General features: G+C 70.6%; 43 protein-coding genes and 3 pseudogenes (1 of these 46 only partly in view). 26 read left to right on the forward strand and 20 right to left on the reverse strand.

Annotation, left to right across the window (positions count from 1 at the left end):
• A protein-coding gene (locus tag ACIHFB_RS27805) for a S1 family peptidase (protein ID WP_365282715.1) crosses the window boundary here: on the reverse strand, window positions 1–55 show its 5' end (the start). 1,226 nt of this gene lie to the left of the window's left edge; only the first 55 of its 1,281 coding nucleotides appear in the window; its start codon is at window positions 53–55; the stop codon falls past the left edge of the window.
• A 173-nt stretch (window positions 56–228) separates the two neighbouring features.
• On the opposite strand from ACIHFB_RS27805, the gene ACIHFB_RS27810 reads away from it, so the two are divergent.
• From ACIHFB_RS27810 to ACIHFB_RS27830, 5 genes are all read left to right on the forward strand, one after another.
• Window positions 229–654, forward strand: coding sequence for a PaaI family thioesterase (locus ACIHFB_RS27810; RefSeq protein WP_365282714.1), 426 nt, complete (start codon window positions 229–231; stop codon window positions 652–654).
• 457 nt (window positions 655–1,111) lie between these two features.
• Complete coding sequence (locus tag ACIHFB_RS27815) at window positions 1,112–1,327, forward strand: type A2 lantipeptide (protein ID WP_365282713.1); 216 nt, start codon at window positions 1,112–1,114, stop codon at window positions 1,325–1,327.
• Between the two features lie 117 nt (window positions 1,328–1,444).
• Window positions 1,445–2,251: an HlyD family efflux transporter periplasmic adaptor subunit gene (locus ACIHFB_RS27820; protein ID WP_365282712.1), complete on the forward strand. Its 807-nt coding sequence runs from the start codon at window positions 1,445–1,447 to the stop codon at window positions 2,249–2,251.
• Window positions 2,248–4,470 carry an NHLP family bacteriocin export ABC transporter peptidase/permease/ATPase subunit gene (locus ACIHFB_RS27825; protein ID WP_365282711.1) on the forward strand — a complete coding sequence of 741 codons (2,223 nt, stop codon included), beginning with the start codon at window positions 2,248–2,250 and terminating at the stop codon, window positions 4,468–4,470. The genes ACIHFB_RS27820 and ACIHFB_RS27825 overlap by 4 nt, the downstream gene beginning before the upstream one ends.
• Before the next feature lies 1 nt (window position 4,471).
• Window positions 4,472–7,288, forward strand: a complete 2,817-nt coding sequence (locus ACIHFB_RS27830; protein WP_400128237.1) for an NHLP bacteriocin export ABC transporter permease/ATPase subunit — start codon at window positions 4,472–4,474, stop codon at window positions 7,286–7,288.
• 11 nt (window positions 7,289–7,299) lie between these two features.
• Here ACIHFB_RS27830 and ACIHFB_RS27835 read toward each other — a convergent pair whose 3' ends face one another.
• From ACIHFB_RS27835 to ACIHFB_RS27845, 3 genes are read right to left on the reverse strand one after another with little or no spacing between them, the layout of a single operon-like run.
• Window positions 7,300–7,824: an SRPBCC family protein gene (locus ACIHFB_RS27835; protein WP_365282709.1), complete on the reverse strand. Its 525-nt coding sequence runs from the start codon at window positions 7,822–7,824 to the stop codon at window positions 7,300–7,302.
• 6 nt (window positions 7,825–7,830) lie between these two features.
• Entirely contained in the window at window positions 7,831–8,175 is a 345-nt protein-coding gene (locus ACIHFB_RS27840; protein WP_365282708.1) for a metalloregulator ArsR/SmtB family transcription factor, read from the reverse strand.
• Between the two features lie 42 nt (window positions 8,176–8,217).
• On the reverse strand, window positions 8,218–9,048 hold the full coding sequence (locus ACIHFB_RS27845; RefSeq protein WP_400128238.1) for an alpha/beta fold hydrolase: 831 nt from the start codon (window positions 9,046–9,048) through the stop codon (window positions 8,218–8,220).
• A 125-nt stretch (window positions 9,049–9,173) separates the two neighbouring features.
• Here ACIHFB_RS27845 and ACIHFB_RS27850 point away from each other — a divergent pair, with 125 nt between their 5' ends.
• Entirely contained in the window at window positions 9,174–10,673 is a 1,500-nt protein-coding gene (locus ACIHFB_RS27850) for an MFS transporter (RefSeq protein ID WP_400128239.1), read from the forward strand.
• Between the two features lie 249 nt (window positions 10,674–10,922).
• Window positions 10,923–11,336 (forward strand): anti-sigma factor antagonist, encoded by a 414-nt coding sequence (locus tag ACIHFB_RS27855; RefSeq protein WP_365282705.1) that lies wholly within the window; start codon window positions 10,923–10,925, stop codon window positions 11,334–11,336.
• Between the two features lie 134 nt (window positions 11,337–11,470).
• Here ACIHFB_RS27855 and ACIHFB_RS27860 read toward each other — a convergent pair whose 3' ends face one another.
• The gene (locus ACIHFB_RS27860) at window positions 11,471–11,914 is read right to left on the reverse strand and encodes a protease inhibitor (RefSeq protein ID WP_365282704.1); all 444 of its coding nucleotides are present in this window, start codon (window positions 11,912–11,914) and stop codon (window positions 11,471–11,473) included.
• 317 nt (window positions 11,915–12,231) lie between these two features.
• Between ACIHFB_RS27860 and ACIHFB_RS27865 the strand changes: the two genes are divergently transcribed.
• The 5 genes and pseudogenes from ACIHFB_RS27865 to ACIHFB_RS27885 all read left to right on the forward strand — a co-directional run.
• A complete protein-coding gene (locus ACIHFB_RS27865; protein ID WP_400128240.1) occupies window positions 12,232–12,783 on the forward strand; it encodes a hypothetical protein in 552 nt (183 codons plus the stop codon).
• A 210-nt stretch (window positions 12,784–12,993) separates the two neighbouring features.
• Complete coding sequence (locus ACIHFB_RS27870) at window positions 12,994–14,571, forward strand: purine-cytosine permease family protein (protein WP_400128241.1); 1,578 nt, start codon at window positions 12,994–12,996, stop codon at window positions 14,569–14,571.
• On the forward strand, window positions 14,568–15,263 hold the full coding sequence (locus ACIHFB_RS27875) for an alpha/beta fold hydrolase (protein ID WP_400128242.1): 696 nt from the start codon (window positions 14,568–14,570) through the stop codon (window positions 15,261–15,263). Before ACIHFB_RS27870 ends, ACIHFB_RS27875 begins: the two co-directional genes overlap by 4 nt.
• 75 nt (window positions 15,264–15,338) lie before the next feature.
• Complete coding sequence (locus tag ACIHFB_RS27880) at window positions 15,339–16,496, forward strand: lactate 2-monooxygenase (RefSeq protein ID WP_400128243.1); 1,158 nt, start codon at window positions 15,339–15,341, stop codon at window positions 16,494–16,496.
• Window positions 16,493–16,756: pseudogene (locus ACIHFB_RS27885) on the forward strand (phosphoglycerate dehydrogenase); the annotation flags it as partial. The gene ACIHFB_RS27880 and the pseudogene ACIHFB_RS27885, both read left to right, overlap by 4 nt.
• Before the next feature lie 50 nt (window positions 16,757–16,806).
• Here ACIHFB_RS27885 and ACIHFB_RS27890 read toward each other — a convergent pair.
• From ACIHFB_RS27890 to ACIHFB_RS27900, 3 genes are all read right to left on the reverse strand, one after another.
• Window positions 16,807–18,408 carry an RICIN domain-containing protein gene (locus ACIHFB_RS27890; RefSeq protein ID WP_400128245.1) on the reverse strand — a complete coding sequence of 534 codons (1,602 nt, stop codon included), beginning with the start codon at window positions 18,406–18,408 and terminating at the stop codon, window positions 16,807–16,809.
• Window positions 18,409–18,932: 524 nt separating this feature from the next.
• A complete protein-coding gene (locus ACIHFB_RS27895; protein WP_365282698.1) occupies window positions 18,933–19,310 on the reverse strand; it encodes a toxin Doc in 378 nt (125 codons plus the stop codon).
• Window positions 19,311–19,313: 3 nt separating this feature from the next.
• Window positions 19,314–19,559 (reverse strand): hypothetical protein, encoded by a 246-nt coding sequence (locus ACIHFB_RS27900; RefSeq protein ID WP_365282697.1) that lies wholly within the window; start codon window positions 19,557–19,559, stop codon window positions 19,314–19,316.
• A 176-nt stretch (window positions 19,560–19,735) separates the two neighbouring features.
• On the opposite strand from ACIHFB_RS27900, the pseudogene ACIHFB_RS27905 reads away from it, so the two are divergent.
• From ACIHFB_RS27905 to ACIHFB_RS27915, 3 genes and pseudogenes are all read left to right on the forward strand, one after another.
• A pseudogene (locus tag ACIHFB_RS27905) lies at window positions 19,736–20,322 on the forward strand (2OG-Fe(II) oxygenase).
• Window positions 20,323–20,432: 110 nt separating this feature from the next.
• Window positions 20,433–21,365 (forward strand): RNA polymerase sigma factor SigJ, encoded by a 933-nt coding sequence (gene sigJ / locus ACIHFB_RS27910; protein WP_365282696.1) that lies wholly within the window; start codon window positions 20,433–20,435, stop codon window positions 21,363–21,365.
• The gene (locus ACIHFB_RS27915; RefSeq protein ID WP_400128246.1) at window positions 21,362–22,888 is read left to right on the forward strand and encodes a cytochrome bc complex cytochrome b subunit; all 1,527 of its coding nucleotides are present in this window, start codon (window positions 21,362–21,364) and stop codon (window positions 22,886–22,888) included. Before sigJ ends, ACIHFB_RS27915 begins: the two co-directional genes overlap by 4 nt.
• Here the strand turns inward: ACIHFB_RS27915 and ACIHFB_RS27920 are convergent.
• Together ACIHFB_RS27920 and ACIHFB_RS27925 are read right to left on the reverse strand one after the other, a co-directional pair.
• On the reverse strand, window positions 22,833–25,067 hold the full coding sequence (locus ACIHFB_RS27920; protein WP_400128247.1) for a glycoside hydrolase family 9 protein: 2,235 nt from the start codon (window positions 25,065–25,067) through the stop codon (window positions 22,833–22,835). The two genes, ACIHFB_RS27915 and ACIHFB_RS27920, sit on opposite strands and share 56 nt — an antisense overlap.
• A gap of 166 nt (window positions 25,068–25,233) precedes the next feature.
• Window positions 25,234–28,329 carry a glycoside hydrolase family 2 TIM barrel-domain containing protein gene (locus tag ACIHFB_RS27925; RefSeq protein WP_400128248.1) on the reverse strand — a complete coding sequence of 1,032 codons (3,096 nt, stop codon included), beginning with the start codon at window positions 28,327–28,329 and terminating at the stop codon, window positions 25,234–25,236.
• 255 nt (window positions 28,330–28,584) lie between these two features.
• Here ACIHFB_RS27925 and ACIHFB_RS27930 point away from each other — a divergent pair, with 255 nt between their 5' ends.
• On the forward strand, window positions 28,585–30,960 hold the full coding sequence (locus ACIHFB_RS27930; protein WP_365282692.1) for a SpoIIE family protein phosphatase: 2,376 nt from the start codon (window positions 28,585–28,587) through the stop codon (window positions 30,958–30,960).
• Window positions 30,961–30,975: 15 nt separating this feature from the next.
• Here the strand turns inward: ACIHFB_RS27930 and ACIHFB_RS27935 are convergent, their stop codons facing one another.
• Window positions 30,976–31,527, reverse strand: a complete 552-nt coding sequence (locus ACIHFB_RS27935) for an RNA polymerase sigma factor (RefSeq protein ID WP_365282691.1) — start codon at window positions 31,525–31,527, stop codon at window positions 30,976–30,978.
• A gap of 64 nt (window positions 31,528–31,591) precedes the next feature.
• On the opposite strand from ACIHFB_RS27935, the gene ACIHFB_RS27940 reads away from it, so the two are divergent.
• Together ACIHFB_RS27940 and ACIHFB_RS27945 are read left to right on the forward strand one after the other, a co-directional pair.
• Window positions 31,592–32,959 carry a serine/threonine-protein kinase gene (locus tag ACIHFB_RS27940; RefSeq protein WP_365282690.1) on the forward strand — a complete coding sequence of 456 codons (1,368 nt, stop codon included), beginning with the start codon at window positions 31,592–31,594 and terminating at the stop codon, window positions 32,957–32,959.
• Window positions 32,960–33,069: 110 nt separating this feature from the next.
• Window positions 33,070–33,762, forward strand: a complete 693-nt coding sequence (locus ACIHFB_RS27945) for a DUF4232 domain-containing protein (protein ID WP_400128249.1) — start codon at window positions 33,070–33,072, stop codon at window positions 33,760–33,762.
• Between the two features lie 10 nt (window positions 33,763–33,772).
• On the opposite strand, the gene ACIHFB_RS27950 is transcribed toward ACIHFB_RS27945, so the two are convergent.
• A complete protein-coding gene (locus tag ACIHFB_RS27950; protein ID WP_400128250.1) occupies window positions 33,773–35,704 on the reverse strand; it encodes an RICIN domain-containing protein in 1,932 nt (643 codons plus the stop codon).
• Between the two features lie 170 nt (window positions 35,705–35,874).
• Window positions 35,875–36,831: a helix-turn-helix domain-containing protein gene (locus tag ACIHFB_RS27955; RefSeq protein WP_400128251.1), complete on the reverse strand. Its 957-nt coding sequence runs from the start codon at window positions 36,829–36,831 to the stop codon at window positions 35,875–35,877.
• 69 nt (window positions 36,832–36,900) lie between these two features.
• On the opposite strand from ACIHFB_RS27955, the gene ACIHFB_RS27960 reads away from it, so the two are divergent.
• Entirely contained in the window at window positions 36,901–37,719 is an 819-nt protein-coding gene (locus tag ACIHFB_RS27960) for a phytanoyl-CoA dioxygenase family protein (protein ID WP_400128252.1), read from the forward strand.
• Between the two features lie 2 nt (window positions 37,720–37,721).
• Here the strand turns inward: ACIHFB_RS27960 and ACIHFB_RS27965 are convergent, their stop codons facing one another.
• Window positions 37,722–38,690 carry an aldo/keto reductase gene (locus tag ACIHFB_RS27965; RefSeq protein WP_365282685.1) on the reverse strand — a complete coding sequence of 323 codons (969 nt, stop codon included), beginning with the start codon at window positions 38,688–38,690 and terminating at the stop codon, window positions 37,722–37,724.
• A gap of 210 nt (window positions 38,691–38,900) precedes the next feature.
• Here ACIHFB_RS27965 and ACIHFB_RS27970 point away from each other — a divergent pair, with 210 nt between their 5' ends.
• Window positions 38,901–39,650, forward strand: a complete 750-nt coding sequence (locus ACIHFB_RS27970) for an endo alpha-1,4 polygalactosaminidase (protein ID WP_400128300.1) — start codon at window positions 38,901–38,903, stop codon at window positions 39,648–39,650.
• A 122-nt stretch (window positions 39,651–39,772) separates the two neighbouring features.
• Complete coding sequence (locus ACIHFB_RS27975; protein ID WP_365282684.1) at window positions 39,773–40,621, forward strand: hypothetical protein; 849 nt, start codon at window positions 39,773–39,775, stop codon at window positions 40,619–40,621.
• 1 nt (window position 40,622) lies between these two features.
• On the opposite strand, the gene ACIHFB_RS27980 is transcribed toward ACIHFB_RS27975, so the two are convergent.
• Together ACIHFB_RS27980 and ACIHFB_RS27985 are read right to left on the reverse strand one after the other, a co-directional pair.
• Complete coding sequence (locus ACIHFB_RS27980) at window positions 40,623–41,153, reverse strand: flavoprotein (protein ID WP_400128254.1); 531 nt, start codon at window positions 41,151–41,153, stop codon at window positions 40,623–40,625.
• Window positions 41,154–41,162: 9 nt separating this feature from the next.
• Window positions 41,163–41,621 carry a nuclear transport factor 2 family protein gene (locus ACIHFB_RS27985; RefSeq protein WP_400128255.1) on the reverse strand — a complete coding sequence of 153 codons (459 nt, stop codon included), beginning with the start codon at window positions 41,619–41,621 and terminating at the stop codon, window positions 41,163–41,165.
• A gap of 93 nt (window positions 41,622–41,714) precedes the next feature.
• On the opposite strand from ACIHFB_RS27985, the gene ACIHFB_RS27990 reads away from it, so the two are divergent.
• Complete coding sequence (locus tag ACIHFB_RS27990) at window positions 41,715–42,269, forward strand: TetR/AcrR family transcriptional regulator (protein WP_400128257.1); 555 nt, start codon at window positions 41,715–41,717, stop codon at window positions 42,267–42,269.
• A gap of 13 nt (window positions 42,270–42,282) precedes the next feature.
• Here ACIHFB_RS27990 and ACIHFB_RS27995 read toward each other — a convergent pair whose 3' ends face one another.
• Window positions 42,283–42,483, reverse strand: a complete 201-nt coding sequence (locus ACIHFB_RS27995; RefSeq protein WP_365282680.1) for a ferredoxin — start codon at window positions 42,481–42,483, stop codon at window positions 42,283–42,285.
• A gap of 12 nt (window positions 42,484–42,495) precedes the next feature.
• Window positions 42,496–43,683, reverse strand: coding sequence for a cytochrome P450 (locus ACIHFB_RS28000; RefSeq protein WP_365282679.1), 1,188 nt, complete (start codon window positions 43,681–43,683; stop codon window positions 42,496–42,498).
• A gap of 419 nt (window positions 43,684–44,102) precedes the next feature.
• Here ACIHFB_RS28000 and ACIHFB_RS28005 point away from each other — a divergent pair, with 419 nt between their 5' ends.
• The gene (locus ACIHFB_RS28005) at window positions 44,103–44,735 is read left to right on the forward strand and encodes a LysE/ArgO family amino acid transporter (RefSeq protein ID WP_400128259.1); all 633 of its coding nucleotides are present in this window, start codon (window positions 44,103–44,105) and stop codon (window positions 44,733–44,735) included.
• A 155-nt stretch (window positions 44,736–44,890) separates the two neighbouring features.
• A complete protein-coding gene (locus ACIHFB_RS28010; RefSeq protein ID WP_400128260.1) occupies window positions 44,891–45,340 on the forward strand; it encodes a nitroreductase family deazaflavin-dependent oxidoreductase in 450 nt (149 codons plus the stop codon).
• A gap of 60 nt (window positions 45,341–45,400) precedes the next feature.
• Here ACIHFB_RS28010 and ACIHFB_RS28015 read toward each other — a convergent pair.
• Window positions 45,401–46,087: pseudogene (locus tag ACIHFB_RS28015) on the reverse strand (cation diffusion facilitator family transporter); the annotation flags it as partial.
• A gap of 123 nt (window positions 46,088–46,210) precedes the next feature.
• Here ACIHFB_RS28015 and ACIHFB_RS28020 point away from each other — a divergent pair.
• Both ACIHFB_RS28020 and ACIHFB_RS28025 read left to right on the forward strand, forming a co-directional pair.
• Complete coding sequence (locus ACIHFB_RS28020) at window positions 46,211–47,230, forward strand: glutathione S-transferase family protein (protein ID WP_400128262.1); 1,020 nt, start codon at window positions 46,211–46,213, stop codon at window positions 47,228–47,230.
• 17 nt (window positions 47,231–47,247) lie between these two features.
• Entirely contained in the window at window positions 47,248–47,565 is a 318-nt protein-coding gene (locus ACIHFB_RS28025; RefSeq protein WP_365282675.1) for a DUF4235 domain-containing protein, read from the forward strand.
• A gap of 24 nt (window positions 47,566–47,589) precedes the next feature.
• On the opposite strand, the gene ACIHFB_RS28030 is transcribed toward ACIHFB_RS28025, so the two are convergent.
• Complete coding sequence (locus tag ACIHFB_RS28030; RefSeq protein ID WP_365282674.1) at window positions 47,590–47,982, reverse strand: VOC family protein; 393 nt, start codon at window positions 47,980–47,982, stop codon at window positions 47,590–47,592.
• Window positions 47,983–48,143: the final 161 nt, after the last annotated feature.

Here is a 48,143-nt window from a genome sequence, read left to right on the forward strand (position 1 = left end):
CGACGCTGCCCGCCGCTATCGCGGCCTTGCGCTTCGGAATTCGCTTGTGACTCAAACTTCTCGACCTCCTGGGGGGACGGGGTCTGCGCTGCCGGGCGGCAACTCTTGGGGCGCCTGGATGGCAGGAGGTACGCAGGGGGCGTGCGGGGCGTTCAATTCCCCTTACGGTGAGCGCCGATTCGGCCACGACCGGCGTTCGGCGGCCCGGTGCCGGGAACAATCGCCCATATGACGATGACGACCGCCGAAGCCGACAAGATCCTCGCCGACAACTTCGCCCCCTGGGTCCTGGAACTGGGCCTGTCGGTGGAAGCGGTGGGCGGTCACGACTCCGCCCACCGCGCGGTCCTGCGTCTGCCCTGGTCACAGCGGCTGGCCCGGGAGGGCGGCGCGCTGTCGGGGCAGGCGCTGATGGCCGCCGCGGACACGGCCACCGTGATCGCCGTGTCGGCGGCACGGGGCGCCTATGGGCCGATGACGACGGTGCAGCAGTCCACGTCCTTCCAGCGGGCGGTGACCGGCGCGGATGTCTTGATCGAATCGGTGGTGACCAAGCTGGGCCGCCGTATGGCGTTCGCCGACATCTCGATGACCGATGCGAGTTCGGGTGAGCTCGCCGCACACGCGACCACCGTGTATGCCCTTCTGGGCTGACACGTTCAGTATTCGATCACTGACGGTCTGTTTCGAATCACGATCGGAATCCCGGCTTCAGCGAATCTGCACATTGAATACGCAACCAAGTCACCTGAAGCGAGGGTTCTGCACAAACCCACGCCCCCCGGCACGCCTTTGCGGCCGGAGTGTCTGATTCGCCTGCAAACCCGTAAGGGGGCGGCACGCACCAATGCCGTGCCGGATGTGAAGAACTCGCCACTGTGCCGTGCGCACTCCTGCACGGATCGGGGCCTGTGTGACTCAAGTGCCCTGGTGAGGCGGTTGGTTGATTGGAAGCCCACGGTGGCCCCGTGCTTTGATCCGTTGCACCGCGGGGGCCGCGAAGGGAACCCGGAGACGGGTGCCCGGCACCTGCGGTTCGCGGCCTTCGGTCTGTCCCCAGAAGGGGGCCGCTCCCCCCTTGTGAAATATCCATACGAAGGGAAGTTCCATCATGAACTCCACCCCCCAGGTTGAGACCGTCGAGATCTCGGACGCCGAGCTGGACAACGTCTCCGGCGGCCTGTCCGTGAACGCCCTTGGCACCGTCACCGGCATCATCGACGGCATTGCTCCGGTTTCCGGCCTGGTCGACACGGTCGTCGGCACCGTCGAGGGTGTCACCGGCCTGAACACCGCGCCGGTCACCAGCCTGGTCGCCGGTCTCTGATCGCACCCTGTGCCGTAGAGTCCCGGAGCCGAGCCATGGCTCCGGGTCTTTCGGATGTCATCATCCAGCCGGCTCGTAAGAGCCGGTCCGTTGTCGTTTGCAGGTGAGGGAAGTTCCGTGCAGTTCCGCCAGCAGGCCCTCGCCAAGCTCCAGTCACCGGAAGAGCTGGACCTTCCGGTGCGTTTCGCCCGCCCGCAGGGCTGGCTCGTCCTCTCCGTGACGGTGGTCGTCATGGCGGCCGCTTCGGTGTGGGCGGTGACCGGTTCGGTGGCCTCCACGGTCAGCGCGCCCGCCATCCTCACGCACGGCCAGGGCAGCTACATCCTCCAGAGCCCGGTCGCGGGCCAGGTCACGGCGATCCTCGCCGAGGAGGGCAAGCAACTGCCCGCGAACTCGCCGGTGCTGAAGGTCCGTACGAGCCAGGGCGACACCGTCGTCCGCACGATCGCCGCGGGCCGCCTCACCGCGCTCGCCGCCACCATCGGGCAGATCATCTCCACCGGCGCGAACGTCGCCGCCGTGGAGAAGGTCGCCCACACCAAGGACCCGCTGTACGCGACGGTGTACGTCCCCGCCGAGAACGCGGCCTCCATCCCCGCGAACGCGGCCGTCGACCTGACCGTCCAGTCGGTGCCGACCCAGGAGTACGGAGTGCTGCGCGGCCATGTGAAGTCGGTGGACCGCTCGGCGCAGTCGGCGCAGCAGATCGCCTCGTTCCTCGGCGACAGCCAGCTGGGCGAGCAGTTCACCAAGGACGGCAGGCCGGTCGCCGTGCTCGTCCAGCTCGACAAGAGGAAGAGCACCAAGAGCGGCTACAAGTGGTCGTCCGCGGACGGGCCGCCGTTCACCCTCACTTCGATGACCGCGGCCGAAGGCCAGATCCGGCTGACCGATCAGCGTCCCGTCGACTGGCTGCTGCCGTGAGCGCCGCACAGGAGACCCGCAGCCGGCGCCGTGCCGCGCCGCCGAAGCGCCCGGTGCCCAAGGGCCGGGTCAAGACGGTCCGTACGCCGACCGTGCTCCAGATGGAGGCCGTCGAGTGCGGCGCCGCCTCGCTCGCGATGGTGCTCGGCCACTTCGGACGGCATGTCCCGCTGGAGGAGCTGCGCATCGCGTGCGGCGTGTCCCGGGACGGCTCGCGCGCCAGCAACCTGCTGAAGGCGGCGCGCAGTTACGGCCTGACGGCCAAGGGCATGCAGATGGACACCGCGGCGCTCGCCGGGGTGAAGGCGCCGGCGATCCTGTTCTGGGAGTTCAACCACTACGTCGTCTACGACGGCATGGGGCGCCGCTTCGGCCGCCGCGGGGTCTACATCAACGACCCCGGCAAGGGCCGCCGCTTTGTGCCGATGGAGGACTTCGACTCCAGCTTCACCGGCGTCGTCCTGGTCATGGAGCCGGGCGAGGACTTCGAGAAGGGCGGCCGCAAGCCGGGCGTCCTGGGCGCGATGCCCGCCCGGCTGCGCGGCACCGCGGGCACGATGCCCGCCGCGGTGCTGGCGAGCCTGCTGCTGGTCGTGGTCGGCGCGTCGGTGCCCGCTCTGAGCCGCACGTACATCGACATGTTCCTGATCGGGGGGCAGACCTCCCTGCTCGGGGTGCTGTTCGCGTCGATGGGGACCTGCGTCCTGCTCACGCTGGTGCTGACCTGGCTCCAGCAGGCGAACCTGCTGCGCGGCCGGATCATCTCCTCGACCCTCTCCAGCGCCCGCTTCCTGCGCCATCTGCTGCGGCTGCCGGTGACGTTCTTCTCCCAGCGCAGCCCCGCCGACCTCGTCCAGCGGCTCCAGTCCAACGACCAGGTGGCGGAGACGCTGGCCCGCGACCTCGCGGCGGCGGGCGTGGACGCGGTGGTCGTCGTGCTCTACGCGATCCTGCTCTACACCTACGATCCGCAGCTCACGGCCGTCGGCATCGGGGTGGCGCTGCTGAACGTGGTGGCGATGCGGGTCGTCATCCGGCTGCGCGCGACCCGCACGGCGAAGCTGCGCGCGGACAGCGCCCGGCTCACCAACACCGCCTACACCGGCCTTCAGCTGATCGAGACGATGAAGGCGACCGGCGGCGAGGACGGCTACTTCCGCAAGTGGGCCGGACAGCACGCCACCACGCTGGAGGAACAGCAGCGGCTCGGCGTGCCGAGCGCCTGGCTCGGCGTGGTCGCGCCCACCCTCGCGAGCCTCAACAGCGCGCTCATCCTGTGGATCGGCGGCATGCGGGCGGTGGAGGGCGGCATATCCATCGGCCTGCTGGTCGCCTTCCAGGCGCTGGTCACCCGCTTCACCGCGCCGATCACCCGCCTCAACGGCGTCGCGGGCCGCATCCAGGACTTCGCCGCCGACGTGGCCCGTCTGAAGGACGTCGAGAACTTCCAGGCCGACCCGCTCTACGCCCGCTCCGGCACCGGCGACTCGACGCGCCGTCTGCACGGTCATGTCGAGCTCCAGAACATCACCTTCGGCTACAACCCTCTCGACAAGCCCCTGCTGACCGGCTTCGACCTGACCGTCGGCCCCGGCCAGCAGGTCGCGCTGGTCGGCGGCTCGGGCAGCGGCAAATCCACGGTGTCCCGGCTGATCTCGGGCCTGTACACGCCCTGGGACGGCGTGATCCGCATCGACGGCCGGCGCCTCGACGACATCCCGCGCGGCGCGCTCGCCGCCTCCGTCTCCTTCGTCGACCAGGACGTCTTCCTCTTCGAGGGCAGCGTCCGCGACAACGTGGCGCTGTGGGACCCGTCGATCTCCGACGAGGCGGTGGTGGAGGCGCTGCGGGACGCGGCGCTGTACGACGTCGTCATGCGCCGGCCGGGCGGGATCCAGAGCCGGGTGGAACAGGACGGCCGGAACTTCTCCGGCGGGCAGCGGCAACGTCTGGAGATCGCCAGGGCGCTGGTGCGCAGGCCTAGCATTCTCGTCCTGGACGAGGTGACGAGCGCCCTGGACGCCGAGACCGAGTTGACGGTCATGGACAACCTGCGCAAGCGGGGCTGCGCCTGCGTGGTGATCGCCCACCGGCTCAGCACCGTGCGCGACAGCGACGAGATCGTCGTACTCCAGCACGGCACGATCGTGGAACGCGGGCGGCACGACGCCCTGGTCGCAGCGGGCGGCGCCTACGCCGCGCTGGTCAAGGAGCGTTGAGATGACGTCCGTTCACGAGGGCGACCTGGTCCTCGGCGCGCTCGGTTCGCTGGGCACGCCGATCGACTGCACCGGGCTCAACCGCCTCGACCTCGAAGGCCCGCAGGTGCTGTGGCTGGTCGCGTCCGGTGCCATGGACCTGTTCGCGGTCGACGCCGGGCAGCAGGGTCACTGGCACCACCTCGGCCGCCTGGAGACGGGCTCGCTGCTGCTCGGCCCGGTCCCGGGCCCCCAGCACACCCTGGTCGCCCGCCCGTCGCGCGACTGCGTGGTGCACCGCATAGGCCTGCGCGAGCTGTACCAGCCCGCGAACACCGAGACCTGGTCGTACGACGAGTACGGCAACCCCCAGTACGTCCCGCCCACGACGAGCCCGCTCGAGTACGCCCTCGCGCTCGGCGTCGGCCGCAGCCTGTCCATCCTCTTCCAGGCGCCGATGGCCGGTGACTCGGCCGCCGCGCCCACCGACGACGACGTGTTCTGGATGCAGGTGCCGCCGGGCAGCGTGCAGTACGGCTCGCTGTACGGCGCGGAGGCGGCCGCCGACCTGCTGATGGACCCGGGTGTCTGGCAGGGCATGGTCGATCAGCAGTACCGGCTCCTTGCCACGCTGGACCGCTGGATCGAACAGCTGGAACGCAGCCACGAGACCCGGACGGCGGCCGGTATCAAGGCCGGTGAGGCCGTACGCGCGGAGGCCGACCGTACGCTGCTGGCGTCCATCGGCAAGTCGTCGTCGAAGCGCGCCACGGCCGCCGACGCGGACGCCTCGTACGCGGCCTGCAAGCTGGTCGCCAAGGCCGCGGGGATCCCCCTCACGGAGCCAACCCAGGCCGGCACCGGCAGCGACCGCCTCGACCCGGTCGAGCGCGTCGCGATCGCCTCCCGTGTCCGTACCAGGGCCGTACGCCTGGACGGCCGCTGGTGGCGGGACAACGTCGGCCCGATGATCGGCCACCGGGCGCTGTCCGGAGCGCCGGTCGCGCTGCTGTGGCGGCGCGGCGGATATGTGGCGGTGCATCCGGCGACCGGCCGGGAGACCCCGATCGAGAAGGCCAACGCGGAGGAGTTCGAACCGCGCGCGGTGATGTTCTACCGTCCGCTGCCGGAGCGCAGGCTCAGTCCGCTGCGACTGCTGCGGTTCAGCATGCGGGGCACGGGCGGCGATCTGACGAACCTCATCCTCAGCGGCCTCGTCACGGTGGCCATCGGCGCGCTGGTGCCGATCGCGACCGGCAAGGTGCTCGGTGAGTTCGTGCCGAAGGCCCAGACCGGCCTGATCGTTCAGGTCTGTCTGGCCGTGATGGTCAGCAGCGTGGTGGCCGCCGCCTTCATGCTGTTGCAGAACCTGACGATCCTGCGTCTGGAGGGCCGAATAGAGGCGACCCTCCAACCGGCGGTCTGGGATCGCCTGTTGCGGCTGCCGACCAAGTTCTTCACCGAACGGTCGACGGGCGAGCTGGCCAGCGCCGCCATGGGCATCAGCTCGATTCGCCGTCTGATGGCGGGAGTCGGCCCGGTGGTCGCCCAGTCGCTGACGGTCGGCGTGATGAACCTGGCGCTGCTGTTCTGGTACAGCGTGCCGATGGCCTTCGCCGCGATCGGCATGCTGGTGGTCATCGCCGCCGTGTTCCTGGGGCTCGGGCTGTGGCAGGTGCGCTGGCAGCGCCGCCTTGTCGTACTCGGCAACAAGCTGAACAACCAGGCGTTCCAGACGCTGCGCGGCCTGCCGAAGCTGCGGGTGGCGGCGGCCGAGAACTACGCGTACGGCGCCTGGGCGTCGGAGTTCGCGCGCAGCCGCGAGCTCCAGCAGAAGGCCGGCCACATCAAGAACCTCAACGCGGTGCTGAGCGCGGTGTATCTGCCGCTGTGCACGCTGCTGATGTTCATGCTCCTTGCCGGACCGGCACGCGGCTCGATGTCGGCGGCGGCCTTCCTCACCTTCAGCACCTCGGTGACGATGCTGCTCACCTCCGTCACCCAGCTGACCGGCGCCTTCGTCTCTGCGGTGGCCGCGCTGCCGCTGTTCGAGGAGATCAGGCCGGTCCTCGACGCGACGCCCGAGGTGCGGACGGCCAGCACCCGCCCGGGGCCGCTGTCCGGGGGGATCGAGACGCGGCGGCTGTCGTTCCGGTACTCGGACGACGGCCCGCTGGTCCTGGACGATGTGTCGTTCGAAGTGCGGCCGGGCGAGTTCGTGGCGATCGTCGGCCCGAGCGGCTGCGGAAAGTCGACGCTGCTGCGGCTGCTCATCGGCTTCGACAAGCCCGTCTCGGGCAGTGTGCTGTACGACGGCCAGGACCTCGCGGCCCTCGACCAGTCCGCCGTACGCCGGCAGTGCGGTGTGGTGCTCCAGCATGCGCAGCCGTTCACCGGCTCCATCCTGGACGTCATCTGCGGCACCGAGCCCTACACGCCCGAGGAGGCGATGGCGGCGGCCGCGATGGCGGGGCTTGCCGAGGACATCCAGCGGATGCCGATGGGTCTGCACACGATCGTCGCGGGCAACGGCGCGATATCCGGCGGCCAGCGCCAGCGGCTGATGATCGCCCAGGCGCTGATCCGGCGGCCCCGCATCCTCTTCTTCGACGAGGCGACCAGCGCCCTCGACAACGAGACGCAGCGCACGGTCATCGAGAGCACCAAGGCCCTCAACGCCACCCGCATCGTCATCGCCCACCGTCTGTCGACGGTGCTGGACGCCGATCGCATCATCGTGATGGAGGACGGAAAGGTCGCCCAGCAGGGCCCGCCCGCGCAGTTGCTCGCGGACACGGGCGGGCGGCTGCACGAACTGGTGCGGCGGCAGATGGCGTAGAAGGCCCGGGCTCAGGCGCCGGGGATCGGCGCGCCGGAGGGGACTCCGGCCTCGACCCAGCTTGCGTAGACCGCCTCCCAGGGGGCGTTCGTCCCGGCGTGCGGGCCCTCGAAGTGCTCGCCCCGGGCCCTGGCGTCGAGGGCGGAGAGGCAGACGTCCCAGCCGGCGCCGTTGCGGGCGGCGGTGTTCTCGGCGAGCAGGATGTTGGTGAGCGTGAAGCGGGTGCGCTTGTCGTCCAGCGCCTCCAGGTCGAAGTGGAGTTCGTCGCCGCCCCACTCGAAGGACAGGTGCCGCGGCGCCTCGACCGCGAGCACCCGGCCCGTGGAGTCCTCCATGCCCGGGTCACCGCTGAACTTGATCGCGCCCCCGGGGCGCAGTTCGATCTCGGCGCGGGACGGGAACCAGTGGACGAGTTCGTCGGCGTCGGTCACGAACTGCCAGACGCGCTCGACGGGATGGTCGTAGGTACGGGTGAAGCGGACGGCCGGGCGGCCGTCGTCGAGGGTCAGATAGGTGCCGGTGCGTTCGACGGACATGGTGGATCAGTCCTTTGGAGAGGGGTCCTCGGTGGGGTCGTCCGACGTCTCGTCCAGGCGGCGGCCCAGGGCGTCCAGGCTGCGGTTCCAGAGCCTGCGGTACGGGGCCAGCCAGGCGTCGAGTTCCTCGATCGGCGCCGGGTCGAGGGCGTAGACGCGACGCTGCGCGTCCTGTCGTACCCGCACCAGACCGGCATCACGCAGCACCCGCAGATGCTTCGAGGTGCTCGGCTGGCTCAGACCGCATGCCTCCACGATCTCCCCGACGGGCCGCGGCCGCTCCAGGAGCAGCGCGACGATGGCCCGCCGGTGGGGGTCGGCGAGGGCGGTCCAGAGGGCGGCGTCGGACATGAGTACAATATGCCTCGGCGGTTATATTCCCGTCAAGGAATACTAGGACCACTCCGCGGGCACCCGACCCTCCCGGCAACTGAGCTGCGTCGCCAGCACCCGAAGGGCGGCGGCGAAGACGGCCGGGTTCCGCAGGAACTCCATATGGATGCCGGGGAACTCCGCCCAGGGCGCACCGATCCGGCAGGCGATCTCGATGGACGGCAGGGCGTAGTACGTACCGCGGTCCTCGGCGCCGGCCCCGAGCACGACCGGGAAGGGCACCGCCCTCAGCGCGGCCTCGTCGGGACGGAAGGCGGCGAAACCGGGCCACTCCGCGCCGAAGAGGTGGTCCTGGTTCCCGAGGAACCGCTTCCACAGATCGCCGGGCCAGCGGTACGTCCCCTCCCCGCGCGTCGTCTCCGCGAACCGGCGCCCCGCGGCCGGGGCACCGCCCTCCGCGTACAGCGCGGTCATGTCGACGAAGAAGGCGCGGGCCGGGTCGCCGTCGGGCAGGACGTTCACCGCGGGCGGCTCGTGCGCGATCAGGCCCGCCATCACATCCGGGTGCAGCGCGGCCAGCGTGAGGCCGATGATCGCGCCACCGCTGTTGCCGAACACCAGCGCCCGGCCGCCCGCCGGACCCTCGATCAGCGCGCGGGCGTCGGACGCCTGCTGAGCGAGGTCCATCGGGTCGGCGGACCGACCCGTGCTGCGGGAGTTGCCTCGCCGGTCATAGGTGATCACGGTGAAGGCGTCCGCGAGCGCCCGGGCCACGTCCGTGTAGTAACCGGCGTCCCCTCCGGCCCCGCTGATCATCAGCAGCGCCGGCCCCCTCCCCCGCACCTCGTAGTACAACTCGGCCCCGTCGACCTCGAGCACGTCGTTACCCACGCCACATCCTCTCCCCTCAGCGAAACGTTGCCGTTTCGCTGGAACTGTTCTAGCCTCGATGTGTACGAAACCGTTTCGTTTACGGTGTCTTGACCTTCGAGCGACTTCCCTGGAGTGGTTCCCCGATGTCCCAGAAGACTTTGGCCGAAGGCGCCCGCACGGGTGCCGGAGCGCCGACCGAGGCCTCCCCCAAGCGGTGGTGGATCCTCGCGATCATCGCGCTCGCACAGTTGATGGTTGTTCTCGACGCCACGATCGTGAACATCGCCCTGCCGTCGGCCCAGGCCGACCTCGGCTTCTCCGACGGCAACCGGCAGTGGATCGTGACCGCGTATGCGCTCGCGTTCGCCTCCCTGCTGCTGCTCGGCGGACGGATCGCCGACCTGTTCGGCCGCAAGCCCGCCTTCCTCGTCGGGGTCGTCGGCTTCGGCGCCGTGTCCGCGCTGGGCGGCGCCGCGACCAGCTTCGAGATGCTGGTCGTCGCCCGCGCCCTCCAGGGTGTCTTCGGCGCCCTGCTCGCGCCCGCCGCGCTCTCCCTCCTCAACACGACGTTCACCGATGCCCGGGAGCGCGCCAAGGCGTTCAGCGTGTACGGCGCCATCGCGGGCGCCGGCGGTGCGGTGGGCCTGCTGCTCGGCGGCATACTCACCGACGCCTTCGACTGGCGCTGGACCCTCTACGTCAACGTGGTCATCGCCGTCGCCGCCTTCGTCGGTGGCTGGATGCTCCTGAGCAACCACCGCGACGCCGTGAACTCCAAGCTGGACGTGCCGGGCACGATCCTGGTCGCCGGTGGTCTGTTCGGCCTGGTCTTCGGCTTCTCGAACGCCGAGACGCACGACTGGTCCTCGCCGATGACGTGGGGCTTCCTGATCGCCGGCGGTGTGCTGCTGGCGGCCTTCGCCTGGTGGCAGACCCGTACGTCGCACCCGCTGCTGCCGCTGCGCATCCTGCTCGACCGCGACCGCGGGGCGTCGTTCCTGGCCGTGCTGGTCTCCGGCGCCGGCATGTTCGGTGTGTTCCTGTTCCTCACCTACTACCTCCAGCTGAACCTGGGCTTCAGCCCGACGAAGACCGGCGTGGCCTTCCTGCCGATGGTCGGAGCGCTGATGATCGCGGCTCAGCTCGGCACCACGAGGCTGGTGCCGCGGCTCGGCCCCAAGGCCGTGATCCCGCTGGGCTTCGCGATCGCCACGGGCGGCATGGCCTGGCTGACCGGGATCGGGCTCGGCTCGGACTACATGAGCGCGGTGCTGCCCCAGCTGATCGTCATCGGCCTGGGACTGGGCCTCGTGATGCCGCCGGCCATGCAGATGGCGACCGGAGGGGTCGCGGCCGAGGACGCGGGCGTGGCCTCCGCCACCGTCAACGCCATGCAGCAGGTGGGCGGTTCGATCGGTACGGCGCTGCTCAACACGCTCGCCGCGAGCGCCGCGACCAGCTACCTCGTCGGCCGGGACGCCACGAACAAGCTGGTGCAGGCACAGGCCACGATCGAGAGCTACACCACCGCCTTCTGGTGGTCGGCGGGCCTCTTCGCGGCGGGCACCGTGATCGCGTTCCTGCTCTACCGCCGCGGCGTGCCGCAGCAGGACCCGGACGCCGCACCGGTCGTCCACATGTGATCCGTGCCGCCTCTTGACCGCATGACCGAGGGGCCGTCGTCTGCAGGGAGACAGCGGCCCCTCCTGCCCCTCGACGACCCTGTCGCGGTGAGTGACACGAAGGCCCCAGCCCCGAAAGTCAACTCCTCGCGCCGGGAATTCACCACGTCGAGTGAACCAGTGCTTGCGGACGCTCACTCCAGGGGTGGTCGAGCGTCCCTATGGGTAGATCCCGAGATCGAACGCGCCCTCTGGCGAGGTGGAGCGGACATGACGCCCGAAACCGACGACCGTGCTCACGAACCGGTCGAGGGCACGACCGTGGGCTCCTCCACGTCCGCCGGACCAGCTCCGAACACCCATGCCCGCACCCGGACTCACGGTCGGTTCACCGTGGTCGAGGTGACCGGTGACATCGACCTGGCGACCGCCGCATTCCTCACGGAGCATCTCGATCCCGCGACCGCCGGCCCGGAGCCGGACGTGCTGGCCGACCTGCGGCGCGTGGACTTCCTCGACTGCTCCGGTCTGCGCGTGCTGTGCCGGGCAGAGGCCCGGGCAGCGGCGCGCGACGGCCGGCTGCGGATCGTCACCGGCGATCCCCGACTGCGCCGACTGCTGCGCGCAGCGGGGCTGCTGGACCGGTTTCCTCCGCTGCCCGGCATCCCGGGGGACGGTGAGTGACATGAAGGGCCGGCGGACGGCCCCACTCCGTCCGCCGGCCTATTGCGAGATCGCAGGAGACCTCGTCACAGGGCTCGCACTCCCCAGCTACGCGCCACTGTCGTTGCTCACGAGGACCGTGCGATCCCGGTCCTTCAGAACGTGAAGACGCTGGTCCCGTAGGAGTTCTTCACGCACTCGTTGGAGAACGTGCGCTCGTAGGAGACACGCTTGCCCTGCCAGACACCGTCGACGGTGACGAGCACCGGGTCGTACTGCTTGGTGCACAGCACGCCGGCTCTGGTGGTCAGGGCGTCGAAGTCCCCGCCGGCGCCGCGCAGTTCGGCGCAGGCCCAGGCAGCCACCGGATGGGTGCCGGAGGCCGTTGGCGCGCAGGTCAGGGTGACCGCGCGTTCCGGGGTGACGGTGGCGGCGCTTTCGCCGTGGCCGGTGGTGAGCACCAGAGCCGAGGGGGCGTAGAGCGCGGCGGGGGCGGCGGGGGCGGTGGCCGGGGTGGCGAGCGCGGCCCCGGTGAGGGGTCCGCAGACGGCGGTGACCGTGAGACCCAGGGTTGCTGCCCAGCGCGCGGTGTTCCGCATTGTGTGCATCCTTCCGCTCGAAATTGAGGGTGTGCCTCAGCCGGCTCGATCGGTGCCGGATCGGCGAGCGCGAGTCTGCCGAGTCCACCGCCGGAGGTCACATCGACCCCATGGGTTTCAGTAACCTTGCGTGTTGAATCAGTGGCGTGAAGTCACGGAATTCGAACGTTCCAAGCCCATAACCAAGCCACTCTTGATCACCGAAAGCGCTTGAGTGGCCGGTTTGCCCGTGCTCGTTAATCGTCCTGAAACATTCCGGTTCAGCCCTGGGCGCACCCCCCCTTGCCTTCACTCGATTAGCGAGTAATGGTGATTACATGGTTACAACAGAGCAACAGGAGAAGCTTCGCGGCTGGTTCGCCGGCCGACTGTCCGACGATCTCTTCGAGGAACTGGTCGAGGTGAGGGTGGACCGCGAGGAGATCACCGTCATCGGCCGCATCCCCGAGCCGCGCTTGGCCAAGGACGCCCCGGCGGCCGAGCGTGAGGCGGCCCTGCAGGGTCGGATCGAGGAGTTCCGGGAACGCACGCGCGAGGCCCGGATCGAGGTGGCCCGCGAGGCCGAGCACCGGTTCCGCCGGAAGGTGTCCTGGGGAGTGGAGTGCGGCGGCGAGCGCGCCCTGTTCACTCATGTGGCCGCGCCCGTGATGACGCGGCTGCGCCAGCCCGAGCGTCAGGTCCTGGACACGCTCATCGCCGGCGGGGTCGCCCGCAGCCGCAGCGACGCCCTCGCCTGGTGTGTACGCCTGGTGCAGCGGCACGCCGACGGCTGGCTCACCGAACTCAGGGACTCCCTGGAACACGTCCAGCGGGTGCGCGCCCAGGGACCGGACGCAGAGCCCGAGGACACTCCCAAGGACGACGAGTAGGCGGGTGATGGAGAGTTCATCCACTCCCGGCCGGAAAGGTGGATGAATCGTCCTCTGGTGTGCGTCCCGTACCCGGCCGTACCGTCGGCAGACCCCCGAGAGGACGGCACCCGTTCCCGCCGCACACCCCAGCGACAGCGACCGCCCGTCCCTTCCCCGACGCCGCCGCGCCACCCCGCGCTCCACCGCCGTGCCCTCGCTGGAGCCCCCTTGTCCCCGCAGCCCGCCCCCTCCCCGACGCCGCCCCCGTCTCTGACCGAGGTCGAGACCCATGGCATCGACCGCATCCCCGACGCGGACCGCACCGCGACCCCGCTCGATCTGTTCCGCCTCGCCTTCGGCGGCGCCAACACCTTCTCCACCTGCGTCCTCGGCGCGTTCCCGATCCTGTTCGGCCTGTCCTTCTGGCAGGGGCTCGCGGCCACGCTCCTCGGGGTCGTCGTCGGTGCCCTGATCCTGTGCCCGATGGCCGTGTTCGGCCCGGTGAACGGCACGAACAACGCGGTCTCGTCATCGGCACACCTGGGTGTGCACGGGCGGGTGGTCGGCTCGTTCCTGTCCCTGCTCACCGCCATCGCCTTCTTCTCCATCTCCGTGTGGAGCTCCGGCGACGCCCTGGTAGGCGGCGCGCACCGCCTGTTCGGCCTGGACCGCTCCACTCCGTCGTACGTCGTCGCGTACGCGCTGTTCGCGGTACTGGTCCTCGCGGTCTGTGTGTACGGCTTCCGGTTCATGCTGTTCGTCAACAAGGTCGCGGTGACCTCGGCGACCGCGCTGTTCCTGGTCGGCGCTTTCGCGTTCGCCGGCGACTTCGACCCGTCGTACGCCGGTGTCTTCACGGACTCCGCGGACGCGGCGACGCAGTCCCTGTTCTGGCCGTCGTTCATCGGCGCGACCCTGATCGTGCTGTCCAATCCGGTGTCGTTCGGAGCGTTCCTGGGCGACTGGTCGCGCTACATCCCCGCGAGCACCCCGCGCCGCAGGGTGATCGGCGCGGCCTTCCTGTCGCAGATCGCGACGCTGCTCCCCTTCCTCTTCGGCCTGGCGACCGCGAGCATCATCGCGACGAAGGCACCGGACTACGTCGATCCGGCCGCCCCCGACTTCGTGGGCGGGCTGCTGGCGATCTCACCGGGCTGGTTCTTCCTGCCGGTGTGTCTGCTGGCGCTGATCGGCGGCATGTCGACGGGCACGACCGCGCTGTACGGCACCGGGCTGGACTTCTCCTCCGTCTTCCCGCGGCTGTCCCGGGTGCAGGCGACGCTGCTGGTCGGCGCGGCGTCGATCGCCTTCATCTTCATCGGACGGTTCGGCCTCGACCTGGTGCAGTCGATCTCGACCTTCGCCACCATGATCATCACCTGCACCACGCCGTGGATGGTCGTGATGATGCTGGGCTTCTACACCCGGCGCGGCTGGTACGACCCGGACGCCCTCCAGGTCTTCAACAGGCGTCAGCGCGGCGGCCGTTACTGGTTCGCGCACGGCTGGAACTGGCGGGGCATGACCGCATGGTGGGTGGCCGCGCTGATCGGCGTGCTCTTCACCAACATCCCCGGCCAGTTCGTCGGCCCGCTGGGCGATCTGGCGAACGGCGTCGACATCGGTCTGCCGCTGGCGCTGATCGTGGCCGCGGTGCTCTTCCTGACACTGCTCAGGCTGTTCCCGGAACCGCGCGCCGCGTACGGGCCGGAGGGTGCACGGCTGGCCCGGACGGTCGAGGTGCCGGTGCCGCCGATCACGGGGCCGGGGGCGTTGTCAGTGCCCTCGACTACGTTGCACTCATGACTGAATTCATTCTGGTGGCAGGCGCGAAGCTGGGTGCATGGGCATGGGACGAGGTGGTGCCCGAGTTGCGGGCGGCCGGGCACGAGGTGCACGCGCTGACCCTGTCCGGACTCGCGGAGAAGCGGGGCACGCCGGCCGGGCAGCAGACCCATGTCCAGGACATCGTCGAGGCGGTGGAGCGTCTCGACGTACGGGACGTGGTGCTGGTCGGGCACAGCTACTCGGGCATACCGGTCGGACAGGCCGCCCAGCGGATCGGTGACCGGCTGAGGCGGGTGGTGTACGTCGACGCGAGCGTCCCGGCCGACGGAAAGTCGTTCCTGTGGGGGTGGCCGAGCGACGGGGTGCGGGCGGCCATCGAGGCGAACGACGGCTTCTGGGCGCCCTTTGAGGCCGAGGATCTGGCGGAACAGGACCTCACCGACGAGCAGATCGCCCGGTTGGTGCGCGACTCCACGCCCCACCCCGGCGCCTCGCTCACCGAGCCGGCCGTCCTGACCCACTCGCTCGCCGAGATGCCGACGACCTACGTCAAGTGCCTGCTGGACTGGCCCGAGCCGGGCGACGATGTCGCCGAACTCCTCAAGAGCGACCGCTGGGAGCTGGTCACCATGAACACCGGCCACTGGCCCATGCTCTCCCAGCCGCGCGAACTCGCCCGCATCCTGGACGAGTCGGCGGACCGCCCCTGATCGCCCCGTCCTGCCTACCGGTCGGTATGGTCTGCGTACTGCGCGTTCTCAGCGACGAGAGGCGGGATGTAGGCGATGGCCAAGCACTGGGCGGACTTCCAGTACGAGATCTATCTCAACGCCGTGCCCCGGCTGCCCACGGATCTGACCCGACTGGAAGAACTCACCGAGCAACGGCTCGGCCCCGGCCCCGTCGGCTACGTGGCGGGCAGTGCCGGCAACGGAAGCACGGCCCGCGCCAACCGGGCCGCCCTTGACCGCCGCCGGATCGTGCCGCGCATGCTGCGGGACGTGCACGAGCGGGATCTGTCGGTCGAGGTGCTGGGTCGCGCCCTGCCCGCCCCGCTGGCGCTGGCCCCGGTCGGCGTGCTGTCGATCATGCACCCGGATGCGGAGCCGGCCGCCGCCCGTGCCGCCGCCGCGCAGGGTGTGCCGTACATCCTGTCGTCCGCGTCGAGTACACCGATCGAGCAGGTCGCAGAGGCGATGGGCGACGCCGAGCGCTGGTTCCAGCTGTACTGGGCCAAGGATCGCGAGGTGACCCGGAGCTTCCTGAACCGGGCGAAGGCGACCGGGTACTCGGTGCTGGTCGTCACGCTGGACACACCGATCCTGGCGTGGCGGCCGCGCGACCTCGACCAGGCGTATCTGCCGTTCCTGCACGGTGTGGGCACCGCCAACCACTTCTCGGATCCGGCGTTCCGGGCGGGCCTGGCCAAGCCGGTGCACGAGGATCCGAACGCGGCGGTGATGCACTTCGTCGGCATGTTCGCGGACCCGAGCAAGACGTGGCCGGACCTGGCGTTCCTGCGGGAGCACTGGGACGGCCCGATCGTCCTCAAGGGCATCCTGCACCCCGACGACGCCCGGCTCGCCGCCGACGCCGGGATGGACGGCGTCGTGGTGTCCAACCACGGCGGCCGCCAGGTGGCAGGTTCCGTCGCCGCGGCCGATGCGCTGCCCGGAGTGGTCGAAGCGGTCGGCGACCGGCTGACCGTCCTGTTCGACAGCGGGGTGCGCACCGGCGACGACATCTTCAAGGCGCTCGCGCTCGGCGCTCGAGCGGTGCTCCTCGGACGGCCGTACGCGTACGGGCTCGGCCTCGACGGACAGGCGGGCGTCGAGCACGTGATCCGCTCTCTGCTCGCCGAGTTCGACCTCACCCTCGCCCTGTCCGGACACGCCACGCCTGCCACGGTGGGACGCGCCGACCTCATCGAGAACCCCGTATGACCGGCACCCAGAAGAACGTCCTCGCTGTCGTCCCACCCCACGTCGGCAGCCGCGCCGCAGGTGCCGGCCTCGCCACCGTGTTTCCCGGCGAGGCCCACGTCACCGTCGTCGAGACCACCGGCGAGGACCCGGCCGCCCTGCGCGCGGCGCATGTCATCGTCACAGCGCTCGCCCCGGTGACGGACGAACACATCGCCGCCGTACCGGAATTGGAGCTGGTGCAGTGCGCCGGCCATGGCTTCGACCACGTCGACGCGGCGGCCGCCCGCTCCCGCTCCGTCGCCGTGTGCACGACCGGGAACCGCGCCCCTCAGGCGGTCCGGTCCGAGAGCCGGGCGGGCGGCACGGAGGGGACGTCGGTGCCGGTGATCGACAGCGAACCGGTGTCGGCCGAGGCCGGGTCCGTCAGCCAGCGCTGCTCGGCGGAACCGTCACGGACCTTGACGACGATGTCGGAGCCTTCGTCCTTCGTGGCGGACGACAGCGCGAGCCCCTCCTGCCAGCGGGCCAGCAACTCGCCCTGCACGGTGAGGTCGTAGCGCACGTCGTCACCGCGCTCGGAGTCCGCGGTGGCGCAGGCGCCCAGGATGACGACGCCGGCGTCGACGTGCGAGTCCAGGCACAGTTCCGGGTCGGCCGCGCTGCGCAGCAGTCCGTCGACCTCGTACGACCACTGCTGGGTTTCGGCGGACGAGCAGGCGGCCAGTTCGGTCCCGGCACCGGCCTCGACCTCGCCGTCGATGTCCAGGCACAGGTCTGCCGCGTCGTTGCGCAGCGTGGACTGAAGCGGTGCGGCGGGCAGGTGGGCGGTACCCGGCCGGGAGGCGGTTCCCGGGTCGCCCGTCGCGGCGGCGGAGGCGGTCGGGTCGGTCCCGCTGTCCGACACCCACAGACTGGAGACGAGCACGCCGGCCAGCAGCCCGGCGGAGGCGATGCCCACGCCGGTGATCAGCACCCGGGTGGATGCCGGCACCTGAGTGAGGCGCTGCCGGGCCGGCGCCGGGATGCGGGACAGGATCCGCTGGCGCGCCCTGCTGTGCCGGGCCGAGCGGCCGCCGCGGGTCTGAGCGCCGCGCTGGGTGCGGCCCGGACGCGAGTCGAGGTAGCGGCGTGCGCCCCAGCCGAGCACCGCTTCGGCGAGCAGCACACCCAATCCGCCCTCGAAATGGCTCAGCTGTTCGGCGGCGAAACGGCAGTAGCGGCACTCTCCGAGATGCTTCTGCACATCCGGCAGCAACGCTCCGCCCCGGCGGATCGGGACATCGAGGAGGCGGTTGTAGAAGCGGCAATCCTTGCTCGGCGCGAGTTCCCGATGGGCATGTACACAACCCTCGCGGAGTTTTTCACGTGCCTGCTCGAGAGCCGCCGACGCGGTCTCGGTGTCCATGCCCAGCAGTCCGGCGGGAATGGTTATCGGTTCCGCCTCGACCTCGGTGTGCCACAGCAGACACCGAGCGAGTCCGGGAAGGGCATGGAATGAACGCTCGGCCAACTTGCGATTTTCCGGCGTCATGGACTTCGCGGCGCGCATACCGCGACCGCCGGCGGGTTTCACCAACTCAGGCAGAACACCGGATATTCGCTCCTCCGCGGACCACTGTCTGACCGTGTCCCGCACGGCCACAAGGAACCGCGGGCGCACCGCGTCGGCCGGCTCGCCCAGCGCCAGCCGGTCGAGGACCTGGTGGAATGCGGCGCCGGTGACCATGGAGGCGGTCTCCGACTTCGAGGCGAGGCAGATGACCGCGTACTCGTGGGCGGGCCGATAGTGCCGTGCCATGAGCAGTGCGACGGAAGAACCGGCCTCGGTGTCCGTGCGACCTCTCAGCCGGGCGGCGAGGCCCTCGTCGGATTCTCCGGGAACCCCGCCGGGCGGGGGGTAGGGCGGACGAGGGGGGTGGGGGGTGGGCACTGAGCGGATTCCTTCCCACGCGCAGGTGACTCTCAGAAGTTCTGGCCGCCGAAAAAGGAACTCCGGGTTGATGCGTACCTTTTGGGCGACGACGCGGGGAGCGTGAATTCACGAGCGCCCATCCGGCCCTGTTCCCCCCAGGACGAATGCGACCCGGCCAATGCCCCCCGCATGCGCTGTTCACCCTTGCACAACACACTCATGACCAACAAGGCACTTGGGCAACATCCGCCTCATTGAAAGAAAGTCAGAAACGGCGCCGACTCATCTCTGGGCACCTGTTTTCCTGTTTTTCCATGCGCCCCGTGTGAATCAGACGCCCTCGCCGATGCGCCGCGCACGCTCCCCGGCGCACGCCCGCGCGTAGTCCACTGGAGGCGGCCCACCTCGGAAGGCCGCGCGCAGGACGGCGGCTCTCCTGCGCGACCCGGCCGCCGGCCCAGTTCCTCCCGCCCTCGGCCGGCGGCCCCCGGGGCGGGAGGCCGTTCCCTGTCCGACGGGTCTCAGAACTGCCGGGAACGCCATCAGATCTGCCAGGAGCGCAGCCGATCGGCCGCGCCGTAGACGTCCGTCTTGCCGGAGATCAGGTCGCGGGCGAGGTCGACGAGGGCGCCGTAGGGCGGGTCGATACCGACGTCGCTGACGAACATGTAGGCCACGGCGGTGGCGCAGGCGAACCGGGCGTTGGCCGACGGCAGCGGCTTGAGCAGGGCGAGGGTGTGCAGCAGCGCGGCGGCCCGCCAGGCGGGGTCGGAGTCCACACCGAGCCGCGGCGGGTCGACACGGTGACGGGCGACGGCGGCGACCAGGGCCGAGAAGTCGTTGACGGTGGGCTGGTCGGGCAGGACCTCTTCGTGGCGCTGGAGCAGCCACGGCACGTCGATATGGACGACGGGAGCCATAGGTCAGGCGACCCGCCCCTCGTCCTTGGCGGTCGGTTCGTCGTCGGGGAAGGCCGCCGCGAACTCGTCGGCATGGGACGCGAAGAATCGACGGAAGGCCTCCGCGCCCTCCTGGAGCGCGCGGTGGCGGGCTATGTCGGCGGCGGCGGCCTCACGCACGAGGGCCTTCATCGACGTACCCCGCTCCTTGGCGATCTGTCGCAGGTCCTCCAGTTCGCGGTCACTGAACTCCACGTTGAGAGCTGGCATGTCCTTCACGGTACCGCGCGGGTACTTACTCGTAAATACCACCAGGTCAAACCACCTGTCCGACGGTACCGAGGAGGTTGGAACACCAGGTCCGAGGGTGACCATCTCATGACGTTCACACGGACCGGGCCAGCCGGCGCGTCGACGGAACCGACTGGGCTGCCCTCGCCGGGGAGTTGGACGCGTACGGCAGCGCGCGGACGGCACGGCTGCTGACCCCTGCGGAGTGCCGTGACCTCGTGGCGCTGTACGAGAAGCCGGAGTTGTTCCGGACCACCGTCGACATGGCTCGGCACCGTTTCGGCGCCGGTGAGTACCGCTACTTACCCATGATTTGCCCGCCCCGGTGACCGCCCTGCGCGCCGCGCTCTATCCGCGGCTGCTGCCGATCGCCCGTGACTGGGCGGCCGGACAGGACCGGTCGGCGCAGATCCTGCTGCGCTACGGCGAGGGCGACTGGAACGCGCTGCACCGCGATGTGTTCGGCGAGATGCTGTTCCCGCTCCAAGTGGTCGTCGGACTGGACGAGTACGGCACCGACTACACCGGCGGCGAGTTCCTGATGGTGGAGCAGCGGCCCAGGGCCCAGTCCCGGGGAATCGCGACCGTGCTGGAGCAGGGCCACGGTCTGGTGTTCACCACCCGGGACCGGCCGGTGCACTCCCGGCGCGGCCGGTCGGCCGGGGCGATGCGGCACGGGGTGAGCACCGTGCGTTCCGGCCGCCGGCACTCACTGGGGCTGGTCTTCCACGACGCGTCCTGAGGCCCGCACGGGTCGATGACGAGACGTGGGTCACATTCCGTCCGTCGATGTCACAATCCGGCCCCCGCCGCCCCTCGCAGTAGAGAGCGCACCACTGCGGAGGCCTGCCCATGTCCGAGATCCCTGTGCCCGACACCGACGACCGACTCGATGCGGCGACCGGAGTCTTCGTCGATCACCGTGAGCTGTTGTTCGCCCTCGTCTACAACCTGCTGGGCAGTGTCGCGGACACCGAGGACGTGCTCCAGGAGACCTGGTTGTCGTGGACGGCGCGGGGCCGGGGCCGCGACCTCGACAAGATCGACAACCCCCGGGCGTATCTGGTCCGTATCTCCGTCAACCACGCACTCCAACGCCGGGCCACCCTCAGCCGCCGCCGTGAGACATACGTCGGCCCCTGGCTGCCCGAACCACTGGTCGACGAGGACGACGGCGCCGACGATCCCGCCCTGCGCGCCGAGTCCGTGTCGATGGCGATGCTGGTGGTGCTGGAGTCGCTCACTCCGCTGGAGCGCGCGGTGTTCGTGCTCAACGAGGTGTTCGGCTACCCCCACACCGAGATCGCGGAGATCATCGAGCGCACCCCGGCCGCCGTACGGCAGTTGGCGCACCGGGCGCGGGCTCATGTGCACGCGCGGCGGCCGCTGTACCAGGCACATCCGCGGGTGCGCCGGGAGGCGACCGAGCGATTCGTGCAGGCGGCCCTCGGCGGGGACATCGCCGCGCTGATGGAGATCCTCGCACCTGATGTGACGGTGTGGTCCGACGGCGGCGGCAAGCGCAGGGGCGCGGGACTTCGCCCGGTGCAGGGCCGGGACAAGGCGGTCCGCCTCATCACCTCGCTCCGCACCCGAGGTACCGCGGAGAGCCTTGAGCTGCGCTACCGCCGCGTCAACGGCGACGCAGCGATGGTCCTGTTCCAGGGCGACGAGCCGTACGCGGTGATGGTCATGGACCTCACGCCCGAGGGCGACCGGGTGTCCGGCGTCTACATCGTCACCAATCCGGACAAGCTCGGCCACGTCCACAAGGAGGAGGAGTGACCAACGCCAGGCAGCCCGGGAAGGGCGAGCGGCTCGCCGACTGGTTCGACGGCCGCCTCGGCACCCACACGCTCGGCAGGAAGTACCTGCGCAAGGTGTTCCCCGACCACTGGTCCTTCCTGCTCGGCGAGATCTGTCTGTACAGCTTCGTCGTACTGATCCTGTCCGGTGTGTGGCTCACGTTCTTCTTCCACCCGTCGATGAACGAGGTGGTGTACCACGGCAGTTATGTACCGCTGAACGGCGTCCGCATGTCCGAGGCGTACGCCTCCACCCTGGAGATCAGCTTCGACGTACGCGGCGGTCTGCTGATCCGGCAGCTGCACCACTGGGCGGCGCTGATCTTCGTGGCCGCGATGCTGACGCACATGATGCGGCACTTCTTCACGGGTTCGTTCCGCAAGCCGCGTGAGCTCAACTGGCTGTTCGGCTGGACTCTGCTGTTCCTCGGCCTGTTCGAGGGCCTCTTCGGCTACTCGCTGCCGGACGACCTGCTGTCGGGAGCCGGAATGCGGCTGATCGAGGGCTCCCTGCTGGCGGTGCCGATCGTGGGGACGTATCTGTCGATGTTCCTGTTCGGCGGCGAGTTCCCCGGCGACGACATCGTGCCCCGCCTCTACTCGCTGCACATCCTGGTGATCCCCGGCATCATGGCCGCGCTCGTCGTGGCGCACATCCTGCTGGTCGTCTACCACAAGCACACGCAGTTCGCGGGCCCCGGCCGAACCGAGCGCAATGTCGTGGGCTCCCCCTTCATGCCGGTGTACCTGGCGAAGGCGGGGGGCTTCTTCTTCCTGGTCTTCGGCGTCCTGACGCTGGTCTCGGCCGTCGCGACCGTCAACCCGGTCTGGCAGTACGGCCCCTACCGCGCCGACCAGGTCTCCACCGGAGCCCAGCCCGACTGGTATCTGGGCTTCGCCGAGGGAATGCTCCGGATCATGCCGGGCTGGGAGATCACGCTGTGGGGTCACACCCTCGTCCTGGGCGTACTGATCCCGATCGTCGTCTTCCCGCTGCTCCTGCTCTTCATCGGCGTGTATCCGTTCGTGGAGGCCCGGATCACCGGCGACAAGCGGGAGCACCACATCCTGGACCGCCCGCGCAACCGTCCCGTGCGTACGGCGATCGGGGCGGCCTGGGTCAGTCTCTATCTGGTCCTGCTGGCGGGCGGCGGCAACGACATCGTGGCGACCCGGCTCCATCTGTCGATCAACACGGTGACGTGGGCGGTCAGGATCGCCGTGTTCGTCGTCCCGATGGTCGTGTTCGTCGTCACCCGCCGTATCTGCCTCGGACTCCAGCTCAGGGACAAGGAGCTGGTGGCGCACGGCCGGGCGACCGGCGTGATCAAGCGGCTGCCGCACGGCGAGTACGTCGAGGTGCACCAGCCGCTCGATCAGGCCCGGCTCCACACCCTGACCGCCCACGAGCGGCCAGGGGAACTGGTGGAGGCAGAGCGGGTGAGCCTCAGCCCTGATCCGCCACGAAGGACGCCATCCGGGTCAGGGCGGAGTTCCAGTTGATCGTGTGCTCGTTCGTCGACCAGGACTGGATGTCGTCGATGTAGCAGAACTGGCCGACACAGCCCTGGAGTTTGCTCTGTGCGTAGGGGTCCTGGATGCTCGAATTGGGGCCGCCGGCGAGCGTGCCTCTCGGCGGGGCGGGCAGATCCGGGTCGAGCTGGTGGGCGTACCAACGGCTGTGCTGGTTGTGGGAGTCGACCTCGCCGTAGCCGGTGACGTACGAGATGTTCAGTGCGTTGCGGCCCAGGATGTAGTCCATGCTCTGGAGCGCCCCGTCCCGGTACTTCGAGGCACCGGTGATGTCGTGGGCGGTGGCGATGACGACCGCGTTGTGCAGGATCTGGTGGTTGGAACCCCAGTCGTAGAGGTTGTCCGGTGGGGCGTACGGCATCCCGTACGCCTGTGACTTCGACGTGGCCAGGTAGGTGTCCGCGCCCTTGATCACCGACTGGCGCACCTTGTCCCGGCCGGGCAGTCTGCTCGGGACGGTCGCCAGGTCCAGTCGGCCGGCGGCCGCCGTCCTGGCCCAGTCGTAGCCGAGGGGGCCGAAGATGTCGGCCGTGTGCACCGGCGAGTTCAGGATGTGCCGCTCGAAGTCCTTCTCCCCGGTGGTGAGATACAGCTCGGCGGCGGCCCAGTAGAACTCGTCGGTCGCGTCGGTGTCGGGGTAGGCGCCGCCTCCGGTGCCGTCGTTCGGGTCGGGGTACACCGCGGGGTGGGCGAGCGCCGCCGACCATGCCTTGCGGGCGGCCGCCAGCGCCTGGGTCGCGAACCGGCGGTCGTAGGGACGGTACAGCCGCGCCGCCTGTGCGGCCGTCGCCGCCAGGTTCAGGGTCGCCTGGGTGGTCGCCGGATGCAGCTCCCGTTTCTGCGGATCGTCGCTGGGCAGCAGCGGCAGGCCCGTCCACTGCTCGTCGTGCATCTTGTGATGGGCCATGCCCGCCAGCGGCTGTCCCGCGGGCACCTGCATCTTCAGCAGGAACTCCAGCTCCCAGCGGGCCTCGTCGAGGATGTCCGGCACCTTGTTGCGGCTCTCCGGGATGGCGAGTGTGCCGTCGCCGAGCTTCGCCGGGTGTCCGGTGCGGGCCAGCAGGGAGCGTTCGTAGGTGCTGAGCACCTCCCAGGTGGAGATGCCGCCGTTGACGACGTACTTGCCGTGGTCGCCGGCGTCGTACCAGCCGCCGGTGACGTCGAGCGTGTAGTCGCACACGCCTGCCTGGCAGGGCACGTTCGCGTCGCCCTGGTTGGGTGCGACGTTCACATGACCGGCGGGGCGTGCGTAGCCGGGCCGCAGGTCGTCGCGGATCGCGAGGCCGCTGCGCTGCGTGTAGTAGTACTTCACCGAGTCCAGGCGCAGCTGCTCATAGGCGCGCGCGTCGATGTCGAACGGGCGGCTCGCCTCCCCGTCCGCGACCAGCGTGAAGCCCTGCCCCCGGCCGCGGTGGGCGCCGAAGTCGATCGACTGGACGTTCTGCGCGGACGACACGTCGGTGCCGCGGGGCACGGTCCAGCCGTGGGCGACCGTCGTCCCGGCGGCGTTCTTCAGCTGCCAGGGCAGCCTGCCGGTGGCGTCGGTGACCAGCGTGGCGTTCTTGGGCCCGGAGGGCAGATAGGCCACCTGGTTGACGCGCATGCGCGGCCCGGTGTCCGGCTCGTACGGCTCCGGCTCCACCCCGCCCAGCAGCGACGCGTCGTCCATGCAGAAGCGCCAGTCGTCCGCCTGGCCGCCCAGCTGGAAGCCGACCTGGCCCTGGGTGGTGTCGACGGGGGAGGTGAAGGTGTAGGCATAGTCGGTGCCGGATCCGCTCAGCTGCGGGCTCACCTCGAACCAGGTCTCGTACGGCGCCACCGACGACCCGACGACGGCACGCACCACGTTGCCCTCGGGCGCGCCGTTCGCGGTGAAGGAGATCCGGTACGACTCCCCCTTCACGAGGGTGATGTCGTTCTGGCCGACGGCCGCGTCCCAGCGGTTGACGGTGCCGCCCGGTACGTCGGCGCAGAGCTGTCCGCCGGAGAGTGCGGCGGTGACGTTGCTCGTCGTCCACCACGGGGCGGTGGTGGTGTCGAAGGTGCCGTTCTTGAGCTGTTCGATCTCGTCGGCCGCGGCGGGCAGCGCCGTGAGCGCCGCCGCCAGCAGTGCCGTCAGGGACAACAGGGCGGACTTGCGTCTTTTCACGTCTGGGCTCCTCGGGAGAGGTACGGGTGACGCCCCGTGGTGGGAGCGCTCCCAGATGCGGACGCAAACCATGCTTGTGTCAGTGGTGACACCCCGTCAACGGTCCGGACGGGACGGGTTGGATGCGCCTGTGGATGCGCCTTCCCGTCCGGACCGCGAGCGCCGGTCAGCCGGCCGGTGCCTCCAGCCTGCTGATGCGTACCGCCCCGCGGGCCTCGCCCGGATGCCTACTGGTCATGATGAGGCGCAACCGCGAGCCGCGCACGGCGTCGAAGGTGATCATGGTCGGCTCGTCCGAGGCGGCGGCCCAGTCGACGGCCGCCCCGTCCACCGGCACATACCGGCGGCCGTCCCACACGGCGACCTCCACCGAGGCGGGCAGGGAGTGCGTCGTGTCCACGGTGAACGAGACCTCCACCCGGTCCAGCGTCCGGGCCCGTCCCCAGTCCACCGAGACCCAGTCCTCCCCCCTGGCCCCGTCGAAGGCGGGCAGCAAGGCCGTGGCCGCCTTGGCGAAGCCGTTGGACCAGCCGGTGGCCGGGTCGCCGTCGAGCATCGCGGCGGGCAGGGTGTCGGGGCGGCCGGAGTAACTGGCGTCCGCATAAGGGGAGTTCGGAGGTGCCGGAAGGTCCGGCCGGAACGCGGCCGGTGGGGTGACGGCGGCCGAGCGGACGGGGGTCGTGCGCACGGCTGCCGTATCCGAGCGCAAGCCCTCCGCCCGCGCCGTCACCTTCAGCGTGCCCGGCTTCGTACCGGACCGGACCATGGCGAGCGCCTTGCCGTGGAAGGCGGTCCGGGTACTGGCCTGGTAGCGCTCGGCACTCTCCTGGCGGCCGTTGTCGAGCCCGGCGAGGGAGCCGCCCGTCACGTCGAAGGTGATCAGATGCCCGGCGTCCGGCACGACCACACCACGGGCGTCCACGACCTCCGCGGTGAGGAAGACCAGCGAACGGCCGTCGGCGGCAAGGGACTTGCGGTCAGGGGTGAGTCGTACGGCAGCGGGCCTGCCGGCCGTGCGCAGCACATCCGTGGCGACCGCCTTGCCGTCGCTGCGTGCCACGGCCTTCAACTCGCCGGGCGTGTACGGCACTTTCCACGTCAGGTGGAGCTTGCCCGCGCTGCCGTTCGGGCTGGTGTAACTGCCGGGGTAGGGACCGTCGGTGAAGGTCTTGTCGTCACCGGTCGCCTCGGTGGTCTCCAGGTACCCGCGGCCGTCGACGGTCTTCTTCGTGTCGAACCGCCGCACTCCGAGCGACTTGCCGTTGAGGAACAACTCGACGGTGTCGACGTTGGCGTACGCCCAGACCTCGACGACATCCCCCTCCTCGTGGTTCCAGGTCATCGGCAGCAGATGCACCATCGGCTCACTGATCCACTGGCTCCGGAACAGGTGGTACATGTCCTTCGGGAAGCCGGCGGTGTCGACCGCGCCGAAGAAGGACGCCTTCACCGGGAAGACGTTGTACGGCGTGGGCTCCCCGATGTAGTCGATGCCGGACCACAGGAACTGTCCCGTGAACCACTTCCGGTCCCGGTCCTTCTTGTGGCCGTACTCGCCGCTCATCGTCCAGGACGCGAGGTTGTTGTCGTAGGAGGAGGTCGCCCGCCTGCCCGGGGTGTGGTTCTCGCCGGTGTTGAGGCGCTCCGGCTCCTGGTAGGTCCCGCGGGTGGAGGTCTCCGAGGATGACTCCGACTCGAACAGGAACAAGTGGGGGTAGGCGGCGTGCAGTTCGTCCACGGACTTGGCGGTGTTGTAGTTCAGGCCGAGTCCGTCGAGCTTGGCCAGCATGAGGTCGGCCGCCGAGCCCTTGGCCGGCAGGCGGCGGTATTTGTCGGAGCCGATGACGAGCGGGCGGGTGTCGTCGGCGGCCTTGATGGCGGAGATGATGCGGTCCGCCATGGCGAGTCCGGCGGTGGTCGTGGAGTCGGGGACCTCGTTGCCGATGGACCACATGATGACGGCGGGCGAGTTGCGGGCGGCCCGGACCATCTCGGTGGTGTCCTTCTCGCACCACTCGTCGAAGAACCGGCCGTAGTCGTAGCGGTTCTTCCCGGTGCGCCAGCAGTCGAAGTTCTCCACCAGCAGCACGATGCCCAGTTCCTCGCAGACCTCGATGGCCTCCGGTGCCGGCGGGTTGTGGGAGGTGCGCAGGGCGTTGACTCCCATCGACTTCATGATGGTCATCTGTCTGCGGACCGCGTCCTTGCTCACCGCCGCGCCGAGCGCGCCCAGGTCGTGGTGCAGGTCGACGCCCTTGAGCTTGGCGTGGACGCCGTTGAGGTGGAAGCCCTCGTCCGGATCGAGGCGGAAGGTGCGGATGCCGAAGGGGGTGCGGTAGGTGTCGACCGCCTTGCCGCCGACCCGGAGTTCGGTGTGGAGGGTGTAGCGGTGTGGGTCGGTGAAGTCCCACAACCTGGGTCGTGCGACGGTGAGTTCATGGGTTTCCGTCGCGCGGTCGCCGATCGCGACGGTGGTGGACGCCCGGGCGACCGCGCGGCCGTCGGCGTCGACGACCTTCGATCTCACCTCGACCTCCTGCGCGGCGCCCGACGCGTTCAGCACGGACGTCAGCACCCGTACGACGGCCCGCTCCCCCGTGACGTCCGGCGTCGTGACGTACGTGCCCCAGCGCTCGACGTGCACCGGCTCGGTGACGACCAGCCGGGCTTCGCGGTAGATGCCGCTGCCCGAGTACCAGCGGCTGCTGGGGAGCTGGTTCTGCACCTTGACCGCGATGACGTTCTCGGTCGTGCCGTCGGTGTGCAGCAGGTCGGTGAGATCGAAGGCGAAGCCGGTGTAGCCGTAGGGGTGGCGGCCGACTTCCGTGCCGTTGCAGTAGACGTACGAGTCCATGTAGACGCCGTCGAACTCCACCGAGATCCGGCGGCCCGCGAACGCGGGCGGCAGGGTGAAGGCGAGGCGGTACCAGCCGAGGCCGCCGGGGAGGAAGCCGGTGCCGCTGGTCGTGCCGTGCTCGGTGGTCGGGGTCTGCTCGATGCTCCAGTCGTGCGGGACGGCGAGCTCGCGCCAGGCCGAGTCGTCGTATCCGGGTGCGGCGGCGTCGGCGTAGGCGCCGGTCGGGTCGGTGATGCCGCCCGGGTTGACCAGCGCGAAACGCCAGCCGTCCCGCAGGGCGACCGTACGGCGGCCGGATGCGCCCGCGACCGCCTCGGCGGCCCGTGCCACCGGGGCGCCCAGCAGCACCCCGGCCGCGGGTGCGGTCGTAGAGGCGATCAAAACCGATCTGCGAGTGACCGTCATGGCGGCTCTCCCTCATCAGGGCCCAGAAGTACTCACAACTGATCGTGAACAAACAGATTCTGACGGCGGGCCACGCGCGGACGTCAAGGGTCGTGCGAGGTGCTTCTCCTCCACCGGAGACTTCGGCCGAATCGCTCTCTTGACTCGAAATGCCGGACGGCACCGGGTGCCCGTTCGCGCGCGGCTGCGACGCACTAGGCTGGAACTGAAGTGATTCAGCTGTTCACTGTGCGTACGCGCGATGGAGCGACGACGATGAGCCCGGTGTATCCGTTCGACGAGGCCGCCACGGCCCGGGCTGTCCTAGACGGCGAGGGCACGGTGACCGAGTGGGGCGAGGGAGCCCGGCGACTGCTGGGCTGGACGGCCGACGAGGTCGTGGGACGCCCCGTCGCCGAACTGATCGAGGGCCCGCCGCCCGCCGTCCGGCGATCCCGCTGGAACGGAACGGTCACTTTGCGCCACCGGGACGGCCGTACGGTGACCGTGTGGTTGCTCGTCCACCACCGGCCACCCCGGGACGGCGGTACCCGCGACTGGCTCGTCGTCACACCCCTGGAGGGCGACCGGCCGCATCCGGCGGACGATCCACTGGAGCAGGCCGGTCTCGCCCAGTCCCCCTGTGCCGTCGCGATCTACGACGAGCGGCTACGGCTGTACCGGATCAACGCCGCCATGGCCGAGGTGCTCGGACTGCCCGAGGAGCGGGTGCGGGGGCTGCGCGTGCCCGAGCTCAGCGGCCGGGCGGACGGCGACACGATCGAACAGCAGCTGCACCGGGTGCTGACGACCGGCCGCGGGGACGACGTACGTGCCTATGTGCCGATGGGCGTGTACGGCCGGATCAACGCCTGGCTGGCCCGGATGGCGCCGATCACCGATGCCGCGGGGCGGGCGCGCGGGGTGTGCATCGCGGTGCACGACTTCACCGAGCAGTACGAGGCACGGGAGCGGCTCCAGCTGGTCAACGAGGCGAGCGTCCGCATCGGCACGACCCTCGACATCACCCGCACGGCACAGGAGCTCGCGGACGTCTGCGTGCCCGCGCTCGCCGACTTCGTCAGCATCGACCTCCTGGACCCGCCCGAGCCCGAGGGCGAGCCCTCCACCCGGCCGGTGACCGCGCCGGTCACGCTCCGTCGGGCGGCTCATCAGTCGGTGAATCCGGGCAGCCCCGAGGCCGTCCTCAAGCCTGGCCAGGTGGACGTGTATCCGACGGCCTCGCCCCAGGCGGACTCGTTGCTGGCCGGCCGCACGATCGTCGCCGCGGTGCCCTCCGGCGGCCTCACCAAATGGCTGACCTGGGACAAGGCCCGAATGGAGCAGGTCGGCGACTTGGGCATCCACGCCACGATGTCCGTGCCGATCCGGGCCCGTGGCGCGACCCTGGGCGTCGCGGTCCTCACCCGCTTCCGCCGCCCGGGCCCCTTCACACCGGACGACGCACTGCTGGCCGAGGAGATCACGGCCCGCGCCGCCGTCTGCATCGACAACGCCCGCCGCTACTCCCGCGAGCGCGCCACGGCCCTCGCCCTCCAGCGCAGCCTGCTCCCCCAGTCACTGCCGCGCACGGCCGCCGTGGAAGCCGCCTCGCGCTACCTTCCCGCGGCCCGGGCCGGAGTGGGCGGCGACTGGTTCGATGTGATCCCGCTGTCCGGGATGCGGGTCGCGATGGTCGTGGGGGACGTCGTCGGTCACGGCATCCAGGCCTCGGCCACCATGGGGCGCCTGCGCACCGCCGTCCGCACCCTCGCCGACATCGACCTGGCCCCGGACGAGCTGCTCACCCACCTCGACGACCTGGTCGTACGGCTGTCCGCGGAGGCCGGCAGCGAAGGCAGCACCGGCGAAGTGGGAGCGACCTGTCTGTACGCCGTGTACGACCCGGTCTCACGGCGTTGCACACTGGCCCGCGCCGGGCATCCGCCACCCGTCATGCTGCCGCCCGGCGGCCGGCCCCGGCAGGTCGACCTGCCCGCGGGACCGCCGCTGGGCCTGGGCGGGCTGCCGTTCGAGTCGGCCGAGGTCGAGCTGCCCGAGGGCACGGTGCTCTCGCTCTACACCGACGGGCTGATCGAGTCCCGTGAGCGGGACGTCGACGTCGGCCACGCACTGCTCTGCGATGCCCTCGCCGCCCCTTCCGGTTCCCTGGACGAGACCTGCGACCGCGTCCTGCACACCCTGCTCCCCACGGGCGGCGCCTCCGACGACGTGGCCCTGCTGCTCGCCCGTACCCAGGGGCTGCCCGCCTCCCGCGTCGCGACCTGGGACATCCCGGCCGACCCGGCGCTGGTCGCCCCGATCCGCAAGCAGGTCCTCGGTCAGCTCGACATCTGGGAGCTGCCCGAGGCCTCCTTCACGGCGGAACTGGTGGTGAGCGAGCTGGTCACCAACGCCATCCGGTACGGCGCCCACCCCATACGGCTGCGACTCATCCATGACACGACCACGCTGATCTGCGAGGTGTCCGACACCAACCACACGGCTCCGCATCTGCGGCGCGCCAAGACCTGGGACGAGGGCGGCCGCGGTCTCCTGCTGGTCGCCCAGCTCACCCAGCGCTGGGGCAGCCGGCACACCGCGGACGGCAAGACCATCTGGGCGGAGATCGGACTGCTCGACGACGCGTGACGCGCCGGGGCGCGGTCAGGGCGTGTCGGACAGCCAGGGACGGACCTGTTTGCGTGCCTCGTGCAGTCGGGACTTGAGGGTGCCCAGCGGGATGCCGGCGCGTTCGGCGGCCTCGGCGTAGTCCAGCTGGCAGATGTCGCGGTACACCAACGGCGCCACCAGATGCGGATGTTCGCGCTCCAGCCGGTCCAGCGCGTCCAGCAGGTCGACGCGGGAACCGGCGATCACACTGGTCGTCCGCGGGTCGACGTACTGCGCGGCGTCGATCGGGGCGGGCTGTTCGGCGGCCCGCCGCTTGAGTTCGCGGTACTTCTGGCGGGCGCAGTTGGCGACGACGGTGTAGAGCCAGGTGCTGAAGCGGCTGCGGCCCTCGAACCCGGTGATCTTCCGGGCCACCTGGAGGAGGACGTCCTGCGCGGCCTCCTCGGCGTCCTCGCGGTTGGGCAGGAACCGCCCGCAGCGCCGGACGACTTCGGGCCGGATCGCCTGGAGCAGCTCGTCGAGGGCGGCGGCGTCGCCCGCGGCCGCTCGCCGGGCCAGGTCCTCGGTCGGCGCGGCGTCGGGCACGTGGGCTCCCCCGGTATTCGGTACGGATCTTCGATGTGGATCTGAGGCCAGGCATGATAGTCGTATGCACTCCGTCGAGCGGATCGGGCGCTACCGCCTCGAACGCCGTCTGGGCACCGGGGCGTTCGGCACCGTCTGGCTCGCCCACGACGACGATCTCGAGGCCCCGGTGGCTGTGAAGGTGCTCGCCGACAACTGGGCGCACCGGCTGGACGTCCGCGAACGCTTCCTGTCCGAGGCGCGGATGCTGCGCCGGGCCGGCTCCGACCGGGTCGTCCAGGTCTACGACATCGGGGAGCTCCCGGATGGCAGACCGTACTTCGTGATGGAGTACGCCGACGGCGGCACCCTCGCCGACCTCCTCACCGACGGTCCGCTGCCCGTGCCTGAGGCGCTGCGGCTGACGGCGTCGGCGGCCCGGGGTGCTGCCGCGCTGCACGAGGCGGGGATCGTGCACCGGGACATCAAGCCGTCCAACGTGCTGCTGCGCACCTCCCCCGGCGGCGCCTGGCGGGTGCTGCTCGCCGACCTCGGGCTGGCCAAGAGCCTGGCGGAGGCGTCCGGTCTCACCCTGGCCGCGGGTTCGGCCGGATACCGGCCGCCCGAGCAGGCAGGGCCCGGCGCGGGTATCGACGAGCGGGCCGACGTGTACAGCCTGGGCGCGGTCGGCTACCACCTCGTCACCGGCACGGTCCCGGGTGAGCCCGGGCAGGTCGTACCGCCGGTGCGGCTCCGCCCCGACCTCGACCTCGGCGTGCAGCGGGCCCTGTTGCGCGCGCTGGAACCGGACCGCGGGCGCCGCTGGCCCACGGCCCGGGCCTTCGCCGAGGAGATCGAACGGCTGGCATCCCTGGCCCCACGCCCCCGGCGCCCCCGTAGGGCCATGGTTCTGGCCGCCTCCGCGCTGCTGCTCGCCGCTGCCGTCACCGTGCCCCTGGTGCTGGTGACCCGTGAGACGCCGGCGCCGGACATCCGCGTCGTGGACTCCACCGGCCGGGTGGTGGCCGAGGTGCCCGGCGAGTGGGCTCGGCAGGTCCGCGACTCGGGGTGGGATCCGGCGTCGATCGGCCTGCGCTCGGGGCGCGAGCCGGGGTTCGCCGTCGCCGACGACCTGGCGAAGTGGCAGGACCTGGCCTCGGACGTGAACGGCGTGTTCGTCGGCCTGAGCGAGCAGGGCGATGTCACCGGGCGGGTGAACGCGCTCGCCCACACCGGCTGCCACTACGACGGCGGCCGCGCGTACACCGGCGCGCAGTGGCACGGCCGGGTCCGCACCTGGACCGACTGTGCGGACGGCAAGGGTTCGATCACGGAGGCCGGTCTCACCCCGGCCGACGGCGACGCGCAGCCTCAGGTCTATGTACAGATCCGCCAGAACGGCGATCCCTCCCGGTCAGGGCGCATCCTGGACTCGGTGCGGGGGAACGGGTGAAGGGCGCGAACTTTTTCCGCTCCTCGCGCATCGGACAGGAGTGACGGGGCACAAGGCGCCGTACGCACACGTCACGACGGGTGCGGGACACCTCAGGAGCGTTGAGAACCATGGCGAACACCTACCGGTCCGTACGCCCGGCGACCCTGCTGGTCAGTGCCGTCGCGGTGCTGGGGCTGCTGACCGGCTGCGGCAACGGCAGCGACAGCAGCAACACCGCGAGCACTCCGCAGACCCTGCCCGGCACGGCAGGTCCCGCGACCGGCACCAGCACCCCCGCCTCGGGCGCCCCCTCGACCACGCGGCCGAGTGCCACCACCGAGGCTCCGGGGAGCACGACGCCTTCGTCGTCCCCCACGAAGGGCACCGAGGAACCCGCCACCGGCACCCGCTGCCACACCTCCGAGCTGAGCGCGTCCGTCGGCCGCAACAACCCGGGGGCCGGACAGGAGAACTACCCGATCGTGCTGACCAACACCTCGTCCCGGACCTGCACCGTGCGCGGCTACCCGGGCGCCGCCTTCATCGACGCGTCCGGCAAGCAGCTGGGACCGGACCCGGTGCGCTCGTCCGACTCACCCACCACGGTCACTCTGAAGCCGGGCAGCAGCGCGTGGGCCGGTCTGACGTACTCCAACCCCGAGATCAGCGGGGCCCGGACGGCCACGCCGGCCGACCTGCTCGTGACCCCGCCGGACGAGCGCGACTCGCTCAAGGTCGCGTGGACGTCCGGTGAGGTGCCCGTGGGCGGCAACGCGTCCTCGGTGCGTCTGACGGCGTTCAGTCCCGGCACCGGCGACTGACGCTCCGCGGTCAGCGATGCCCACCGTCATGCCGGTGGCCGTCGCCGTCGCCGTACCCATCGCCGTCCCCGTGCCCGTCTCCGTATCCGTCCCAGCCGTACTGGCCGTTCCACGAGCAGTAGTAGTCGTAGTAGCAGGTCGGATACGCGGTCGGCGTGGGCTGTGCGGTCGACGGTGTGGCGGTCGGGGTCGGCTTGGGCGTGGCGGTCCGCGTGGGCGTCTTCGAAGGTGTCGCCGGGGTGGGGGACTTCGAGGCGGTTCCGGCGGCCCAGTTGACGACCTCCATCTGGAGGTCGGCCTCGGCCGTGTCGATCACCCAGCGCTGGGCCGCGCTGTCGTCGCGGTTCTTGAGTACCAGCGCCCCGGTCCCGTCGTCGGCGGCGGAGGTGAGGGCGAGGTCCTGGGCCCAGCGGGGTATCAGGCTGCCCTGGAGGGTGAAGTCGTAGCGGACGTTCTTCGTGTCCGGCCGGGACGTCCCGGTGCAGGGGGCGAGCTTGATGGAGTAGCCGAGGTGGGAGTCGAGGCAGAGGTCGGGGTCGGCGACGTTGCGCAGGAGTCCGTCGGGCTCGTACGACCACTGCTGGGCGGCCACGGAGGAGCACGTGGTGGCCTCGGCCTCCGCGCCGTCGACGGCCTTCTTGCCCTTGACGGCGATGCACAGGCCGGAGTCGACGTTGTGCAGCCGTCCGCGCAAAGCGCCGTCCGTGTCCTCGCCCGCCCCGACCCAGGAGGGGTTGCCGGCCGATGTGCCCGCGCCGGTGGCGGGCGCCTCGGAGGGGCGGTCGCCGTCGGCCGGCGTGGTGTCGTCCCCCGAGCCGAACGCGGACCACAGGACCAGGGGAAGGACGATCAGGCCGCTCACGATCGCGACGGCCGTGGTGACGTTGCGGCGGCGCGCGGCGCGGCGGGCGGCCTTGTGGGCCGAGCGCGGAGAGGGCGGGCGCGCGGCGGGCACCGCAGGAGCCCACTCCTCGCCCGCGACAGGCGGTTGCGGGAAGGAGAACACCCCGGGGGACGCCACCCCGGAGGACACCACCCCGGAGGACATCACGCCAGGTGACACCGCCTCGGGGGACACCGCCTCCGGAGACACCATGTCAACCGCTTCGGGCACCCCGGCCCTGGCCTCCATGTAGGCCCGCGCGCCCCAGCCGAGGACTGCTTCGGCGAGTGCCAGGCCGAGCGCGCCGTTGAAATGGCCGAGCTGGTCGGCTGTGTGGCGGCAGTGCTTGCAGCCTTCCAAGTGCGCGCGCAGGTCCGGGTCGACGTCGACTCCACCGCGCCGGTAGGTGACGTCGAGCATCCGCTGGAATTGCAGGCACTCCTGCTCGGGGGCGAGTTCGCGGTGGACGTGGAGGCACTCCTCGCGAAGCCGCTCCCGCGCGCGCCGCAGTTCGACGCGCGCGTCCGGTTCGTCCAGGCCGAGCAACGCGGCCGGTACGCGCAGCGGTTCGGCCTCCACCTCGATGTGCCAGAGCACGCAGCGGGCCGACTGGGGCAGCCGCTGGAAGGCCCCGGACAGCAGGCGCCGGTCCGGGGCCGGGAGCAGCCGGGCAGCTGCGCGGTCCCCGCTCTCGCCCTCGGCTCTCAGCTCGGGGTGGAGCAGTTCGCGTCTGTGGTCGCTGTCCCACTCGGCGGCGATCCGGCGCACCGTGACGAGCAGATGGGGCCGCCAGGCGGCGGTCGGCCCGGTCTGCCGCAGGGATTCCCCGAAGAGCCTCGTGAAGGCCGCCGTGGTGAGCATGCCGGCGGGACGCGGGCCGTCGGTGCACAGTCGCGCATAGGCGAAGGCCGCTTCCCAGTGCCGGTCGAGGAGTTCACCGACGGGGTGCAGCGCGGGTGCCGTTCCCGTCCATTTCCTCAGCTCGGTGCTCAGGTGTTCGTCCGTCGCCCCGAAGTGCGGCGCGGGCGTGGGGGAATTCGGCAGGCCTGCGTCTTTCACGGCTGCATTCCTCTCAAGGCATGCGACATAAAGTACATACCAAGGGGTATGTGCATGATCATTTCTGTCTGTACGCCGACAAGGCACACCTTTGCACAGCTCAGCGAGGCGGAACAAGGGATCTCGCGGTTTTGTGGATTGCCCGCCCATGGGGGAGACTTGACCGAATGTCAATCGGGGAGCTTATGGGGATCCATAACCGATTGGCGCTGTATCGACATAGAAATAGCGGGCGCCATTCGGTACGCCCCGGGCGGCACCCCGTACCGCTCCCGGAACACCCGATTGAAATGGAAGGGGCTGGCAAAGCCCGAGGCCGCAGCCACCCGCTCCACCGTCAGATCGGTGCTCTCCAGCAGCCGGGCGGCATGCAGCAGCCGAGCCTCGCGCAATGCCCTCATCGGCGACTGCCCGAACGTCCGAGTGAACAGGTGCGCGAACCGGGACGGCGACAGCGCCACCTGCTCGGCCAGCGAGCGAACGGTGTGCGGGGCGCCCGGGTCGGCGGCGATCAACGCCTGAGCCCGACGCACCCGGGGATCCACACCGGGCCGGGACGACGGCGTCCGCGCGGTGGCCGCCGTGAGCAGGACGATCTCCTCCAGCGAGCACAGCGCGAGCTCCCGGGCGGCGGTGCCGTGGGCGACGGCCACCCGGTCGTCGCCGGGCCCGGTCGCCGGCGGTGTCCCGGTGCCCGTCCAGCGACCGTCGGCGAGCATCCGCCGGAACGCGGCCTCGACCCGGCCGTGCACCCCGGCCGGCGTGGGGGTGACGACGTACATCCCGTCCCCGGTGTCGTACGGGCTCAGCCAGGACGGCCAGGACGGACGGGCCTGGCAGTGCACCCACCAGAACTCCCAGCGCCCGGCGCCCGGTTCGACCCCGTAGCCGTGCCGGACGCCCGGCGCGAGCACGACGAGGTCCCCGGCTGCCGCCTGCACCCGGGCGCTCCCCTGACGCAGCCATCCCCGCCCCCCGGTCGTCCAGGTGAACAGCCAGCTGTCCGCGCCGCGCGGGCGGTGGACGGCGTAGCCCTCGCCCTGCTCGAAGCGGCCGACCACCACCAGGCCGGGCGGCGGCGCCGGGTCGCCGGGGACAGCAGCCTCGGGCAATCCGTCAGCACTCATGGGCATCCTCCTGATGCGCACGGCGGCCTAGCGTGATGTACCGAGGACACCCGACCGAGGAGTGGACGCATGACAGCCACGGACATCGGCGCCACCGGCGCTCCCATCCTGACCGAGGCCGGCCTGACACGCTTCCAGGAGGACGGCTTCACGGTCGTGCGCGGACTGTTCGGGTACGACGAGATCGACCGGCTGTGTGATGAGTTCGCGGCGCTGCACGCGGCCGGGCCGGTGCCGGGGCACTTCGAGCCGTGCGCGTCCGCCGACCCCCTGCTCACCCATCCGAGGGTGATGCAGCCGCACGAGATCAACGAGCTCGCGCTGCGCATGCTGCTGGATCGGCGGCTGCGTGAGGTGCTCGAAATCCTGCTGGGCGAGGAGGTACTGGCCGCGCAGAGCATGTTCTATTTCAAGCCGCCGGGGGCCCGGGGCCAGGCGCTGCACCAGGACAACTTCTATCTGCGGGTCGAGCCGGGCACCTGCGTTGCCGCGTGGGTGGCCTGCGAGGTGATCGACCGCGACAACGGCGGCCTGGAGGTCGTGCCGGGCACGCACCGGATGGACCTCTTCTGTCCCGAGGAGGCGGACTCCGAGCTGTCCTTCGCCCGGGAGTACGTGCCGCCCCCGGCCGGCTTGGCGGCCGTACCGGTCGACCTGGAGCCCGGGGACGTCCTGTTCTTCAACGGCAGCCTGGTGCACGGCTCACAGCCCAACCGCACCCCCGACCGGTTCCGCCGCTCCTTCATCGGCCACTATGTCGGCCGCTCGGCCGAACGCATCGGGCACTACTACCGCACGCTGGCGATGAGCGGCGAGCGGGTGCCGCTCGCGGAGAGCGAGGGCGGGGGTCCGTGCGGCACGGAGTTCGCACCGCACGGGCCCCATTGAGGTCAGTGGCCGACGATCGGATGCGGAGCGTAGGGCTGCTCCAGCTCTTCGATCTCCTTGTCGCTGAGCTCGAGTTCGACCGCCGCCACCGCGTCCTCGATGTGCCCGGGCCTGGCGGCGCCCACGATCGGTGCCGCCACCGTGTCCTGGTGGAGCAGCCAGGCGAGCGCGACCTGGGCGCGTGGGACACCCCGGTCGTCGGCGATGCGCGTCACGGCCTCGACGATCGTGCGGTCGCTGTCCGGATAGAGGCGGCGGCCGAAGTTGTCGCCGGCGCTGCGCTCGGTGACGGTGCCCCAGTCCCGGGTGAGGCGGCCGCGGGCCAGCGGGCTCCAGGGCAGGACGCCGACGCCCTGGTCGGCGCAGAGGGGCAGCACCTCGCGCTCCTCCTCGCGGTAGAGGAGGTTGTAGTGGTTCTGCATGGCGACGAACTTCGTCCAGCCGTGCCGCTCAGCCGTGTACTGCATCTTCGAGAACTGCCAGGCGTACATCGAACTCGCCCCGAGATAGCGGACCTTGCCCGCTTTCACCAGGTCGTGCAGCGCCTCCATCGTCTCCTCGACCGGCGTGTCCGGATCGAAGCGGTGGATCTGGTAGAGGTCGACGTAGTCGGTGCCGAGGCGGCTGAGGCTGTGGTCGATCTCCGCCATGATCGCCTTGCGGGAGAGTCCGCGGCCGTTGGGGCCGGCATGCATCCGGCCGTTCACCTTCGTCGCCAGCACAATCTCGTCACGTACCGCGAAGTCCTTCAACGCCTTGCCGACGATCTCCTCGCTCGTGCCGTCGGAGTAGACGTTCGCGGTGTCGAAGAAGTTGATCCCGGCGTCCAGCGCCTGCCGTATCAGCGGGCGTGACGCCTCCTCGTCGAGGGTCCACTCGTGCACGCCGCGGTCCGGCAGACCGTAGGTCATGCAGCCCAGACAGATCCGCGAGACGTCCAGACCCGTCGAACCGAGCTTCACGTACTGCATCGCTGGTGCTCCTGCCTTCGGGGGTGGCTACCAGAGCGGAGGGTACGTCGTCGTCCCGCCGGCCCATGCCTTCACCGTTCCCCTCCGGACGGCCTGACCCACGCTTGACTGCGCCCGCGCGCAGGAGATTTGATCATCGACGTGCCGCAGAACGTCAGAGCAGTCACCCGGGTCGGAGCCCTCGGAGCGGTCGCGGGTCTCCTCCTCGCCATGACTGCCTGCGGGTCTTCCGGCGACGCGACGTCCGCCGAGATGCGGCTCCCTCCGCGCAACGCCGGCTTCGACTACCAGATCGGCGGCGCCTACAAACCGCCGTCCGGCGTCCGCATCGTCGCCCGCGACCGTTCGGCGTCCCCGGCCCCCGGCCTGTACAACATCTGCTACGTCAACGCCTTCCAGGCTCAGCCGGACGCCGAACAGGAGTGGCCCGCCGACCTGTTGCTGCGCGACGCGGACGGCGAGGCCGTCATCGACGAGGACTGGGACGAGGCGCTGCTGGACATCGGTACGGCGGCCAAGCGCGAACGGATCGCCGAGCGGGTCGACGAGTGGATCGACGGCTGTGCCGACAAGGGCTTCGACGCCGTCGAGCCGGACAACTACGACAGCTACACCCGCTCGGACGGCCTGCTCACCGCGGACGACGCCACCGCCTTCATCGCCCTGCTCTCCCGGCACGCCCACGCCCGTCATCTCGCCATCGGCCAGAAGAACACCGTGGAGCTGGCCGGACAGCGGAAGAAGGCCGGGCTCGACTTCGCGGTCGCCGAGGAGTGCGGGCAGTACGACGAGTGCGGAGTGTACGCCGAGGTCTTCGACGATCGGGTGGTCGACGTCGAGTACACCGACAGCGGCCTGCGGAAGGCCCTTTCGGGCTTCGGCGACCGGCTGAGCATCGTGCGCAGGGACGTGATGGTGACGACGCCGGGCAGCAAGGGGTACGTGCGCCGGACCCGCTGAACCCCCGTTGCTGCCTGTAGGTGACCGACCGGCGTGGGAGCGGCCGGGCGGTCGGCCCGGTCCCGCATTCTCGGCGCAGACGACCGGCGTCCGGCCGGTCGTGGCCGTGCGGGAGGCACAGGGTGCGGACACGTCTCAGAACGCTGACAACGCTGAGGACACTGCTCGGGCTGGCGGTGCTGGCCCTCGGCCTCGTCTCGCCGGCCTGGGCACGGCCGCACCCGGAACAGGCACCGGCGGCCGACGCCCCGGCCACGCTGTGTGCGCCCGCGGGAACCCTCCGGGGCCCGGGCGGCCAGCGGGCCTCGGTCAGCCTGTGCGCGGGCAGCGGCACCCCGACGATGGCCGTCTCGGCACCCGCGACCTGCCGTCGGTCCGCGTGTCTCACCTCGGGCACCTGGACGGCCCGCCGCGACGGGACGACGGTGGCGTCCGGGCCGCTTCCCGGCTCGCAGGCCTACCCCGGCCCGGGGACCTACGACATCGAGGCCGAAGTCCGCGTACGGTCCGCGCCGGCGGACGTGGACCTGCACGGCACCGTCCGGGCCACGCTGACCCTGACCGCCGCGAAGCCGGAGCCGACGCACAGCGTCCGGGTCGACCGGAACACGCTGCGGTCCGGCTCCGTGACCACGGTGACGTACACCGTCTCGCGCGACAGCGACCGCGGCGACGGCAGCGCACGCTTCGGGCTCATCGGTGAGGAGGCCTCAGGGGTAGAGCTGACCACCGCCGACGCCCGCTGCGTCAATCCGCTGACCGGCCGCCACCCGTCGAAGACGCGGCAGATGTACGCCCTCGACTGCGCGCTCACCGACCTCCAGCCGGGGAATCCCGCCACGGTCGTGGTGCGCGTCGCGGTCAAGGACACCTGCTCCACCGTCGTCTCCAAGGTGGGCTACTGGATGCCGCAGGGCCAGGCCGTGTACACCGGCGGCATGCTCGTGGGGCCGACGGTCGGCTGCGGGTAGCTCAGGGGTCCAGGAGGTCCAGTGCCCGCTCCCAGCCGAACTCCGGCCGCCTGCCGTGTTCGTCCGGCTCCCCCGAGTACGGCTCGCCGAAGCGGACGCCCATGCCGCGCAGCCGGGTGAGGCTGTCGTTGTAGGCGGGGTGGGCGGCCAACGCGTCGGCGACACACGGCAGTACGGCGACGGGGACACCCAGGCCGTACGCCTCGCACAAGGTGGCCACGGCGAGGGTGTCGGCGAGGCCCGCCGCCCACTTGTTGACGGTGTTGAAGGTGGCGGGCGCGACCACGACGGCGTCGGGCGGCGGGAACGGGCGCGGATCGCCGGGGGTGCGCCAGGCGGAGCGGATGGGGCGGCCGGTCTGCGCCTCGACCGCCGCGGTGTCGAAGAAGCCGCCCAGCGCGACGGGTGTCGCGATGACGCCGACCTCCCAGTTCCGTTCCTGCGCGGCGGTGATCAGCTTGCTGACGTCCGCGGCGATCCCGGCCGCGCAGACGACGACGTAGAGGAAGGGCTTCCCGTCCGGTTGGGTCACGCGGGAACCCTACTCAAGCGGGAAGGACCGCCCGCGTTCGGCTTCGGGCCGGGCGCCGAAGACGCGCCGCTGCCGCTCCTCGATCCGTAGGTCGTTGATGCTGGCCTCCCGCCGGGTCATCAGCCCCTGCGCGTCGAACTCCCAGAGCTCGTTGCCGTACGAGCGCCACCACTGGCCGTCGACGTCCCGGCACTCGTACTGGAAACGGACCGCGATGCGGTCGCCGTCGAAGGCCCACAGGTCCTTGCGGAGCGCGTAGTCCCGCTCGCGCTCCCACTTGGCGGTGAGGAACTCGACGATCTCCTCCCGGCCGGTGACGAAGGTGTCGCGGTTGCGCCAGACCGAGTCCTCCGAGTAGGCGAGCGAGACCCGGTGCGGGTCACGGGTGTTCCATGCGTCCTCGGCGGCCTGGACCTTCTGCGCGGCGGTCTCCCGGGTGAACGGCGGCAGGGGCGGGCGTTCGGTCACGGCTCCTCCTCGATCAGGCGGAGAACGTGCGTTCTCCGGGTCGGCTGCTACCGTAGGAGAACGCTCGTTCTCGCGTCAAGGAGTGGTCGGTTCATGGACAGCGCAGTCGCCCGGGAGCAGGCGCTGGACGCCGCCGAGGAGCTGTTCTACGGACGGGGCATCCAGTCCGTCGGCATGGACGACATCCGCGGCGCCTCGGGGGTCTCGCTCAAGCGGCTCTACCAGCTCTTCCCGGCGAAGGAGCAGCTGGTCGAGGCGTATCTGGAGCGCCGGGACTTGCGCTGGCGCGGGCGGCTGGCCGAGTTCGTGGCGGGACACGAGGATCCCGGGCAGCGGATCCCGGCCGTCTTCGACTGGCTGGAGCTGTGGTTCGGCGAGGCCGGCTTCCGCGGCTGCGCGTGGATCAACTCGTACGGCGAACTGGGCGCGACATCCACTCGTGTGGCCGAACGGGTCCGGGCGCACAAGCAGGCGTTCCGGGACTACGTCGGGGTGCTGGTGGACGAGGCGGGGCTGGACCCCGCGCTCGCTCCGGGCGTGTATCTGCTGGCCGAGGGCGCCATGGTCACGGCGGGAATCACCGGGAGCACGGCGCCCGCGGCTCAGGCACGGGAGGCGGTACGGCTGCTGCTCGCGTCCCGCCCTTGAAGGCGGGCCGGGTTCAACTCGCCGTATCGGAGACGGTGATGGCGCCGACCGGGCAGGCCCGGGCCGCCTCGCGCGCCATGGGGTCGCCGCCGCCGTCCTCCCGGCCCGGCAGCAGGGTGCTGAATCCGTCGTCGTCCTGGGTGAAGACGCCCGGGGCGGCCAGGGCGCACTGGCCCGCGCCGATGCAGACGTCCGTGTCGATGTCGATATGCATGAGGGGAGCCTCTTACCAGGTCACGGGGAGTTCCAGCATCCCCTGGACCGTGTCGCCGGGTTTGAAGGGGATCTCGTCCGCCGGCGCGTCGAGGCGGAGCCCGGGCAGACGGTCGAACAGGGCGTGCAGGGCGATCTCCAGCTCGGCGCGGGCCAGGTTCTGACCGAGGCACTGATGGATGCCGAAGCCGAACGCCACGTGGTGGCGGGCCGAGCGGTGCCAGTCCAGGGCATCGGGTTCGGCGTAGACGGCCTCGTCGCGGTTGATGACCGACGTCGAGAAGAGGACACCGTCGCCCTCGCGGATCGTCGTGCCGTCCACCTCGATGTCCACGGTGGCGCGGCGCAGCAGCCCGTCGGCGATCGACAGCAGACGCAGCAGCTCCTCGACCGCGGTGGGGAGCAGCGCCGGATCCGTGCGCAACTCCGTCAGGCGTTCGGGGTGCTGGAGGAGGGTGTACGTGCCCAGCGAGATCATGTTGGCGGTCGTCTCGTGCCCCGCGACCAGCAGGATGACCGCCAGGGAGATCAGCTCCTGGCGGGACGGCGCCCCCTCGCTCAGATGGACGAGTTCGTCGAGGATGCCGTCGCCGGGCTCCTTCTCCTTGCTGTCGATCAACTCGTCGAAGTACGCCTCGAGTTGGTCGCGTGCGTCCTGGGTGTCGGCGGCCGTCGGGCCGCGCAGCAGCCTTCGTGACTGTCCCTCGAAGAAGTGGTGGTCGGCGTAGGGGACGCCGAGCAGTGCGCAGATCACCATCGAGGGCACGGGCAGCGCGAAGGCGGTGACCAGCTCGGCGGGCGGTCCCTGCGCGATCATCGCGTCGAGCCGTTCGTCCACGATCTGCTGGATCCGCGGGCGGAGTTCGGTGGCGCGTTTGAGAGTGAAGCTGGGGATCATCATCCGCCGCTGGGTGCGGTGCTCGGGGTCGTCGACGCCCAGCAGCGCGGTCCTGCGGTTGCGCACCGCCGCGAAACGGGCGGTGGGGGCCGGGAAGTCCGGATGGGTGCGGTCGGTCGACAGGCGTGGGTCGGCGAGCAGGTTGCGGGCGAGGGCGTGCCCGGTGACCAGCCAGGCCGGGCGGCCGTCGTAGAGCTCGACACGGGTCAGCGGGCGCGCGGCGCGCAGCGGGTCGTAGGCGGTCGGCGGCTGGTACGGGCAGGTCCGGTCCTGGGGGAAGGCGACGGGTTCCGTTTCCGTCATGGAGACCTCGCAGACGAAGTTGTGCGTCGTTCCGTTCGCCATTAGATGCCCGGGGCATCTAGCAAGACCACGACAAGTTCAGCCAGTTGGCCTCGCCGGGGAAAGTGGCCGGGGATCGTCGCCCGGAAGCGGTGTCGCCAGGGACGCCGACACCGGTCGCCCGGCCGCTTCCGGAACCACATCCCCCACAACACCGGCCTCTGCCGACGACAATCCGCTTACGTGCCCCGGCTCCATCGATCACGACGTCCTTCCACCCCCTCCCAAGGCGGGGAAATTCGGTTGCCGGTGGCGGGCTACGAACCACAGAATCCGGCCATGCCTACGATTCTCGCCTTCCTGCCGCTGACCGTCGCCGTTCCTTCGGTGCGGTGCCAGCAGCAGCCCGGCCACCTCTGGAGGCCCACGCTCGTCGCGTCATGACCGGCGCGCTCGTCTCGGGGCTGATCGCGGGCTACGGCATCGCCGTGCCGGTCGGCGCCGTCGGGACCTACCTCGTCTCCCTCACCGCCCGCACGTCCCTGCGGACCGGCGCCTGCGCCGCGCTCGGCGTCGCGACCGCGGACGGGCTCTACGCCCTGGTGGCGACGCTCGGGGGCGCCGCGCTCGCCGCCGCCCTGCTGCCGGCCCTCGCGCCGCTGCGCTGGGCCTCCGTCGTGGTGCTGGTCGCGCTGGCGCTCTGGGGTGCGGCCACGGCCGTACGCCAGTACCGCGCCCAACACCACACCACCCGCTCCGCGCCGCCGCCCCCGAGCCCCACGCGGGCCTATCTGGGGCTGCTCGGCATCACCCTCCTCAACCCCACCACCGTCATCTACTTCGCGGCCCTCGTACTCGGCACCCGGACCTCGGACACCGTCCAACCCCTGGAACAAGCGGTGTTCGTCCTGGCCGCCTTCATCGCGTCCGCCAGCTGGCAACTGGCGCTCGCCGGAAGCGGCGCGCTGCTCGGCCGCGCGCTGACGGGCCGGCGGGGGCGGCTCGTGACGGCGTTGGTGTCGAGCTGCGTGATCATGGCGTTGGCCGTGGGGATGGTGGTGTCGCCGTCGTGACGGACGGCTCTTCCGCCGGATCTCGTCGGCGCGGGTGGCGCGGGCCGGTGGTCGGCGTGCGCCGAAAGAGAAACCGGCGCGTGGTGTGGATGAATCCCGCGCGCGACGGTGTTGAAGTGGGGTGACTGTCAGTAGCCGAGAAAGGGACGGATGCCATGCCTCTTGAGGGCGAGTACGAACCCAGCCCGACTCAGTGGGTGCGTGAGCAGGTGGAGCTGTACGAGAGCTCCGGCGGCACCAAGGGAACGACCCTGATGGACACGGGGTTGCCCGTCATTCTGCTGTCGACCCTTGGCGCGAAGAGCGGCAAGCTGCGCAAGACGCCGCTGATGCGGGTCGAGCACGAGGGACGTTACGCCGTGGTCGCCTCGCTCGGTGGCGCTCCCAAGCACCCCGTCTGGTACTTCAACGTCCAGTCCGACCCCCATGTGGAGCTCCAGGACGGCCCGGTCAAGCAGGACATGACGGCCCGCGAGGTGACCGGCGCCGAGAAGGCCGAGTGGTGGGAGCGTGCCGTGGCGGCCTATCCGCCGTACGCCGACTACCAGAAGAAGACGGACCGGGAGATCCCGGTGTTCGTGCTGGAGCCGACCTCCGGCACGTGACCGCGTAAAGAATCTTGTCCCGCAGGACGCATGAACCAGCGCCCGTAGGGCATCCGTGCGTCAGGCCCCGCCGCGCTCCCCCGTCGCGGCGGGGCTTTCCCGTGCCTCACGGGCGGGCCGGTCGGTCACGTCGAAGAAGATCTCACCCGCCTCGGGGACGGTACGGTCGACGGTGCGCTTGATGCGGTCGGCGACCAGGGGCATGTCGAGCCCGACCTTCATCGTCTACAGCGCCTCCACGCTGTCGATCTCGGGCTGCGCCTCCAGCACGGCGCGGATCCGCGCGGCGGCCTCGGGGTCGGCGGCCTCCCCGATCAGCTGGTCGCGCGCGTCGCGGCCCAGCCGGTAGGCGACGTACACCAGCAGCGCACCGATCGCGAACGACGCGGACGCCTCCCACACCACCTGCCCGGTCGCCATGTGCAGCGCCATGCCGGCCGCGGCCAGGGTCACGCCCAGGACTGCGGTGCCGTCCTCGGCGATCACCGTGCGCAGGGCCGGATCGCGCAGCCGATCCCGGCCGCCCTGCCGGTGCGCCTGGTACAGCGCCCGTGCCAGTGAGGCGCCCTCGGCGACGAACGCGACGCCCAGCACGATCAGTCCGGCCACATATCCGCTGAACTTCTCCTCAGCGCCGTTCCTGAGGACCTCGAAGCCCTCGAAGAAGGAGAAGCAGCCGAGCAGGAACACCTCGTTCAGGCTGTCGGCCACGGAGTGCGCCGCCTCCGACAGCAAGGCGGGCGACCCGCGAGGAAGCCGCCGACCGTATCCCGCTCACCTTCGCCGACTGCCCTTCTCACCCCGGCTCACACCGTCTCGTCTGCGGAAATCGGGGAAACCGGAGGGGTAGTCGGAGTTGAGGAGCGGCTCATGAGCAGCGGGGACGACGGCAACAGCGCCTACGGCAGGAAGCCCTTCAAGCGGTCCAAGGCCCATTTCGCGGACCGGATCACCGCGGACGCCCGGGACGGCTGGCCGGTGGAGCCGGGCCGCTACCGGCTGGTGGTGAGCCGCGCCTGTCCGTGGGCGAGCCGGGCGCTGATCTCCCGGCGGCTGCTGGGCCTGGAGGACGCCCTGCCGTCGGCCGTCACGGACCCGATCCAGGACGACCGCAGCTGGCGCTTCACCCTCGACCCCGACGGCCGTGATCCGGTCCTCGGCATCCGATTCCTCAGCGAGGCGTACGACCGGCGCGAGACCGGCTACCCCGGCGGTGTGAGCGTGCCCGCGATCGTGGACGTACCGAGCGGGAAGCTGGTGACCAACGACTACCAGCAGATCACCCTGGACCTCGCCACGCAGTGGACGGCCCTGCACCGGGACGGGGCGCCCGATCTGTACCCGCGTGTGTTGCGGGACGAGATCGACACGGTCCTGGCGGAGGTCTACGAGGACGTCAACAACGGCGTGTACCGGGCCGGGTTCGCCGCGGAGCAGGAGGCCTACGAGGTGGCCTGCGCGGGCCTGTTCCGGCGGCTGGACCTGCTGTCGCGGCGACTGACGGGGCAGCGCTATCTGGTCGGCGACACGATCACCGAGGCGGACATCCGGCTGTTCACCACGCTGGTGCGTTTCGACGCCGTCTATCACGGCCACTTCAAGTGCAACCTCTGGAAGCTGTCGGAGAATCCGGTGCTGTGGGCATACGCCCGCGACCTCTACCAGACACCCGGTTTCGGTGACACCGTCGACTTCGACCACATCAAGCGGCACTACTACCAGGTGCACACCGGCATCAATCCGACCGGCATCGTGCCCCTCGGACCGGACCTGTCCGGCTGGCGGACCCCGCATCACCGGGAGCGGCTGGGCGGCCGGCCGTTCGGTGAGGGTACGCCGCCCGGGCCGGTGCCCGCGGCCGAGGAGGTTCCGGCGCGAGGGCGGCCCTGACCACACAGGAGGCAGTCGTGGGCAAGAAGCAGCAGAAGCTCAAACTCCCCCTCGCCTACAAACCCCTCGGGTTCGTGATCGGCTGGGCGGGCGGGGCGCTGGCGGGCGTCGCCTTCAGGACGACGTGGAAGGCGATCCGGCACGAGGACGACGCCCCCGACCCGCTGGACCGGGAGCGCGGCTGGGGCGAGATCCTGCTGGCCGCCGCCATCCAGGGCGCCATCTTCTCCGTGGTGCGCAGCGCCGTGAACCGCACGGGCGCGAAGGCCGTCGAACGCTCCACCGGTGTATGGCCCGCCGTGGACAAGAGCAAGAAGGCCGAAGGGCCCGAGTGACGCACCGGCCTTCCGGCGGGGCGACTAGCCCTGCTTCGGTGCCGTCGGCGGGACGCAGCGCAGGGTGAAGGAGTGGCCGGCCGGGTCGGCGTAGCCGCGCTCCTCGTGCGGGCCCGAGACGCCCTTGGCCTCCAGCGGGCGACCGCCGAGTCCCACGACTTTGCGCTCGGCCTCGTCGAGATCCGTCACGACGAAGTCGACGTGGGCCTGGAGGGAGTTCTCGGGGCGCGGCCAGCTCGGCGGCGTGGCGTTCACGTCGCGGCGGAACGCCATCCGTGTTCCGCCGGCGCCCATGATCTCCACCCGGTTGGCGGTCTCGTGCGTCTGCTCCGCCTCCAGCAACTCCTTGTAGAACTCAGCCAGCCTCTCGGGCTCGGCACAGTCGAGCACCACAAGGCCGGCTTCCACCAGTGCCATGTCTCCTCCGTCAGGGTCAGGGACGTACGGTTCCCCGCCCGTCCCGGTTAACCCCATTCACCGGATTCAGTCGGCTCTACCTTCTTGATCGGGTTGATCGAGCCATTCGTAGGGTTGGGTCGCCCAGGGGTGCTGGGTGTGGCTATCAGTCGGCTGCCGTC

Source organism: Streptomyces sp. NPDC051963, assembly GCF_044593495.1.
Classification (GTDB): domain Bacteria; phylum Actinomycetota; class Actinomycetes; order Streptomycetales; family Streptomycetaceae; genus Streptomyces.

Bases quoted from the DNA above. Each gene is read 5' to 3' on its own strand.
- ACIHFB_RS27810 (WP_365282714.1), top strand. From the start codon at position 229: ATGACGATGACGACCGCCGAAGCCGACAAGATCCTCGCCGACAACTTC.
- ACIHFB_RS27815 (WP_365282713.1), top strand. From the start codon at position 1,112: ATGAACTCCACCCCCCAGGTTGAGACCGTCGAGATCTCGGACGCCGAG.
- ACIHFB_RS27830 (WP_400128237.1), top strand. From the start codon at position 4,472: ATGACGTCCGTTCACGAGGGCGACCTGGTCCTCGGCGCGCTCGGTTCG.
- ACIHFB_RS27835 (WP_365282709.1), bottom strand. From the start codon at position 7,824: ATGTCCGTCGAACGCACCGGCACCTATCTGACCCTCGACGACGGCCGC.
- ACIHFB_RS27840 (WP_365282708.1), bottom strand. From the start codon at position 8,175: ATGTCCGACGCCGCCCTCTGGACCGCCCTCGCCGACCCCCACCGGCGG.
- ACIHFB_RS27850 (WP_400128239.1), top strand. From the start codon at position 9,174: ATGTCCCAGAAGACTTTGGCCGAAGGCGCCCGCACGGGTGCCGGAGCG.
- ACIHFB_RS27855 (WP_365282705.1), top strand. From the start codon at position 10,923: ATGACGCCCGAAACCGACGACCGTGCTCACGAACCGGTCGAGGGCACG.
- ACIHFB_RS27860 (WP_365282704.1), bottom strand. From the start codon at position 11,914: ATGCGGAACACCGCGCGCTGGGCAGCAACCCTGGGTCTCACGGTCACC.
- ACIHFB_RS27865 (WP_400128240.1), top strand. From the start codon at position 12,232: ATGGTTACAACAGAGCAACAGGAGAAGCTTCGCGGCTGGTTCGCCGGC.
- ACIHFB_RS27875 (WP_400128242.1), top strand. From the start codon at position 14,568: ATGACTGAATTCATTCTGGTGGCAGGCGCGAAGCTGGGTGCATGGGCA.
- ACIHFB_RS27880 (WP_400128243.1), top strand. From the start codon at position 15,339: ATGGCCAAGCACTGGGCGGACTTCCAGTACGAGATCTATCTCAACGCC.
- ACIHFB_RS27895 (WP_365282698.1), bottom strand. From the start codon at position 19,310: ATGGCTCCCGTCGTCCATATCGACGTGCCGTGGCTGCTCCAGCGCCAC.
- ACIHFB_RS27900 (WP_365282697.1), bottom strand. From the start codon at position 19,559: ATGCCAGCTCTCAACGTGGAGTTCAGTGACCGCGAACTGGAGGACCTG.
- sigJ (WP_365282696.1), top strand. From the start codon at position 20,433: ATGTCCGAGATCCCTGTGCCCGACACCGACGACCGACTCGATGCGGCG.
- ACIHFB_RS27925 (WP_400128248.1), bottom strand. From the start codon at position 28,329: ATGACGGTCACTCGCAGATCGGTTTTGATCGCCTCTACGACCGCACCC.
- ACIHFB_RS27930 (WP_365282692.1), top strand. From the start codon at position 28,585: ATGAGCCCGGTGTATCCGTTCGACGAGGCCGCCACGGCCCGGGCTGTC.
- ACIHFB_RS27940 (WP_365282690.1), top strand. From the start codon at position 31,592: ATGCACTCCGTCGAGCGGATCGGGCGCTACCGCCTCGAACGCCGTCTG.
- ACIHFB_RS27945 (WP_400128249.1), top strand. From the start codon at position 33,070: ATGGCGAACACCTACCGGTCCGTACGCCCGGCGACCCTGCTGGTCAGT.
- ACIHFB_RS27955 (WP_400128251.1), bottom strand. From the start codon at position 36,831: ATGAGTGCTGACGGATTGCCCGAGGCTGCTGTCCCCGGCGACCCGGCG.
- ACIHFB_RS27960 (WP_400128252.1), top strand. From the start codon at position 36,901: ATGACAGCCACGGACATCGGCGCCACCGGCGCTCCCATCCTGACCGAG.
- ACIHFB_RS27965 (WP_365282685.1), bottom strand. From the start codon at position 38,690: ATGCAGTACGTGAAGCTCGGTTCGACGGGTCTGGACGTCTCGCGGATC.
- ACIHFB_RS27970 (WP_400128300.1), top strand. From the start codon at position 38,901: ATGACTGCCTGCGGGTCTTCCGGCGACGCGACGTCCGCCGAGATGCGG.
- ACIHFB_RS27990 (WP_400128257.1), top strand. From the start codon at position 41,715: ATGGACAGCGCAGTCGCCCGGGAGCAGGCGCTGGACGCCGCCGAGGAG.
- ACIHFB_RS27995 (WP_365282680.1), bottom strand. From the start codon at position 42,483: ATGCATATCGACATCGACACGGACGTCTGCATCGGCGCGGGCCAGTGC.
- ACIHFB_RS28000 (WP_365282679.1), bottom strand. From the start codon at position 43,683: ATGACGGAAACGGAACCCGTCGCCTTCCCCCAGGACCGGACCTGCCCG.
- ACIHFB_RS28005 (WP_400128259.1), top strand. From the start codon at position 44,103: ATGACCGGCGCGCTCGTCTCGGGGCTGATCGCGGGCTACGGCATCGCC.
- ACIHFB_RS28010 (WP_400128260.1), top strand. From the start codon at position 44,891: ATGCCTCTTGAGGGCGAGTACGAACCCAGCCCGACTCAGTGGGTGCGT.
- ACIHFB_RS28020 (WP_400128262.1), top strand. From the start codon at position 46,211: ATGAGCAGCGGGGACGACGGCAACAGCGCCTACGGCAGGAAGCCCTTC.
- ACIHFB_RS28030 (WP_365282674.1), bottom strand. From the start codon at position 47,982: ATGGCACTGGTGGAAGCCGGCCTTGTGGTGCTCGACTGTGCCGAGCCC.